The 55,563-nt window shown below is 68.5% G+C and carries 59 protein-coding genes (1 of these 59 only partly in view); 19 read left to right on the top strand and 40 right to left on the bottom strand.

The window, feature by feature from the left end; all coding sequences use genetic code 11:
• Positions 1-10: 10 nt before the first annotated feature.
• Together OG406_RS04215 and OG406_RS04220 are read right to left on the bottom strand one after the other, a co-directional pair.
• Positions 11-415 (bottom strand): lamin tail domain-containing protein, encoded by a 405-nt coding sequence (locus tag OG406_RS04215; protein ID WP_329184039.1) that lies wholly within the window; start codon positions 413-415, stop codon positions 11-13.
• 299 nt (positions 416-714) lie between these two features.
• Entirely contained in the window at positions 715-1,368 is a 654-nt protein-coding gene (locus OG406_RS04220) for a TetR/AcrR family transcriptional regulator (protein ID WP_329184041.1), read from the bottom strand.
• Positions 1,369-1,469: 101 nt separating this feature from the next.
• Here OG406_RS04220 and OG406_RS04225 point away from each other — a divergent pair, with 101 nt between their 5' ends.
• Positions 1,470-2,312 carry an NmrA family NAD(P)-binding protein gene (locus tag OG406_RS04225; protein WP_329184043.1) on the top strand — a complete coding sequence of 281 codons (843 nt, stop codon included), beginning with the start codon at positions 1,470-1,472 and terminating at the stop codon, positions 2,310-2,312.
• 180 nt (positions 2,313-2,492) lie between these two features.
• Here the strand turns inward: OG406_RS04225 and OG406_RS39380 are convergent, their stop codons facing one another.
• The 5 genes from OG406_RS39380 to OG406_RS04255 all read right to left on the bottom strand — a co-directional run bounded on the left by OG406_RS39380 (position 2,493) and on the right by OG406_RS04255 (position 5,409).
• Positions 2,493-2,753, bottom strand: a complete 261-nt coding sequence (locus OG406_RS39380) for a zinc-binding dehydrogenase (protein WP_443067048.1) — start codon at positions 2,751-2,753, stop codon at positions 2,493-2,495.
• A 432-nt stretch (positions 2,754-3,185) separates the two neighbouring features.
• Positions 3,186-3,542, bottom strand: a complete 357-nt coding sequence (locus OG406_RS04240; RefSeq protein ID WP_329184045.1) for an STAS domain-containing protein — start codon at positions 3,540-3,542, stop codon at positions 3,186-3,188.
• Between the two features lie 278 nt (positions 3,543-3,820).
• A complete protein-coding gene (locus OG406_RS04245; protein WP_329184048.1) occupies positions 3,821-4,261 on the bottom strand; it encodes an ATP-binding protein in 441 nt (146 codons plus the stop codon).
• 354 nt (positions 4,262-4,615) lie between these two features.
• The gene (locus OG406_RS04250; RefSeq protein WP_329184050.1) at positions 4,616-4,951 is read right to left on the bottom strand and encodes an ArsR family transcriptional regulator; all 336 of its coding nucleotides are present in this window, start codon (positions 4,949-4,951) and stop codon (positions 4,616-4,618) included.
• Positions 4,952-5,019: 68 nt separating this feature from the next.
• A complete protein-coding gene (locus OG406_RS04255; protein ID WP_329184051.1) occupies positions 5,020-5,409 on the bottom strand; it encodes a MarR family winged helix-turn-helix transcriptional regulator in 390 nt (129 codons plus the stop codon).
• A 343-nt stretch (positions 5,410-5,752) separates the two neighbouring features.
• Here OG406_RS04255 and OG406_RS04260 point away from each other — a divergent pair, with 343 nt between their 5' ends.
• The gene (locus OG406_RS04260; protein ID WP_329184053.1) at positions 5,753-7,471 is read left to right on the top strand and encodes a dolichyl-phosphate-mannose--protein mannosyltransferase; all 1,719 of its coding nucleotides are present in this window, start codon (positions 5,753-5,755) and stop codon (positions 7,469-7,471) included.
• A 503-nt stretch (positions 7,472-7,974) separates the two neighbouring features.
• Positions 7,975-8,286: a hypothetical protein gene (locus OG406_RS04265; protein WP_329184055.1), complete on the top strand. Its 312-nt coding sequence runs from the start codon at positions 7,975-7,977 to the stop codon at positions 8,284-8,286.
• 535 nt (positions 8,287-8,821) lie between these two features.
• Here OG406_RS04265 and OG406_RS04270 read toward each other — a convergent pair.
• The 6 genes from OG406_RS04270 to OG406_RS04295 all read right to left on the bottom strand — a co-directional run bounded on the left by OG406_RS04270 (position 8,822) and on the right by OG406_RS04295 (position 15,099).
• Complete coding sequence (locus OG406_RS04270) at positions 8,822-9,304, bottom strand: hypothetical protein (protein WP_443067049.1); 483 nt, start codon at positions 9,302-9,304, stop codon at positions 8,822-8,824.
• 212 nt (positions 9,305-9,516) lie between these two features.
• Positions 9,517-9,906 (bottom strand): hypothetical protein, encoded by a 390-nt coding sequence (locus OG406_RS04275; RefSeq protein WP_267049495.1) that lies wholly within the window; start codon positions 9,904-9,906, stop codon positions 9,517-9,519.
• A gap of 144 nt (positions 9,907-10,050) precedes the next feature.
• Positions 10,051-11,520: an oxygenase MpaB family protein gene (locus OG406_RS04280; RefSeq protein ID WP_329184056.1), complete on the bottom strand. Its 1,470-nt coding sequence runs from the start codon at positions 11,518-11,520 to the stop codon at positions 10,051-10,053.
• Entirely contained in the window at positions 11,517-12,236 is a 720-nt protein-coding gene (gene uppS / locus OG406_RS04285; protein WP_164369267.1) for a polyprenyl diphosphate synthase, read from the bottom strand. Before uppS ends, OG406_RS04280 begins: the two co-directional genes overlap by 4 nt.
• A 583-nt stretch (positions 12,237-12,819) precedes the next feature.
• Positions 12,820-13,905, bottom strand: a complete 1,086-nt coding sequence (locus OG406_RS04290; protein WP_329190642.1) for a DNA polymerase III subunit beta family protein — start codon at positions 13,903-13,905, stop codon at positions 12,820-12,822.
• 837 nt (positions 13,906-14,742) lie between these two features.
• Positions 14,743-15,099: a hypothetical protein gene (locus tag OG406_RS04295; protein WP_329184058.1), complete on the bottom strand. Its 357-nt coding sequence runs from the start codon at positions 15,097-15,099 to the stop codon at positions 14,743-14,745.
• A gap of 834 nt (positions 15,100-15,933) precedes the next feature.
• Here OG406_RS04295 and OG406_RS04300 point away from each other — a divergent pair.
• Entirely contained in the window at positions 15,934-16,239 is a 306-nt protein-coding gene (locus OG406_RS04300) for a putative quinol monooxygenase (RefSeq protein WP_329184059.1), read from the top strand.
• Between the two features lie 370 nt (positions 16,240-16,609).
• On the opposite strand, the gene OG406_RS04305 is transcribed toward OG406_RS04300, so the two are convergent.
• From OG406_RS04305 to trhA, 3 genes are all read right to left on the bottom strand, one after another.
• Positions 16,610-16,936, bottom strand: coding sequence for a VOC family protein (locus tag OG406_RS04305; protein WP_329184061.1), 327 nt, complete (start codon positions 16,934-16,936; stop codon positions 16,610-16,612).
• 146 nt (positions 16,937-17,082) lie between these two features.
• Entirely contained in the window at positions 17,083-17,292 is a 210-nt protein-coding gene (locus OG406_RS04310) for a hypothetical protein (protein WP_329184063.1), read from the bottom strand.
• A gap of 312 nt (positions 17,293-17,604) precedes the next feature.
• Positions 17,605-18,270: a PAQR family membrane homeostasis protein TrhA gene (trhA, locus tag OG406_RS04315; RefSeq protein WP_329184064.1), complete on the bottom strand. Its 666-nt coding sequence runs from the start codon at positions 18,268-18,270 to the stop codon at positions 17,605-17,607.
• Between the two features lie 384 nt (positions 18,271-18,654).
• Between trhA and OG406_RS04320 the strand changes: the two genes are divergently transcribed.
• Together OG406_RS04320 and OG406_RS04325 are read left to right on the top strand one after the other, a co-directional pair.
• Complete coding sequence (locus OG406_RS04320; RefSeq protein WP_267052265.1) at positions 18,655-19,215, top strand: hypothetical protein; 561 nt, start codon at positions 18,655-18,657, stop codon at positions 19,213-19,215.
• A gap of 316 nt (positions 19,216-19,531) precedes the next feature.
• On the top strand, positions 19,532-19,891 hold the full coding sequence (locus OG406_RS04325; protein ID WP_164374563.1) for a hypothetical protein: 360 nt from the start codon (positions 19,532-19,534) through the stop codon (positions 19,889-19,891).
• An 86-nt stretch (positions 19,892-19,977) separates the two neighbouring features.
• Here OG406_RS04325 and OG406_RS04330 read toward each other — a convergent pair whose 3' ends face one another.
• The 9 genes from OG406_RS04330 to OG406_RS04370 all read right to left on the bottom strand — a co-directional run bounded on the left by OG406_RS04330 (position 19,978) and on the right by OG406_RS04370 (position 25,937).
• Positions 19,978-20,289: an SCO5918 family protein gene (locus OG406_RS04330; protein WP_164374564.1), complete on the bottom strand. Its 312-nt coding sequence runs from the start codon at positions 20,287-20,289 to the stop codon at positions 19,978-19,980.
• A 52-nt stretch (positions 20,290-20,341) separates the two neighbouring features.
• The gene (locus OG406_RS04335) at positions 20,342-20,752 is read right to left on the bottom strand and encodes a CBS domain-containing protein (RefSeq protein WP_329184069.1); all 411 of its coding nucleotides are present in this window, start codon (positions 20,750-20,752) and stop codon (positions 20,342-20,344) included.
• Positions 20,753-20,797: 45 nt separating this feature from the next.
• Complete coding sequence (locus tag OG406_RS04340) at positions 20,798-22,291, bottom strand: DEAD/DEAH box helicase (protein ID WP_329184072.1); 1,494 nt, start codon at positions 22,289-22,291, stop codon at positions 20,798-20,800.
• 328 nt (positions 22,292-22,619) lie between these two features.
• Complete coding sequence (locus OG406_RS04345) at positions 22,620-22,823, bottom strand: cold-shock protein (protein WP_164374567.1); 204 nt, start codon at positions 22,821-22,823, stop codon at positions 22,620-22,622.
• 382 nt (positions 22,824-23,205) lie between these two features.
• Positions 23,206-23,439 (bottom strand): ANTAR domain-containing protein, encoded by a 234-nt coding sequence (locus OG406_RS04350; protein WP_329184078.1) that lies wholly within the window; start codon positions 23,437-23,439, stop codon positions 23,206-23,208.
• A gap of 158 nt (positions 23,440-23,597) precedes the next feature.
• Positions 23,598-23,906: a hypothetical protein gene (locus tag OG406_RS04355; protein ID WP_329184079.1), complete on the bottom strand. Its 309-nt coding sequence runs from the start codon at positions 23,904-23,906 to the stop codon at positions 23,598-23,600.
• Between the two features lie 4 nt (positions 23,907-23,910).
• Complete coding sequence (locus OG406_RS04360; protein WP_329184081.1) at positions 23,911-24,315, bottom strand: DUF5133 domain-containing protein; 405 nt, start codon at positions 24,313-24,315, stop codon at positions 23,911-23,913.
• A 104-nt stretch (positions 24,316-24,419) separates the two neighbouring features.
• A complete protein-coding gene (locus OG406_RS04365; RefSeq protein WP_329190644.1) occupies positions 24,420-25,262 on the bottom strand; it encodes a SigB/SigF/SigG family RNA polymerase sigma factor in 843 nt (280 codons plus the stop codon).
• A 498-nt stretch (positions 25,263-25,760) separates the two neighbouring features.
• On the bottom strand, positions 25,761-25,937 hold the full coding sequence (locus tag OG406_RS04370) for a CsbD family protein (protein ID WP_164374570.1): 177 nt from the start codon (positions 25,935-25,937) through the stop codon (positions 25,761-25,763).
• Between the two features lie 179 nt (positions 25,938-26,116).
• On the opposite strand from OG406_RS04370, the gene OG406_RS04375 reads away from it, so the two are divergent.
• Positions 26,117-26,287 carry a hydrophobic protein gene (locus tag OG406_RS04375; protein ID WP_164369086.1) on the top strand — a complete coding sequence of 57 codons (171 nt, stop codon included), beginning with the start codon at positions 26,117-26,119 and terminating at the stop codon, positions 26,285-26,287.
• A 345-nt stretch (positions 26,288-26,632) separates the two neighbouring features.
• Positions 26,633-26,986: a PRC-barrel domain-containing protein gene (locus tag OG406_RS04380; RefSeq protein WP_329184083.1), complete on the top strand. Its 354-nt coding sequence runs from the start codon at positions 26,633-26,635 to the stop codon at positions 26,984-26,986.
• 128 nt (positions 26,987-27,114) lie between these two features.
• Here OG406_RS04380 and OG406_RS04385 read toward each other — a convergent pair whose 3' ends face one another.
• Positions 27,115-27,762 carry a type III effector protein gene (locus OG406_RS04385; protein ID WP_329184085.1) on the bottom strand — a complete coding sequence of 216 codons (648 nt, stop codon included), beginning with the start codon at positions 27,760-27,762 and terminating at the stop codon, positions 27,115-27,117.
• Between the two features lie 125 nt (positions 27,763-27,887).
• Between OG406_RS04385 and OG406_RS04390 the strand changes: the two genes are divergently transcribed.
• From OG406_RS04390 to OG406_RS04400, 3 genes are all read left to right on the top strand, one after another.
• Positions 27,888-28,319, top strand: coding sequence for an Hsp20/alpha crystallin family protein (locus tag OG406_RS04390; protein WP_266853768.1), 432 nt, complete (start codon positions 27,888-27,890; stop codon positions 28,317-28,319).
• A 165-nt stretch (positions 28,320-28,484) separates the two neighbouring features.
• Entirely contained in the window at positions 28,485-28,925 is a 441-nt protein-coding gene (locus OG406_RS04395) for a DUF2267 domain-containing protein (RefSeq protein ID WP_329184090.1), read from the top strand.
• Between the two features lie 224 nt (positions 28,926-29,149).
• Positions 29,150-29,989, top strand: coding sequence for an RNA polymerase sigma factor SigF (locus tag OG406_RS04400; RefSeq protein WP_329184092.1), 840 nt, complete (start codon positions 29,150-29,152; stop codon positions 29,987-29,989).
• A gap of 170 nt (positions 29,990-30,159) precedes the next feature.
• Here the strand turns inward: OG406_RS04400 and OG406_RS04405 are convergent, their stop codons facing one another.
• Positions 30,160-30,666: a MarR family winged helix-turn-helix transcriptional regulator gene (locus tag OG406_RS04405; RefSeq protein WP_329184094.1), complete on the bottom strand. Its 507-nt coding sequence runs from the start codon at positions 30,664-30,666 to the stop codon at positions 30,160-30,162.
• Positions 30,667-30,890: 224 nt separating this feature from the next.
• Positions 30,891-31,229, bottom strand: coding sequence for a MerR family transcriptional regulator (locus OG406_RS04410; RefSeq protein WP_164374577.1), 339 nt, complete (start codon positions 31,227-31,229; stop codon positions 30,891-30,893).
• Between the two features lie 879 nt (positions 31,230-32,108).
• Here OG406_RS04410 and OG406_RS04415 point away from each other — a divergent pair.
• Positions 32,109-32,498, top strand: a complete 390-nt coding sequence (locus tag OG406_RS04415; protein WP_329184096.1) for an ATP-binding protein — start codon at positions 32,109-32,111, stop codon at positions 32,496-32,498.
• Between the two features lie 925 nt (positions 32,499-33,423).
• Here OG406_RS04415 and OG406_RS04420 read toward each other — a convergent pair.
• Positions 33,424-34,206 carry a VOC family protein gene (locus OG406_RS04420; RefSeq protein ID WP_329184097.1) on the bottom strand — a complete coding sequence of 261 codons (783 nt, stop codon included), beginning with the start codon at positions 34,204-34,206 and terminating at the stop codon, positions 33,424-33,426.
• A gap of 733 nt (positions 34,207-34,939) precedes the next feature.
• Here OG406_RS04420 and OG406_RS04425 point away from each other — a divergent pair.
• From OG406_RS04425 to OG406_RS04440, 4 genes are all read left to right on the top strand, one after another.
• Complete coding sequence (locus tag OG406_RS04425) at positions 34,940-35,413, top strand: RICIN domain-containing protein (RefSeq protein ID WP_329184099.1); 474 nt, start codon at positions 34,940-34,942, stop codon at positions 35,411-35,413.
• Positions 35,414-35,668: 255 nt separating this feature from the next.
• The gene (locus OG406_RS04430; RefSeq protein ID WP_329184101.1) at positions 35,669-36,331 is read left to right on the top strand and encodes a DUF7019 family protein; all 663 of its coding nucleotides are present in this window, start codon (positions 35,669-35,671) and stop codon (positions 36,329-36,331) included.
• Positions 36,332-36,336: 5 nt separating this feature from the next.
• On the top strand, positions 36,337-40,656 hold the full coding sequence (locus tag OG406_RS04435) for a protein kinase domain-containing protein (protein ID WP_329184104.1): 4,320 nt from the start codon (positions 36,337-36,339) through the stop codon (positions 40,654-40,656).
• Positions 40,653-41,369: a hypothetical protein gene (locus tag OG406_RS04440; RefSeq protein ID WP_329184105.1), complete on the top strand. Its 717-nt coding sequence runs from the start codon at positions 40,653-40,655 to the stop codon at positions 41,367-41,369. Before OG406_RS04435 ends, OG406_RS04440 begins: the two co-directional genes overlap by 4 nt.
• A gap of 189 nt (positions 41,370-41,558) precedes the next feature.
• Here the strand turns inward: OG406_RS04440 and OG406_RS04445 are convergent, their stop codons facing one another.
• The 3 genes from OG406_RS04445 to OG406_RS04455 are packed head-to-tail and all read right to left on the bottom strand — an operon-like array spanning position 41,559 to position 43,901.
• Positions 41,559-41,954, bottom strand: coding sequence for a RidA family protein (locus tag OG406_RS04445; RefSeq protein ID WP_267049463.1), 396 nt, complete (start codon positions 41,952-41,954; stop codon positions 41,559-41,561).
• The gene (locus OG406_RS04450; protein ID WP_329184108.1) at positions 41,951-43,078 is read right to left on the bottom strand and encodes a mandelate racemase/muconate lactonizing enzyme family protein; all 1,128 of its coding nucleotides are present in this window, start codon (positions 43,076-43,078) and stop codon (positions 41,951-41,953) included. Before OG406_RS04450 ends, OG406_RS04445 begins: the two co-directional genes overlap by 4 nt.
• 58 nt (positions 43,079-43,136) lie before the next feature.
• Entirely contained in the window at positions 43,137-43,901 is a 765-nt protein-coding gene (locus tag OG406_RS04455; protein WP_329184109.1) for a creatininase family protein, read from the bottom strand.
• Between the two features lie 41 nt (positions 43,902-43,942).
• On the opposite strand from OG406_RS04455, the gene OG406_RS04460 reads away from it, so the two are divergent.
• Positions 43,943-44,902 (top strand): ROK family protein, encoded by a 960-nt coding sequence (locus OG406_RS04460; RefSeq protein ID WP_404129773.1) that lies wholly within the window; start codon positions 43,943-43,945, stop codon positions 44,900-44,902.
• 11 nt (positions 44,903-44,913) lie between these two features.
• Here the strand turns inward: OG406_RS04460 and OG406_RS04465 are convergent, their stop codons facing one another.
• Genes OG406_RS04465 through OG406_RS04485 form a run of 5 tightly spaced genes read right to left on the bottom strand, consistent with a single transcriptional unit; the run spans position 44,914 to position 50,105 of the window.
• Positions 44,914-45,786 carry an ATP-binding cassette domain-containing protein gene (locus OG406_RS04465; protein WP_329184111.1) on the bottom strand — a complete coding sequence of 291 codons (873 nt, stop codon included), beginning with the start codon at positions 45,784-45,786 and terminating at the stop codon, positions 44,914-44,916.
• Complete coding sequence (locus tag OG406_RS04470; RefSeq protein WP_329184113.1) at positions 45,783-46,631, bottom strand: ABC transporter ATP-binding protein; 849 nt, start codon at positions 46,629-46,631, stop codon at positions 45,783-45,785. Before OG406_RS04470 ends, OG406_RS04465 begins: the two co-directional genes overlap by 4 nt.
• The gene (locus OG406_RS04475; RefSeq protein WP_329184115.1) at positions 46,628-47,542 is read right to left on the bottom strand and encodes an ABC transporter permease; all 915 of its coding nucleotides are present in this window, start codon (positions 47,540-47,542) and stop codon (positions 46,628-46,630) included. Before OG406_RS04475 ends, OG406_RS04470 begins: the two co-directional genes overlap by 4 nt.
• Positions 47,539-48,531, bottom strand: a complete 993-nt coding sequence (locus OG406_RS04480; RefSeq protein ID WP_329184117.1) for an ABC transporter permease — start codon at positions 48,529-48,531, stop codon at positions 47,539-47,541. The genes OG406_RS04475 and OG406_RS04480 overlap by 4 nt, the downstream gene beginning before the upstream one ends.
• Complete coding sequence (locus OG406_RS04485) at positions 48,528-50,105, bottom strand: ABC transporter substrate-binding protein (RefSeq protein ID WP_329184119.1); 1,578 nt, start codon at positions 50,103-50,105, stop codon at positions 48,528-48,530. The genes OG406_RS04480 and OG406_RS04485 overlap by 4 nt, the downstream gene beginning before the upstream one ends.
• Before the next feature lie 53 nt (positions 50,106-50,158).
• Between OG406_RS04485 and OG406_RS04490 the strand changes: the two genes are divergently transcribed.
• Both OG406_RS04490 and OG406_RS04495 read left to right on the top strand, forming a co-directional pair.
• Positions 50,159-50,995, top strand: a complete 837-nt coding sequence (locus tag OG406_RS04490; protein WP_329184120.1) for an IclR family transcriptional regulator — start codon at positions 50,159-50,161, stop codon at positions 50,993-50,995.
• A complete protein-coding gene (locus tag OG406_RS04495) occupies positions 50,992-52,026 on the top strand; it encodes a serine hydrolase domain-containing protein (RefSeq protein WP_329184121.1) in 1,035 nt (344 codons plus the stop codon). The genes OG406_RS04490 and OG406_RS04495 overlap by 4 nt, the downstream gene beginning before the upstream one ends.
• Before the next feature lie 60 nt (positions 52,027-52,086).
• Here OG406_RS04495 and murQ read toward each other — a convergent pair whose 3' ends face one another.
• The 3 genes from murQ to OG406_RS04510 all read right to left on the bottom strand — a co-directional run.
• Complete coding sequence (gene murQ / locus OG406_RS04500) at positions 52,087-53,049, bottom strand: N-acetylmuramic acid 6-phosphate etherase (RefSeq protein ID WP_329184123.1); 963 nt, start codon at positions 53,047-53,049, stop codon at positions 52,087-52,089.
• A 19-nt stretch (positions 53,050-53,068) separates the two neighbouring features.
• Positions 53,069-54,001, bottom strand: coding sequence for a MurR/RpiR family transcriptional regulator (locus OG406_RS04505; RefSeq protein WP_326841612.1), 933 nt, complete (start codon positions 53,999-54,001; stop codon positions 53,069-53,071).
• Positions 54,002-54,078: 77 nt separating this feature from the next.
• Positions 54,079-55,563, bottom strand: the 3' portion of a protein-coding gene (locus OG406_RS04510) for an FAD-binding and (Fe-S)-binding domain-containing protein (protein ID WP_329184126.1). The gene runs 1,395 nt beyond the window's last position; 1,485 of the gene's 2,880 nt are visible here — the last part of the coding sequence; the start codon falls outside the window, past its right edge; it ends in the stop codon at positions 54,079-54,081.

Below are 55,563 nucleotides of genomic sequence, written 5' to 3' on the forward strand. Positions count from 1 at the left end.
TCAGATGTGGTCAGCGCTGGTGGTGACCGTGGTGTCCGTGGTGGCCCCAGGAGGCTTCGTCGACGAAGCGGCCGTGATTGTTGCGCAGGATCACGGTGTCGGAGCGGTGGTCCCACACGTAGGTGCGGCGGCCCTGGTAGACGTCACGGCGCGAGTCGAGGCCGATGCCGGTGTGGACGCGGACGGTGGCGCGGCCGGCGAGGAGGTACTGGTCGAAAGTGTAGGTGCGGTCGTCCTCATCCGCCCGGGTCCAGCCGTCCAGGTTTACGCCGTGACGCGAGTAGTTGGTGATCTCCACCCACTCGCCGTTCAGCAAGCGATTGGAGCGGTTGCCCCAGCCCGGAGAGTCGTACTGAACGCTGCTGATCTCCACCGTCTGACGGTGCGGACGGTGATCGGCAGCGGAGGCGGGCACGGCTTCGCGCCTGGACCACGCCCGTTTGTGAGGCCCGGTACCACTAGGCGCCTGTGCATGCAGTTCCCGCCAGGTCTCCGCACGGGCCTCTCGTCCGGACACCGCCCGCTGACCGGACCCCCTGTCCGGAGCTCTCAGCCCTCGCCCCACGACCACGCTCGACGGGACCGGTTCCGGCGGCGCTTCGGACGGCCGGTCCGCATTCGTCGGCCCGCGCGATGGGCGAGGGCCGCGACCAGGCCCCGGCCGCGGGCCCGTCGAAACGGCCGCCCGGACGGGAAGCGGACGCACACCCGGGATCAGGCGCCCCCGGCGGGCGGTGCGCCCTTGTCCGGCGGGGCGGTCTGGTTGCCGGACGCGAGGGTGATGAACGTGTCGAGGACGGTTTCGAGGACGCGGGGATCGCGGTGGACCTGTGCGAGGAGCAGGCCGCCCTGGAGCGCGGCGAGCAGCGTGAGGGCGAGGTCGTCCGGGCTGGTTCCGTCCGCACGGTGCCCGGCGGCGGGCAGGTTGCGCAGACTGTCTCCCATGGCTGCGGACCAGCGGTCGAACCCGGCGGCGATCAAGGCGCGGGCCTCGGGATCCGCCTCGGAGAGCTGGCCACCGAGTGAACCGAGAGGGCAGCCGCCCCTGGCCCCGGTGTTCGTCGCGTGGGCCATCACCATCTCCCGCCAGGCCCGCAGGCCTTCGGCGCTGCCGAGGTCGGCCTGACGCTGGTTGGCCGCGAGGGTGTCGGCCTGGTGGTCGATGACCGCCTGGACGAGGTCGTCCTTGTCGGCGAAGTAGTGGTAAAGCTGCGAGCCGCTCACCTCCGCCGCGGCCCTCACCTCGTCGAGTGTCGTGTCCGCGACGCCGCGCTCGTGGATCAGCCTGGCGGCGCACTCCACGATCCGCGCCCTGGTGCGCGCCCCCTTGGCGGTCAGCTTCGGCCGTTCCCGCGTCTCCCTGCCCATGAGCGCCACCCTAACCCTTCTGGGTTTGACAACCCACTTCCACACCAGAAGACTGGGTTACAGAACCCATTTTCACGATCCGGAAGACCGAAGGACTCCTCATGATCCTCGTCACCACAGCGGGAAAGGTCGGCTCCGAAGCCGTGCGCCTGCTTGCCGAACGCGGCCTGCCGGTACGGGTACTGGTCCGGAACCCCGCGAAGGCGAAGCCGTTGGCCGAGGCGGGCGTCCAGGTCGTCGTCGGCGACCTGGACGCGTCGGCAAGCATCGACACGGCGATGACGGGCGTAACGGCGGTGGTGCTGGTCAGCCCGGCCGTGCCCGCGCAGGAACTGAATGTCGTCGCCAGTGCCGCGCGGGCCGGAGTCGGACACATCGTCAAGGCCACCAGCAAGGCCTCCCTCGATTCCCCGATCGCCCGGCGTCGCGGGCAGAGCGAGATCGAGGCAGGCCTCGCCGCCAGCGGGGTGCCCCACAGCCTGCTGCGGTCGAACGCCTACATGCAGAACGTCCTGGCCTCGGCACCCGAGATCGCCCGCACCGACGGCTTCGGCTCCCCTGCCGGCAAGGGCCGTACCGGGATGGTCGACGCCCGGGACGTCGCGGCGGTGGCCGCCGAGATCGCCGCCGCACCGGACGCGCACGCCGGCAAGACCTACTGGCTCACCGGCCCGCAGCTGGTCTCCAACTATGACGTGGCCACCGTGCTCTCCAGGCTGCTGAACCGCACCATCACCTACCGCGAACTCACCTTCGAGCAGGCCAAGGACGCGATGATCCGTGCCGGGCTCCCCGAACAGATCGCGCACATGAACGCACAGGCACTCAGCCTGACCGCCGACGGCGACGCCGAATGGGTCACCGAAGACGTACCGAACCTGCTCGGCCGCCCGGCACGCTCCTTCGAACAGTTCGCCGCCGACCACACGGCCACGTTCACCTGAGCAGCACTCGCACAGGGTGTGCTGCTCATCGTCGAGGGTCCTACTGTTCCGGCGACCGGGCCGAGCACTCTCCGGCCGGGCATCGTGAAGGTCCAGGTGGTGTCGTCGGTCAGGACCGCTTCCGGCCCGAACTCGTCCAGGGCGTGGGCGTACTTCGCCACCGAGGCTGAAGTTCGGCGATCACGGGACCACCGTCAGCTTGCTCTTGCCTTGGATGTGACCCTGCGCGGCTCGTGCGTGTGCGCCGGTCGCCTCGGACAGCGGGTAGGTGCTGTCCACTCCGACCTGGAGCGTGCCCTCGGCGAACAGGCGCCCGGCATGTGCCGTCCTACCGGCGCCGATGACGCTTGTAGACCGTCTCCCACGGCCCGAACCGCTCCGGCAGATCCCGCCCCTGCACTCCCCCGCACGGACCCGATGCAGCACCCCGTTGATCACCATGTGGGGATCACTCCACCGACCCCCACGCACGCCGTCGCGAGGCAAGAACGACTCCAGACGATCCCACTCCGCGTTCGGTACATCTCCGCGTCCCGTGCAAGCAGCCTGCCCCCACAGTCTCCCCGTGCTGGTCGGGCGCGGTGTTGTGGACTGATTTCCGTAGTAGAGCGAGCCTGCGGCCTATGAGACGCCGGGCCCGCCTTGACTCCCGCTGAGGCCGTTGGCCCGGTGCGTCCCCGAAAGGCAGGTCCGAAGCCCGGATTTTCACGCTTCCGGGTTCTGCCGTGGGGTGCTCGGCCGTGACGGAATGGGGGGTCACGTCACGCAGGGCATGCGGCCGGCGGCCGCCGCCATGTGCAGGCTCAACTGGCGCGCAGGCGGCTCCCCCGGCACTTTCCGAACCAAGAATGGACTTAACCGGTTCATGCTCTGTCAGACGTTCAGCGCCTGAGCGAGGGTGGGGTAGCACGGGATGACCGTGGGCAGATCGACGATCTGGACGACCTCCTGAATCGTCGGGTTCATCGCGGCGATGCGCAGCCAGCCGCCCGCCGCCATGGTGTCTCGATGAGCAGCGAACAGGACGTGGATGCCGCTGGAGTCCAGGAACGTAACGGCGCCCAGATCCAGAATGAAGCGGGATCCGCCGTCATCGACTCGCAGGGCCTCGCGCAGTAGGGCCGCCGTGTCGTCGTCGATCTCGCCCCTGCAGGCCACAACCCGGACGCCCGCTTGCGGCATGGTCCGGTTGATCGACAAGAGCGCGCGTTGCGTGATGTCGTCCTTCACAAATTTTCAGCGATCCTCTCCGGGTGAGAGCTGGGCGTGCATCGTGGCGTCGCGCGCCGATCAGAGGGTCTGTCCGCTGTTCTGGGGCGCCGGTTCTCGTTGCGGCGGGGACGGCGGAGCACGGATGAAGGACCACAGCGTTGCGCAGCCGGACGGTCCCGATCGCGGCATGGAGACAACAGATTCGAAAATATTGTCTTTCGGCAACTATCCTCTACGGAGGCTTTCCATGGCAACCCGCCTCTCCGCAGGGCTCACCGTCCGTGTGCCGAGGTGGCTTACAAGGCCTGATGGCCTGCCGCGCCCCCGTCCGGGTCGTCGGCAAGGACGACCGTGGCGGAGACCCTCTTGCCTGCGGGTTCGCGCTGAACGCAGAAGGCCTGACTCACCGCCATCACCAGCTCAAGTCCGTGCTGACCGATCCGCTCCGGATCCGCCGCCGGCACCCACGGCAGCACACTGCTACCGTCCGACACGCTGATCTCCACGGCTCCGCCCGCGACTTGAAGCGTCAGTTCGCAGGGACCGGGGGCGTATTTGCGGGCATTGGTCACCAGCTCGCTGACCACCAGCTGGACCATGCCCATCGCACGCCCCGACACCGGCAGACCGTGTACCGCCTGAAGCGACTCAAGGAAGACCCGGGCCATCTGGCGGGCTTCAGCTATCCCGGAACCACCCTCGAAGGTGGCCGATACCGCTACCGGAACATCCCGCATGGGCTTACGGCCCTCCGCTTGGGCAGCCTGATCCACAACTTGGCCTCACTTCCGAAGCGCAGGACCGTACCCGCTCCGGGTTCCCCAAGGGTCTCAGGTCAAGCCAGCCAAGGCCTGCACACATCGAACAACCAGTACGTATCGACGCCTAAGCGGCGGGTATGGGTTTGCACGCTGCGCTTCGCCCACGGCACGGTACGAGCGTGAGGGAGCCATGTTCCACCGGACGGCGTTCCCCTCCCCACGCCCGAAGACACCTCGCCTGTCACCGTGATCGAACCCAGGAAGGGACTTGGTGTGGAGATCTTCCGGGGCGCCAGCAAGTAGGCCCGGCAAGCAGCCCTGCCTCCGCGTTCAGACACTGGCTCCTGGATCGTGTCCCGGTGCGGGCAACTCTGCTGCGCGGTGGACGGGGCTGTCTGAGATGCGGAGCGCGCGTGTCTGGGTGCAGATGTCCAGCAGTTGCCGGACAGAGACGAGCGCGTCTACCGGATGACGGAGGCTGCCGTCCAGACAGAGGGTGTAGGGGGTGCGCCGCCCGGCGCGCTCGCGGCGGAGGTAGCCGGCCTGTTCGAGGTCGTTGACGGTCTTCTGAGCGGTCCGCTCGGTGATGTCACAAGTCGCGGCGATGTCCCGAAGGCGGCTGCCAGGATCGCTGGCGAAGGCTGTGCCCAGCCTGAGGATTCTCATTTTCGGGGCGCATCGGATGCGTGTGGACAGAGGAACTGGTGGACCGGGTACGGGGTGCCCGCTGCAGCTCACACCCTCGGCGTAGGCGGGAGGTCGAGGACCTCGTGGCGGAGCATGGGGTGTTCGGTCACGGCTTGCTGCAGGCCGGCCAGTCCGTCGGTCAGCACGGCGCGCTGGGGGCCGGGCATGCCGGCGAGCGCCCGGAGGAGAAGCTGATCGCGCCTCTGGCGAACCCGGGTCAGATGTTGGCGACCGCTGGAGGTCACGCAGAGCATGACCTCGCGGCGGCTGTCGGGGCTGGGCCGGCGTTGGACAAAGCCGAGCGCCACATGACGGTCGACGAGGCGGGAAACCGAAGGCGGCGATGCACCGAGCAGGTGGGTGAGCGTCCGCATCCGCATCCCGTCCTGGCAATCAAGGCGACCTCCAGAAGCGCGCCGTTGATCGCAACAAAGCAACGTCTTCGAACGCCGCTACAACCGCCTCAAGGGCTTCCACGTCATCGCCACCAGATACGACAAGGCCGCCACCTCCTACCAAGCAACGGGCAGCCGCGCGACGTTCAAGATCTGGGCAGGATCCGTTAGAAGAAGGGCCCCCAGTTCCGGGTTCCATGTGTTCGAATCTACCTGGGACGGCCGCTGCTCACTGAGCGCGCCGTGCTTTTTCACCGCGCTGAGTGCCGCATCGGGGTATCGCAGACAACAGCCTGGCCGAGGCCACCCTCCAGAACAACCTGTGAGCCCAAGTGATGGTTCAGCACCGTCGAGCTGTGTGTAGAACTTCTTCGAAGGATCATGAGTGACAGCCAGTGACGCGACTCGAGCCCAGGTCCTCGATGACGCTCCACCAACCGCAGAATCGGAACCCTGGCAAGAACGTCTTCGCCGATTTGGGTACGAGGCGTGCTCCGGGGCTGACGTCCGGGAGCGTTTGGTGCCGTCATTCCCCAAGTCCTCCGTGCTGCTGGCAAAGTTCACACACTCAGGAACATCGCGGGAGTGGATCGTCGCGTGGGGCTGGCTGGGGCCCGTTCTCGTCGCCGCCTTGGCCGGGGCCATCCGCTTCTGGCATCTCGGCCAGCCGCAGGCAGTCATCTTCGACGAGACCTACTACGCCAAGGACGCGTGGTCTCTACTGCACCTTGGATACGAAGGTTCGTGGCCGGAGCGAAAAGTTGCCGACCTGCACATACTTGCTCATCCTCAGGTGATCTCACTGTCCGACACCGGTTCCTTCGTTGCGCACCCGCCGACGGGTAAGTGGGTCATCGCCCTCGGGGAGTGGATGTTTGGCCTCAATCCTTTTGGATGGCGCTTCATGACGGCGACCGTGGGAACCCTGTCGGTGCTCATGCTGAGCCGAATAGGACGTCGCATGTTCCGCTCGACGCTGCTCGGCTGCCTCGCCGGCGTTCTGATGGCAGTGGACGGTCTGCACGTCGTCATGAGCCGCTCGGCACTCCTAGACCTTCTCCTCATGTTCTTTGTCCTCGCCGCGTTCGGCTGCTTGTTGATCGACCGGGATCAGGCGCGAGCCCGGCTTGGCGCGGCTCTACCAGAAGACGCGGACGGACACGCCCGGCCTGATGCCTCCGTCGGCGACAACGCCAGCACAGGGCTGCGCCCTTGGCGGATTGCGGCGGGACTCTGTCTTGGACTTGCAGCGTCCACGAAGTGGAACGGCCTCTACGTTCTACTCTTCTTTGTCATCTTGGCCTTCTTTTGGGACGTCGCCGCCCGCCGCGTCGCAGGAGCGAGCCATCCCTACAGAGCAGGGCTACGCAAAGACTTCAGCTGGTCCGCTCTCTCACTCATTCCAGTTGCCGGCATGACCTATCTGGCGACATGGACAGGGTGGTTCCTGTCCGACAACGGCTACGGACGCCACTGGGCCGACAGCCGTGGCGGCACCTGGTCCTGGATTCCAGCTCCACTGCGCAGTCTGTGGCACTACGAATACGGGGTCTACCAGTTCAACGTGGGACTACACACGCCCCACCGGTACCAGTCCAACCCCTGGAGCTGGCTGGTCCTGGGCCGACCCGTTCTGTTCCACTACGAGTCGCCCAAGCTCGGCAACGAAGGCTGCACCGTCACGGCGCGCTGCGTAGAGACAGTCCTGGCACTCGGGACGCCGATGCTGTGGTGGTCGGCTTGCTGCGCTCTGGTCTACCTTCTCTTCCGGTGGGCTCTGCGACGCGACTGGCGGGCGGGTGCCATCCTCGCTGCCGTCGCTGCTGGCTATCTGCCGTGGTTCCTGTACCAGGACCGCACGATCTTCCAGTTCTATGCGGTCGTCTTCGTGCCCTATCTCTGCTTGGCCGTCACAATGATGCTCGGAGCGGTAATGGGGCCGCCAAATGCATCGAAAAGACGCCGCGTTGTGGGTGCCGTGGTGGCGGGAGTGCTAGTTCTCCTCATCGCCTGGAACTTCATTTACTTCTTCCCGATATATACGGCCCAAGTGATTCCGTACAGCAGCTGGCAGTCCAGAATGTGGCTCACCACTTGGATTTAGAAGCCGTTGCTCTATCGATCTTGGTGAGCGTGAGTTCGAGGTCGTCGACTCGGTCGGGTGATCTCGTGGCAGGCTGTGCTGAAGTCGATGTCTCCGCTCTCCGCGGCACTTGGGCTGCGCAGCCGGGTCAGGAACTGGGCGTATGAGGCATTCCCGGCCGGGCTGCCGAGCAGGGTCCGCAGACGTACGGCGAACATCCCCCGATCGTATGCCCGAAGGGGTCGGCCCTGCAGATCGGCTGTCGTCCCGACCGTTTCCATCGCACTCTTCGGGCTCGGCTGGGAAGGGCACTGAAGCGGACAGCCTCCTCTGGCCGCCGCTCTCGTTGTTCATAGCGTGCATCCTTCCCGTCGACCAGCAGGAAGAGGACTGACCATGATTCCGGCACTGCACCGGACGAGAGGTGGCGCAGCGCTGCCCGGCCGCCGTGGCATCTGGCCCATTGACGGCCAGGAACCGCCGTGTTCGGGCATCGCGGACGCCGAGCGTGGGACTGAGTCGCGGTGACCGGAGCCCGGCCCAGCCCCGCCTTCGGCCCGGCCTACGAACTGCTACTGGAGCTGGAGGAACAGCTCGGCACCCTGCGCCACGGCGCCGAAGGAGTCGACCCACACGCGACCGCGGCCCTGCACGCCGTCCGCTTCGCCGCCGCCATCCTCCAGCCAGCCATCCCCGCCACCGAACCGCCTCCCTTCCCCCATAGCACCGAACGGCTGCTCCAGCTCATGGCCAACTGGCGGGAAGCCGCCCTGGAACTGGGCGAGTTCGCCCCCGCCCCCACCCTGCAGCTCCTGCCCGGCGGGAAGGACACCTGAGACACCGCGAGGATGACGGAAGCGAACCCCGGGAGCAAGCCGTCGAGGGGACGGGGTGATCCTGGGTGGTCTCCGGCGTTGGAGCTCGGATGGCTGCGCAGCTCCCGCCTCGCTCTGGTTCACGTACGGGCCGGAGGCAACTGCCGGCCGTGGGCGGGGAGCTGGTCGTGCAGGGCGAGGACCTCGGAGCGTGGGTCGCCGGGCAGCGGGTGGGGTGGGAGCGGCTGATGCCGGCGCAGCGGAGCTCGGCCGTTGGCAACTCGAATGGATGATGTCGAAAACGGAGAGAGTGGTGGTTACCCGAGCCGCTCCGCCTGTGGCTGGCTCGGCAAGATGAGCGCATGGAACGGAGGAAGCTCCACCGTGTGAACAACCCTGCGGGTCAATACACCTAGCGCGCATGAGCCCAACAGGCAGCTGCGGCCAGGACTTCAAATCGCTCCGCAACCGCATCGGCACCCACTTCACACAGCTCCGACAGGACCGGCTACTGGACGAAGCGCAGGAGACCGCTGCCCCTGCCAGGCTGATGGGCCTATTCGGGATCACCTCCTACACCGCGATCCACTACGTCCGCACCGCTCACCCCGAACGCTTCACGATCGACCCCACCCAGGCATAGGCGCCGTTGCATCCGGTGCTGGTGGCGAACCGACCGAGGTCGTTGAGGCCTGAGCTTGTTCAGCTGAGGATCGAAGCAGACCAGGCCCATGGACCGCGCAAGGCCAGCCGCGAAGCCGGAGGCCTCCTCAGCCATGCTCCAGCGCATCGGGAAATAGATCAGTGAGCCACGGGCCTCGCCGATCAACGGACCGGTGGACCACGGCGAGGTGTCGTCGTCTTCGGTGAGGTCGCACCAGCGCTCAAGGAGTCCGGCGACGTAGTCCCGGATGCGTTCGGTCGGAGGTTCGTCAGTCTCCGTCTCCATGAGGCGGTCGTAAAGGTCGTCAAAGACCCGACCAGCAGTCTTATCGTCCGCTGGTCTTTCGCCCTCCCATACAGCCAAGTCGTAACTCATGCCCGCGAGGCTTTCACAGCCCACTGACACCAGCAGAGCCGGGCGAACCAACGTGCCTCCCCGGGTGTTGCCCACCCACCGCCAGCGCTGACCGACCACCACGCCCAGCTGCTCACCTGCTCACCGCCGTCGTCGAGCTCGGCGGTGAGCCGGAGCTCCCAGCTACCCGTAACGGGCGCTTCAGGGCGCGGTCATCCCAAGAGGCTGCGCGGTCAGCGCCGGCCGCCGCCGATGCGGCGGTCGTCGGCCAGTGCGGTCAGCGGGCCGAACTCGCGGGCAAGCTGGTTCCACGTCAGAACCTCGCCACAGCGGGCCGGGAACTCCTTCGGGTCGAACTCGGGCATGGTCCAGGAGCCGGTGCCCCGGTCCCGCAGCCACAGGTCCCCGTCACCGTCGACCACACTCGGCGGGACCGGTACGGGCTCGGCCTGATCGGTGGGCTCCCAGGTGACCCGGCCCGGGTGGGAAACGCGGCGCAGCTCGGTGGTGGCCAGCCGCGCGGCCAAGTCACGGGTGGACTCTTCGGCGTCCTTGACCGACGCGAGTCGGAATGCGTCGTCAAGTACGGGCAGGGCTGGATTCTTGCTGCGCTTTGAACTCATACGCTGACTACCTCCGGTGGGGGGCGTCACCTCCGTTATGGCGCCCCGTAGAGGAACACGATATCCGAGGCGGGAGCCGGACCGGCTACGACCGCTGTCCAGGTGGAGGCGCTGGCACACCGGGCGGTGGGGCCCGCGGGTTCGTCAGGCGTCCGCGAGCAGAGGGTCATATGGGGTGTTCGTGCGGCGGCCTGACATGAAGGCGAGAAAGTCGCCCACGAAGGCGCTGCGACCGTATGTGGCGTTGGTGGTGGTGAGGTCGCGGTGGAAGGCGGTGCGGAAGAGCGTCCTGTGCTCGTCTGCGTCGATGGTGCCGCTGCCGTCTCTGTCGGTGGCGTCGAAGAGCACCTCGGCCACGCGGATGAGGGCGGGCCCGGCAAGTGAGGGGATGGCGGCAGCGTACTCGTCGGCGCTGACACGGCCGTCGCCGTCCGTGTCGAGGGTGGCCTGCAGTTCGCGCCACCAGGCGGCGAAGGCGTCGTAGAGGCGGGTCTCCTCTGGTTCGTCCAGGTCGAGGCGGGTGGCGAGTTCGCGGGCCATGGCCGCGAGGTCGGGCCAGTCGAGATGGCCGTCGCCGGTCTGGTCCAGCACCTGACGAAAGAACTCCTCTGCCGAGCGTTGGCCTTCTCGCGTAGCCCGCGTGGCGGCCGGGGCCGGGTCGCGGCTGGCCTCATCGCTCAGTGGTGTGAGGAGGCGGAGCAATGCCGAGGCCCTCTTCATGCTGGTGTGCAGCGCGGTGACGGTCCGGACGCGGGGGTCGTCGCTGTCGGGCGAGAGGGAGAGGGCTTCGATGATGGTTTCGGCGTCGACCCAGCCTTTGGGAAGGAATCGGGCGAGTCCGGTGGCGAGGTAGGCGCCCTGCATGAGTGCCGGGGCGCCGGGCGTCTCGGGCAGGCCGGCCTTGCGCCGGTAGGACTCGGGGAGCGAGGCGACGGTGATCGCGCCGAGGAGCGGGCCGATGACTGCCCGGCCCGCCGCCCACAGGGTCGGTGCGCCGGCGAAAAGTGCGGGGGCGGGGAGATGGTCGAAGAGCCGGTAGAGGATGATGCGGGCTGCCTCGGTGTTCTCCAGTTCGTCCTCGACGACTTTGTCGAAGTACCGCCAAAAGTCGTGCAGTTGTTCAGGGAGTTCTCCTGCGTCGCCCTCGAGTGCGGCGAGGAAATGGCGGTACTCGGCGTACATGCGCTCCATGGTGTCCTGGTCGAGGGGCTGGCCGCTCAGTCGACACATGGTGACGGCGCTTTCGAAGAGGGCGGCGACCACCCAGGCGCGGGACGCGCGGTCCATGGCGTCATAGGCGCGGCCGCGGGAGTCGGAGCCGCTCATGCGGGCGTGCAGCCTGTTGAGGCGGGCGGCCTCCCGTTCGCGTACTGCAGGATCGGCGTCGAACATCCGCCGTGTACTGAGGAAGGTGTTGCGCAGTCGGCGCCAGGGGTGGGCGACGAAGGTGGAGTTGTCGGCGAGGGCCGCCGCGATCTGTGGGTGGGCGGCTTCCAGTACCGTGGCGCGGATCATGGCCAGCGCCCAGCGTGGGTCGTCGAAGAAGGCGCGGAATTCCGACTCCGGGCCGAACAGGGGTGTTTCGCCGGCCGTTGTGGTGGTTCCAGTCGTCATGACGTGTCTCCGTTCGTCTGGGGCGGCACGCCGCCGAAGCGGCGGTCACGGCTCCGGTAGGTGTGCAGGCAGGCGAGGAAGTCGGGCGCCCGGAAGTCCGGCCAGAGCGCCTCGGGGAAGATCCACTCGGCGTAGGCGACCTGCCAGAGCATGAAATTGGAGATGCGCTGCTCGCCGGAGGTGCGGATGACCAGATCCACATCAGGGGTGTCGGAAAACGGCAGGTGGCGGGCGAATAGCTGCTCGGTCACTTCCTCGGCGGACGTCTCGCTGCGGATCAGTGACCTGGCGGCCTCGACGATGTCCCGGCGTCCACCGTGGTCGAAGGCGACGGTCAGCGTCATCCCCCGGTTGTCGGCGGTCAGTGTCGCCAGATCCTCGAAATCCTGGGCCAGTTCACGCGGGATGCGCGGGTCCGCGGCTCCAAGGAAACGGCAGCGGATCCCGCGGGCGAGCAGCAGCGTCGCGTGCTTGCGCACAACCCGGCGGACCAGGCGCATCAGGTAGTCGATCTCGGAACCAGGACGGTTCCAGTTCTCGGTGGAGAAGGCGTACAGGCTGAGCCACTCGACACCGACCGCCCTGGCTGCCTCGATGATGTCGATGACAGTGGTCTCCGCAGCCTGATGACCCGCCGTCCGGGGAAGCGAGCGCCGCTGCGCCCAACGGCCGTTGCCGTCCATCACGCAAGCAACGTGCCGCGGCACCGCACGCACCGGAACGTCTACCCCCCGCTGTCCGTCGCTGTGTTGTCGCCCACCCGGCCACTCGCCCGTCGCCGCGCGTGCGCGCTGGACACCGTGGTCCTTCACGCCCCACCCCTCACGCCGCCCCCGCATCGCCCATACGCGCCCCCACCGGGTGATCCTTTCCTGGAGTCTTGCGGAACCAATGGGCCCTGACAGGCGAAACGGAGGCTTCGTCACCCCTGGCTCACCTGCTCGATTCCCGTCGGCACCGACGGTCTTCTCCAGAAACCAGCGCGACCTGATCTCCCGCCTCGTCGCACCGTGACCTGGCCGTTGGTGCGGCGTCCCGCGGACACCCGCCGCGGTCGCGCGCTGCGTCTGCCGCTTTGCCTCCAGCACCGGAAAGAGCCGGAACGGAACCGAGAAGATCGCAGGCCCCGCGCTCCTGCGCCACGACGTGTTGCGCAACACCCCGGACGCTGCCCAGCTCGCGATACGCACCAGCCGCGCACATCCCACCGACTGCCCGTTGCGTAGTCGACAATGAGCTCCCTGGCGGCCGGCGACTGCGCAACCTGCCGTCGCCTGACCATCGACCAGCCGGTCGGTCTCAGTCCGCCAAGCGGACCGGCATCAGGAGGGAGAAGGTGTCCGCGTCGTCGGGGCGGCGGATCGCGAGCGGTGCCGTAGGAGCCCCGAACTCCAGGACGACTTCGTCTCTGGCCGCTGCGGTCAGCGCGTCCAGCAGAAAGGCGCGGTTGACGGCGACGTCGTGCGGGTCGTCGTCACCGTCGTCGCACACCATCACCTTCCCGTTCTCCGTCACCCTGAGCACACTGAGGTCGAAGGCTTCGCCATCGTGCTTACGCGTCTCGCTCGCGCGGACCGGACCGGTCTGCAGCGCCTCTCGGAAGGTCGCCGTGCCGACGTGGGCCCGGCGGCCGGTCGGGAGCTGGACGAGGCGACGGTAGTCGGGGAATTCGTGATCGAGGCTCTGCCCGGCCGCCTGCCGGTCGCCCGTCTCCAGTGTCACGCGGCCACCATCCACCGTCAGCCGGACGGACTCCCCGTCGTTCAGCAAGACCCGCATCGCGTCGGCAAGTGGAAGCGGCACGACGGCTTGTACGCGAATGCTGCCGTACCCCGCGGTGCGGGCCTGCGTGACGGCCAAGCGGTAGCGGTCGGTGGCCACGAGGTGGAGATCGTCGTCCTCGACGTCGAACAGGATCCCGCCGAGCACCGGCAGCCCTGGGTCGATGCCGGCCGCGAAGCGGACCGCGTCGAGCGCGGCGGCCAGCTCTGGAGCGGGGACGGAAAGCCGGACGGTGTTAGTGCTGAGTGACGTCACGAGGCTGTTCTCCCTGTGATCGAGTAGGGCTCGGAGGGCGGAGAACTCGCTGCGGGCATCGGACAGCCCCAGCTCGAGACGACGCAGGTGAGCCTGGAGGAGGCCGCGCACCAGGTCCGTATCCGTACCGGACCAGGCGGCCAGGACGAGCCGGATGTCCGCCACGGGCATGCCCGCCCGCCGCAGCCGGGCCAGCAGCCGGGACTCCTCCAACTGCTCGGGCGCGTACCAGCGGTAGCCGCTGACCGGATCCACCCAGGCCGGGACAAGGACGCCGGCCCGGTCGTAGAACCGGAGCGCACTCACGCTCAGGCCGCCGTCCCGAGCCATCTCTCCGATGCTGCGCATCTCGTTCTCCACACCGGTAACCCTGAGCCCTCGACCTTGTCGAGGGTCAACCAGTGCGTGGGCGTGGACGCTCTCGGGCATTACGCGCAGAGGATTGCAGGATGAACACACGCGGAGCCCTCATCATGTGCCGTGTCCAGCTCACCCAGGTTGACGAAGCCAGCCTCTCGACCAGGGGTGTCGCCTCACTCATCACCGGGCACTGAGGCCGCAGGCTTCTGCATGGCCGGCATCACCCGCTGAAGTTCCCTTCGTATGCGCTCTGCTTCACCACGCACATCCGCGGGAATGTCGCCACGCTCCGTGATGAGCTGTCGGTAGATCGGGGCTTCCTGAAACACGAACGGTGCGACCTTCCTCTTATCTGCGCCCACGCCGGGTGGGGAGGGCAGCAGAATGCACGGTCCGCTGTCGGCACCGTTGTCGTCGGTGTGTGTTCCCCCCGGCGCCGCGTTCAGTCCTCGGTGATACCTACCGCGCGGTCGCTTCGGCTCCTTGGTATGGCGGCCGCCTGATCTTCGACCGGATGGCCACCCACCATCCCCAGCCCGAACCGTACGCGGGCACGCAGCCGTCGGGGCGTAGGCCGCGGCGTACTCACCTTCCGACACGTCAATCGCCTCGCGGTAGTTGGCGGCGTGAGGGAGGGACGCACGCGAAGACGCTCAGGTCTTCCTCCTGGTCGAAGACGAGAACGGTGTCGGGAGGAAGATCCATACCAGTCACGGTGACAGCCACTCACTCCCTGCCGCTCCCGAATACACAACCTCGTCGGCTCTGGGGTGAGCTGGTCAGGGGGCTGTCGCCTCGAAGGGCCACCAGGGCCACGTCTGCGGATCACAGCGAAGCATGGCTCGCCGTGTCCGGAACGTCATCGTCATGGGTGTCGGCTATGAGTTCGGCGAGGGTGAATTGGGCTTCCGCGTTGCTGAACCGGTTGTGGACGCGCACGAAATACCGACGCTCGGAGACCCGGAAGACCTGCCTTCGCTGACGTAGCCGCTTCTTTTCGGAGGAGGCCTGCTCGAAGGTATCGATCATACGGAGCATCGCGGCCAGCGCTTCAGCCTCGGAACCCTCGAGCTCACGGTGGACGGTATCGCGGAAAGCTTCTGCTTCCCCCGTAACTCGCAGGACGACCCAACGGGGCACGCCATTCTCCACTTCACTGAGACGCGCGAGCCGGGCTGCCACACGCCGCCCTGTCCCACGTCGGCCGACCATGACGCCGAGCCCGATGACCTCGGCACAGGGAGGGTATAAGACATGCGTCCCATCCAGACCAGGGCCTGATGTTGGATCGTGCCCGACAACAGCCAGGAGCCCTGCAAGCCAGGACGACCCGCTGTGCTCTGCGCCTGGTCAGACATCCCAGGCGCGAGGGCGGTCCAGCTCATCCCCTTCGGGGCGGAGCAGTGCGTGCACGGCGAGGTCGTGGCGGCGGCCGCGGTGGAGACAGGCGGAGGGCTGGTGCCTTCGTGTGTGAAGCCCGCCTTGGTGAGGACTGGCGTTGTCGGTGTGAGTCTCTGGCGTGAGGCCGTACAGCGAGAGTTCGCCGAACGCCAGGTCCACCAGGGCGCCGAGAGCGTCGGCACGCGGTGCGCGGCGGGGCGAGATCGAGTCGCCTGCAATGTGGGACGCCGGCATGTTCGAGATCGTGTGCGATCAGATGGTCGGCTGTTGAGTCACCGGACCGAAGGATGACCGGCTGACCCTGGCGCCCCAGGAATGGCGGACTGATGTGAGCCCTGCACCCTCCTGGACCTCTTCGACGACATCCTGGCCGCCGCCCGAGCGCACGGCCGGCTGCTCGCCGCCAGGCGCCATCGGCATCGGCATCGGCATCGGCAAATCCCGGCCCTGTCTGCGGGGGCTGAGGTGCGGGTGAGGCTCATTCGACCAGCCAGCGCGAGGAGAATGTACGGAAAAGGCGCATTGGTCCAGCCATACTGAGGTCGTTCGATGCCAACTGATCACGGCACTGCCCGAGTGCTCGCGGGCGGCCGAGCACCGAAAAGGAGTCCCCACATGGCAGACGTCAACGTCGGGCTGTACGTACGCATGGAGGCCAAGCCCGGCAAGGAGGAAGAAGTCGCCGAGTTTCTCCGCAAGGGCCTTGGCGTCGTGCAGGAGGAGCCCGGCACTATCGCATGGTTCGCCGTGCGCCTGAGCCCGACCGCCTTCGCGATCTTCGACGCCTTCCCCGACGGCTCCGCACGCCAGGCCCACCTCGGAGGACAGCTGGCCGCGGCCCTGATGGAACGAGCCCCCGAGCTCCTCTCCGAACCGCCTTCCATCGAGCAACTCGACGTTCTCGCCCACAAACTGCCCTGAAGACCAGAGGCGGCCGGGCAACCCCCGTGTCCGCCTCCGCCCCCGTTGCTCGCCTTCTCCGACCACGCTCGGCACCTCCCGCGAGACGTTGATGGGCAGAGTGGTTCTGGTACTTCGCTCGGGCGGATCGGCAGTGGATGCCGACCGGACGCCTGAACCGGTCCTTGCCGTCCCCTGGACGACCCGACAAGGACCGGAAGGGACCCGTCGGGGCAGTCCCCCGGCAGGGAGGAGTCGGCGACCAGTCCTCGCGGGAGGTAGGACGGTTTCCTCCGCGCATCGCTCCCAGGCTCTTCGGGCCAAACAGCCCGCAGCAGAGGCCGTTTGGCCCCACACCGGGGCCAGTTGGCCCCGGTGTCAGGTAATGCAGTCACTGCGGCTGTGGGGTAATCATCGCGAACCGGGCGCCCTGCGGGTCGGCAACCACGGCCATGCGGCCGCCCTTCACGTCGGACGGCGGAGCGAGGACGGTGCCGCCGCTCCTGACCAGGGTGTCCAGGGCGGAGTCGACGTCGTCGACCGCGAAGGACGTCTGCCAGTGGGCCGGGGTGTCCGGCGAGTCGTCGGCCAGTGCCTGGTGCAGGAGCTGGTCGCGCAGTTCGCGGATCCGGGCCAGCCGGTTGTGGCCGCCGGGGTGATGGAGAGCGGCACTTCGCGGCGGCTGCCGGGACAGGCGCCCGCGCTCGACGAACCCCATGGCCTGCAGGCGGTCGATCAGGCGGCTGACCGAGGGGGGCGCTGCGCCCGGAGCTGGGTGAGGTCGCGCATGCGGATGCCGTCCTCGGATCTTCATCGTGAGCGCCATGACCGCATTCCCGCTACCAGGTCCGAGAGTGACGTCTGTCAGGGACTGCGTCGTCGCCGGCTGGTGGCGAAAAGGATCAGCGCGGTGAGAGCAGCGAGCACGGCCACAATGATGGCGGCTTCCAGATCGATGACGGCCAGGACGATCAACAGGGCGACGGCCAGAATGCACCCCACGACGATGCGGCTGCTGTCGGTTCGACGCGCGCGCTTCGGGTCCTTCCATGGGTCGCCTTCATGAAACGCCATCGGCGCCTCCCTGGATGGTTCTCTGTTTCCAGGGTGCGCCTGATGGGCGGGCCGCGCACGGCAGGAACACAGTCGTGCGGTCAGCGGACACGGGCGAGGGTGACCCCCGCGTGGTGTCGGTGACTGTGCCGATCAGGGTCCGAGTCCGGGTCAGATGAGGATCATGGTGCAAGTTGCGTGAGGGCCCGAAGCCGCCCGGGTCCGGGCCCTCACCCCAAGGTGTTAAGAGCGTTTGAAGCGCAGACGTGCCCGCCCGCTGGTCACAGAGGACGAGGTTGCCGGAACACTCTTGCGTACGTGGAGCCTGAGCGCTTAGTAGACGGCCAGGGAGATGGCGATGTAGTGCGCGGTGAAGGCTGCCACGGTCAGGGCGTGGAACACCTCGTGGAAGCCGAACCACCGCGGTGAGGGGTCGGGGCGTTTGAGGGCGTAGACGACCGCGCCCGCACTGTAGAGGAGCCCGCCGGCCACCACCAGGATGAGTACGGCCGCTCCGCCGTTGTGCAGGAAGTCTGGCAGGTAGCGCACCGGCGCCCACCCCAAGGCCAGGTAGCACGGGGTGTACAGCCAGCGCGGGGCCCCGACCCACAGGACCCGGAACGCGATGCCGACCAGTGCCCCGGTCCACACGATCCACAGCAGCAGGGACCGCTGGCCCGGCGGGAGAAGGACCACGGCCAGAGGGGTGCAGGTACCGGCGATGATGAGGAAGATGTTGGCGTGGTCGAGGCGCCGCAGGATCGCCTCGCCACGTGGCCCCCAGGTGCCGCGGTGATAGACGGCACTCGTCGCGAACAGCATCCACGCCGTGACGGAGTACACCGCGCAAGCCACGGCTGCCCGTGAGGTGGGGGCCAGGCAGATGAGCACGATGCCGGCGGTCAGTGAGGCGGGGACCATGCCCGCGTGGAGCCAGCCGCGCAGCTTCGGCTTGATCGGTTCGACCAGGTCGGACGCCCGCTCCACCAGAGCCGCCATCGGGCCAGCGTGCTCTTCTGCTTCGCGGTCCTGTGATCCGACGGGCGGTCCGTCGTCACGGCCGTCTCCCCGCCCCGGGGCGGGGTGGATGTTTTGGGCTTCAGCGGCGTCGCGGGACACGGCTTCACTTCCTCCTTCGGGCTCTTGGGCATCACCGGTGATCATGGAGGGATGCTAGAGGGCGGTACTCGGACGACGCTCCGCAAGGTCGGTCGCGAACGCACTGCCCCCCAACCCGTGCCCAGAGCGGTTCGCAACCGTTGCCGCTCCGGTCTCGTTGATCGGACAGCAAATCGGGTCCGTCGAGGCCGAGTAGACCGGTCCCTGGTGGGAACGATCAGGGCTTCCGAACGGGCATCGCCCGCCAACGCGCAAGGATCATCGATGCTTCCTGAGGTCCGTCCCCACGTATCCACCCCTCTCACGATTCAGCTCGAACACCAACTGGGTCTGGCACCGCAGCATGAGGCGGGCCGTCTCGATGTGGAGGGCGTCGCCGGCATCGCCGTCGTGGCCGCAGCTCATTCCGACGGCTATGCCGCCACCGGCCATCTCCTCGGGCTGCTGGCTGCACTGCCCGCCCCCACCAAGGCGGGAGAACACTTCTGGTCGGAACTGTGGCGGTCGTCGGGGACCGCGTATCTGCTGCCCGCGAACATCAAAACTCTGGTGTTGCGTTCGCTGACCGGAGACGGAACTGCCCTGGCCCGCCAGATCCTCTCCGCCGTCGACCAGATGACCCCGCCCCAGCGCCTCGCAGCGAGCGAGGTGGTCGGTCAGGCCCTCGTCGAGTCCGACGATTTCCCCGACCTCAAGACCGAGGTCATCGGCGAGCTCTGGCTCCGTGATCTCGAGCTCACCGCCTGGCGCGTCCTCCACGCAGACCGCAGGTCCGATGATCCCGCCGGCCGCAAGGCCTTCCTCGACGCCTGGACAAGCGTCTGAATTTGGGTTCCCTGGAATGCGTTCGGCACATGACGGGACGCTCCATGGCCGTGGGCCGTGCTGACAGAGCGAGCTGTCCCGCAGCACCGTCATCCGGGCCGACCGGGACGAGCATCGGGGAGGCCGGTGCAGACGACGGGCTGGCGCTCACGGTTGACCTCTTGCGGACCCGCGGGAGCACCGCTTCTCTTGACCATCACCGATCGCCGCACACGGGCCACCCCCTCCGGGGCTTCCTCGGCAGACAGCCGGCGCCGCTTCGTGTCTGCTGTCACCAGGTTCAGGGGCCGGGTTGCCAGTCCATATAATCGGCCCCATGTCCAAGCCTGACGAGCTGCTCGTTTCCGTCGCCGCCCTGGTGGAATCCGGGCAGAGCAACCAGATGTCCCTGACCGTAGTCACCGGTGGTGCGGTCGTCACCGGCCGGCTGGCTCCCGAGGCAGTGTGGAGGCAGAGGGTGTCGGACGTGCTGACAGACTCTGCCCGCCTGGGCGAGTTCTCGGCCGTCTTCGCCGCCCCCGCGAAGACGGAGGAACCGCCCACGCATCTCCACTTCCACGTCGCCCGGATCCTGCAGGGCACCGTCGGGATCCCCGAGACGGGCGGCATGTACCGCGTGGCGATCGCCGACGTCAGCGCCTGGACCATGGGCGACTTCAGCTACTCCGACCACTGAGCATCCACCACGGCGAAGACCCTTTGGGTGGCAGTGTGGACCGGCCCGCGCACGGGCCGGTCCACACTGCTACCGCGTCCCCCCGGTCAGACGGAGACCGGGGTACCCAGCATCGCGGACGCGTGCTGAAACGAGCTGAGGATGCCTACGGGCGCGGCCTTGGGAAGGGCGGCGCGGCAGGTGAAGCCGAGCTGCGTCATCGCGCGCAGGACTTCGGCGGCGCTGAAATCACGGCGGTCCTGGCGGGTGATGACCTGGCCGACCTGCTTGACGGGGTAGTGGCGGCGGCCGATGATCACGGATTCACCGGAGCCCGGCTCGGGCTTGATGCCCTTCATCGACTCCAGCACGCCGGCCTTGGTGAGCTCGAAGGGGAAGCGGGCGATGACGCAGCGCATGTGACCTCACAGGGAGAAGAAGGGAAGAACAGGCGGGCCGGGGTGAGGCCGTTCAGCAGGAGAGGGCGAGGACGCCCAGAGCGCTGCCCTGCTCGTCGACCACCGGCAGGACACCCAGCCGGCGGGTACGCATCGCGTACTCGGCGTCGGCCATCGTGGTCACGGCTGAGGTGAACGACCCGTGGTCGCCCAGGAGGTCGCGCAGGCGGACGCGGTCCGTGTACGCGGAGCCGCCACGGATCCCGGTGAGTTCGGCGTGGGTCACCAGACCGGTGCACTGGCCGTCCTGGTCACAGACGACGAGGCGGGCCGTGCGGGCTGCGGCCATGACCGACAGCGCCACCTCTACGCTCATGTCGTCACAGACCTGCGGTCCGGCCGCGTCCATGACATCGGCTACCACCAGCGTGGGGTGCACGGGGCCGGCACTCGCCGGGCGGGGCTGCATCTGAACCAGCGTCACAAGGTGCCTCCTGCAGAGATAGGTCAGCTTCCTGATCACGAAGGTTCAGGCCGCCGCATCCACGACGGTCCGGCGTGCGGGCGAGCGCCGCGGCGTCGAGGAGGGGCGGCGCCGGCCTCGTGAGGTGGCGCCACGCTTGGGTCGTTCGGCCACCGGTGCGGTGATGACGACCGGGATGCCGGACGGGGTCTGGGCGCCGGTGATCCGGTGGAGGGCCTCGTCGCCGGAGCGGATCTGGGTGGTCTGCGGGCGGATCCCGGCATCCGACATGAGGCGGACCATGCCGCGGCGCTGGCCCGGGGTGACCAGGGTGACAACGCTGCCGGACTCGCCGGCCCGGGCGGTGCGGCCGCCGCGGTGGAGGTAGTCCTTGTGGTCGGTGGGCGGATCGACGTTCACGACCAGGTCGAGGTTGTCGACGTGGATGCCGCGCGCCGCGACGTTGGTCGCCACCAGCACACTGACGTGCCCCGTCTTGAACTGCGCCAGCGTGCGAGTGCGCTGCGGCTGCGACTTGCCACCGTGCAGGGCAGCCGCCCGTACACCGCTGTTGAGGAGGTCCTGGGTCAGCCTGTCGACGGCGTGCTTGGTGTCCAGGAACATGATCACACGACCGTCGCGGGCGGCGATCTCCGTCGTGGCAGCCTGCTTGTCGGCGCCGTGGACGTGCAGGACGTGGTGCTCCATCGTCGTGACCGCACCGGCCGAGGGGTCGATCGAATGCACGACCGGGTCGGTGAGGTAGCGGCGCACCAGCAGGTCGACGTTGCGGTCCAGGGTGGCCGAGAACAGCATCCGCTGCCCGTCCGGACGTACCTGGTCGAGGAGCGCAGTGACCTGCGGCATGAACCCCATGTCGGCCATCTGGTCGGCCTCGTCCAGCACCGTGATGCCCACCTGGTCCAGCCCGCAGTCGCCGCGGTCGATGAGGTCCTTGAGCCGGCCCGGAGTCGCGACGACGATCTCGGCCCCGCCGCGCAGCACGCTCACCTGCCTGCCGATCGACATCCCGCCCACCACCGTGGCCAGCCGCAGCCTGACGGACCGGGCATACGGAGTGAGCGCGTCGGTCACCTGCTGCGCCAGCTCACGCGTCGGGACCAGGATCAGCCCCAGCGGCCGGCGGGGCTCAGCACGCTGTCCCGCGGTGCGGGCGAGCAGGGCCAGGCCGAAGGCGAGGGTCTTGCCGGAACCGGTACGCCCGCGGCCCAGGACGTCACGGCCCGCCAGGGAGTTCGGCAGCGTCGCGCCCTGGATCGGGAACGGCACGCTCACACCCTGCCTGCCGAGTTCGGCCAGCAGCTGCGCGGGCATGGAGAGATCAGCGAAGTTTTCCACGGCAGGCAGCGCGGGGGTGATCGTCTGAGGGAGTGCGAACTCACCCTGCACCGCGGCGGGCCGTCGGCCGTAACCGCCGGAACGGGCCGGTCGGCTCGAACGGCGAGGTGCCGACGAGCCGAAGCGTCCTGCATCCCTTCCCAGGGCTGCACCGCCATTACGGGTGCGGGGCGAGCGGTCATTCGTACGTGTGCGGTTCATGCGAAACCTTCCTCAATGCGGCGCATATCAAGGAATTCCCGCAAGAAGTAAGCAGCACGGAATTTCAGGTATGAACCGACGTCAAAGCAATCCGGCCGACGGAATTCGCGTCGGGCGTGAATGCTGAAATAGGCGGCACGGCGGGGATCTAAAATCCCGGGTGCCGGCGTGCGATGCAGCTAGCAGGACGTATCGCGTCCTGAAGGGAGAGCCGCGTGAAACACGCGGATCCTTTCGAGCCGCCCCCGCAGGTGAAATCACTGCGGGAAACGACGAGCAGCTGGGGCCCGCACCCCGAGGGATGCGGGCCCCAGCTACACGGTGTGCGTCAGGCCGGAACGATGTTCTCGGCCGTCGGGCCCTTCTGGCCCTGCGCGATGTCGAAGGTCACCTTCTGTCCTTCGAGCAGTTCACGGAAGCCCTGCGCGGCGATGTTCGAGAAATGGGCGAACACGTCAGCGCCGCCACCGTCCTGCTCGATGAAGCCGAAACCCTTGTCAGCGTTGAACCACTTCACGGTACCTGAAGCCATGTCATATCTCCTTTGGGGCAGTACAACAGTGTTCGCACTGTGCGGACACCGTGTCGCCGCGATGATTACCCCGACCGGAAATGACCGGAAACACAAAAGCACTCTCCCCGACAGAGCCAGGTGGGAGCACTTGAAGATTTGGGAACCACAACTGCAACTGAGATGGACAGTAGCACGCCGCAGCGGCCTCCACCGGTTAAGAAATTCCACCCCGCCCATTGAGGCAAAAACTCTCACCACACGGTCCGGCAAACTCTCAGTTGACGAGCACAGGTATTGGCGTACTTCGAGCGCAGCGTTCTGAAGAATTCATCACCATCCTGCCGCTTCCCCACCCTGTCGGCGACGGGCCAGGGGTGCCGACACCGCCTGACCCGAGTGCCTATTCAGCTGGTGAGGCCGGCCGACCCGGACGGCGCCGTTCGCGGATCGCTTCCTCCAGCGCGATACGGATACCCAGGTTGAGTTCGCCGCTGAACGCCCAGGCGGTGAGGAGGCCGGCGGCACGGCCCGGCGTGATGTTGGCGCGCTGGGAGACTCTGGTCAGGACATTGCGGGCCTGGTCGGCGGGCAGACGCCCGAGAGCCATGACCATGCCCACTGCCTGCTCCGTCACGGCTGGAGCACCCAGATCATCCGGCGGCGGCCCGTCCGCCCGGGCCTGCACTCCTGCGGCCCCGTCTGCCGCGGCAGCGGCGCACCCACCTGCCGGCAACGTCATGGAAGGCTGTTCGACTCGGTCCTGACCGGACGTCAACACCTGCTCCATCAGACTCATTTCCTCTCGGTCAGGTCCGGCCCCTGTGGTTCCGAGCCCCTTATGCTGTGCGGCACTACTGGACGCTGCGCGGGCCACGGCCTGGAACCCGGGGTCCAGACTTCCGGTCCTCCGCCGTACCACTCGATGAGCGGCAGGTCGGCGACGTCGACCTCGTCCAGCCCTTCCCAGCCCGCGCGGCGCAACAGCTCCGTCAGGGCACGCAGGCTCTGCGGGGTTCCCGCAGGCTCGCCATCGACCCACACCTGGCGGCCTTCCAGCTTCGTGGGCGGATAGACGATCACGGAACGCTCGTTCACAGCCATCACCTCACCTTCCGCTGCCCGTTCCCGCGCTCGCACCGGACGGCACGGCGGGTCGGTGTCCTGGACGCGGAGTGAGATCGCGTCGCGTGGGTGACGGGGCGCCGGCGGCCCGCCGGGAGCGGGCCGCTTCCCACGAGGGCTTGGCGGCCGCGACGGCCGCGAGGGATTCGTCGCGGGCCGTCATGGCCGCGGCGGTGCCATGAGTGGACGCAGGAACGTTCGCCAGGAAGGAACGGGCGGCATCGAGGGCAGCGGTGATCTCGCGGGTGCCGGTGGACACGCACAAGGTGTAGGCGAGGTCCCGCAGACGCCGGCTGGGGTCTGCGACGCCGGCGAGTGTCTCCTCGGCGAGGAGCGTCTCGTATTCCTTGACGAGTCGGCGCAACGTCGCGGGCAGAGGCATCAGCATGGGGTGTCTCCTGGGGTGCGAGGTGGTCGGCGGACGATGTGCCGCTTCTTCCGCGTGGGTGAGTCGGCCGGCACGACGGGCCGGACTCCTGGCCGCAGCGCGGGTCACGCCGCGGTGACCTCGTCGGCGTGCTGCTGCAGGGCCTCCTTGCGCACCCGCTCGCAGCTGCGGGTGATGAGCCGGGAGACGTGCATCTGCGAGATGCCGAGCTTTTCGGCTATCCGGCTCTGCGTCATGTCCTCGAAGAAGCGCAGGTAGAGGACGGTCCGTTCTCGTTCGGGCAGTCGCCGCAGAGCCTTCTTGGCTGCCTCGCGGTCGATGACGAGGTCGAAGGAGGTGTCGGTGGGGCTCAGGGTGTCGCGGAGGCTGAGACCGTCGTCGCCGGCGGTCAGTTCGGCGTCCAGGGAGAGGGTGCTGAAACTCTCCAGCGCCTCGACGCCGGCCGCCACCTCCTCCTCGGTGAGGCCGGTGTGCGCGGCGATCTCTGCGGTGCTCGGTTCGGGGCTGCCGGGGCGTTCGGTGAGTTCGCGGCGGGCGATCCGTACCTTGTTACGCAGGTCCTGCACCCGGCGCGGCACGCGCACGGCCCACATGCGGTCCCGGAAGTGCCGCTTGATCTCCCCGGTGATCGTGGGGATGGCGTAGCTCTCGAACGCGCCCCGGCTGGGGTCGAACCGGTCGATGGCCTTGACGAGGCCGAGCGCTGCCACCTGGCGCAGGTCATCCAGTGCCTCGCCGCGGTCGCGGAAACGGCCGGCGAGGCGGTGCGCCATGGGTAGCCACAGAGCCACCAGCTCATCGCGGACGCCGTCGCGTTCAGAACCGGCGTCGAGGTCGACCAGGCGCTGGAAGAGCGCGGTGGACTCGGGGCATTCCTCGTGAGGACTCCACTCGCCGGCGGGCTTGGATACGCCGTCGACGTCGCCGGGCTGAGGGCATGCGGTCATCTGAGTAGGCACAGGAACACTCCTGAACGCTCTTACCGGCCGTGCACGGAACAAGATTCCGGCCACCGGCCAAACGGTCTGTCAGGGTTCGCCGTGCGGAGATCTGCCTGGCCACCGGAGGAAAGCCGAGGCGAGCGGGCGAATCCCCGCTCGGCGTGCGCCTCCGGTCCGAAGCACGAAACCCGCGTGCCCCCGCCGTCACGACCGTAAACGCCGCTCCTTTGTCACCGCGTGCGCCCCGTGCGGTGGCCCGTCCTGCGGGGTGCGACGGACGGGCCGCCGATCAGTGACTATCGGGGGCGCCGGTGTGCCGTACCCGGCTGCGGGCAGCCGCGACCGCGGCGACCCCCTGAGCGGCATCCGCAGCGCATGCGGCTCGGCTCAGCCCGCCGTCGGATCTGCGGGCCCTTCCCGGCGGCGAGCGGCATCAACACACAACCAGGTACAACAGCGAAGATCCCGGCAGCCCATGGGCTGCCGGGATCCGGGGTGCCGTGCCTACTTGGGCTTGACGGCGTCCTTGGCCTTCTCCTTGGCCGCGCGCAGGTCCCCCTGGGACTCCTTGGCCTGACCCTCGGCCTTCAGGGACTCATTGCCGACCGCGCCCCCGGCGACCTTCTTGACCTTGCCCTCGACCTGCTCGCCCTTGGCCTGAGCCTTCTCGTCCGCAGCCACAACCACTCACACCCTGTCTCAATCGAAAGAGGTTCCTCCATCGGGTCACCACGGATTCACCGTGTAAACCCTCGGATCACACAGTCGACGCCCCGGGCAGTGGTCTGCCGTGAAAGCGATCGATCTGGAGGAGTGGAGATCGCCGCGCCGGGCACATGAGGGGGCGGAGGTTGATCATCATGGTTCCTGTTCTTCTTGTTCTTCTGCTCGCCCTGATCCTCTTCGGTGCCGGATTCGCGCTGAAAGCACTGTGGTGGATCGCCGTCATCGTTCTGATCGTGTGGGTCCTCGGCTTCGTGATCCGCCCGACAGCAAGCGGCGGCAAGCGCGGCCGCTGGTACCGCTGGTAGACAGCTCTGAGCAGCAGTTTCACGCGGGTGGGGCCCGACGCTACGGCGTCGGGCCCCACCCGTTTCCCGTCCTCGAAAACCGCCCGCCTTGCCGCATACGGGATGAAAAGGGTGCTTCCATCGATACGGGGTATGCGAGATGTGGTGGCCGGAGGCGGCCGTGACGCCAGGAACCATGGCCCTCCAGCACGCCGCCTTCGGTCAGCACGCTTCCGATTTTCCACGTTTGAAATCAAGGCACCCGGACACTCGGCCTTTTGAAGAAGCGTCAGGGAATTTGACGCGCTTTTCATGTCACAGTTCGCCTGTGGCGCCCAATGCATTGTGATGAGGGAGCCGTACTTTATGAGTGACAACATCTGGGGCTACCAGCCGACCACCGGTCACACCGCGGGTACCGACCTGACCGGATTCAAGGTCGAGGCCACCGACGGCAGCATCGGGAAGGTCGACAAGCACTCGGACGAGGTCGACTCCTCCTACCTCGTCGTCGACACCGGCGTATGGATCTTCGGCAAGCACGTCCTGCTGCCGGCCGGCACCGTCCAGTCGGTCGACCTCGAGGCGCAGAGGGTCCACGTGGCCCTCACCAAGGACCAGATCAAGAACTCCCCCGAGTTCGACAAGGACAAGCACATCGGCGACACCGGCTACCACGAGCAGGTCGGGACCTACTACCAGTCCCGCCGACAGATCTGACGCCACGGCAACGACACGCGAAGGGCCGGACAGAGACGCTCTGTCCGGCCCTTCGGCATGTCACGGGCGCTGCGCTCCGCCGCCGGCCGGCCCTGTTCACAAGGACCGTTCTCGTGACCGAACGGCGATCATGACCCGTTGGAGGAGCGGTGACGGTGTTCGCTCTCGCGCATCTCGTCGGTGTGGCGGCCGATGTCGGTGACGCGATCCGCGAGATCCGCGTGAGCGGGTCGCAGATGGGGTCCCGTCTCGGAGAGCGGGCCGAGGAGTTGGGCCGGATCACTGTCCCCGAGTGCGTCGCGCAAGGCCGTGAGCGCGTCCGCCGCGGTGGCGGGAAGATCCGGCAGATCTGTGATGGTTCCGGCGAGCTGGCGCAGTGAGGCGGCGTGGTCGTTCGCCCACGAGGTGACGGAGCGGTCCGCGGCGCGCCGGCCTCGGGTGGCCTGCACGCGTTGCTCCTTGGTGGTGCCGGCTTCGCCGGGCCGGACGCGCAGGTAGCGGCGTTCGGCGGCCTGGCGGCTGGAGACGCCGAGGGGGTGGGCCAGATCGGCCCAGCTGGCGCCTGCCTCCCGGGCCGTCTCGATCAGCGCCGGCTCCCAGTGGGCGAGTTGTTCGCGTACTTCACGGAGCAGCAGGAGGGCGGCTGCGGCCCGCTCGGGATCGGCAGTGGATTCAGCGTCGGCGGTCCGCGCCGTCCGCATGACCTGGGCGATGGCCTCGAGCGCGGTGGCCGTGGCCGCGAAGGAGACCGGTGCCGGAGTTGCGTCGTCGCTCATCCCCACCCCTTCTCTCCAGGTCATCCATGGGATGACGCAGCAACTTGTCGTCGTTCGGATGACATGCTACAACGGTGTCAGGTGAAGCGCACAGCAACTGCTGAACTCATCTGGAGGTGTATCCCGTGTTGATGCGCACCGACCCGTTCCGTGAACTCGACCGCCTCGCCCAGCAGCTGATGGGCCCGGGAACGTGGTCCCGCCCCTCCGCGATGCCGATGGACGCCTACCGAGACGGCGACCAGTACGTCATCGCCTTCGACCTGCCGGGCATCGACCCCGACGCGCTCGACATCGACGTCGAACGGAACATGCTCACCGTAAAGGCAGAGCGCCGCCCCCTCCCGCGGTCCGAGGGCGCCCAGACGGAACTGTCCGAACGACCGCTCGGCGTCTTCTCCCGCCAGATCGTCCTGGCCGACACCCTCGACACCGAGCGCATCTCCGCCGACTACGAGGCCGGCGTCCTGACGCTGCGTATCCCGATCGCCGAGCGGGCCAAGCCACGCAAGATCAGCGTCAACAGCGCCGGCGGCCGCAAGGAGATCGACAGCTGATCCGCCGGCTCCACGTTCACCTGCCGCGGGCCCATCCCTCCGTAGTGGGCCCGCGGCATCGGCACCGCTCCCGTCCCGCTGCGCGCGACGCAGTTCGCGCCGTCCACGTGGGGCCGCCGGAAGGCCCGTAGAAGTAATCGGTTCGCGCAAGGAAGATCGTCAGCCATGGCTCTCCTCTCTCCCTCCACTCCCGCCGCCCCGAGGGCAGTTGCCTCCTTCGAGCAGATGCTGGAGAAGGTGCGCTACGAAGGCGCCTACTCCACCCGCCGACAGGCACAGGACGCCGTACGACGCGTCCTTGAGGCCTTCGGCCGTCAGCTGACAGGCGACGAGCGCGGGGAACTGGCTGCCCGCCTCCCTCAGGAAGCGGCCGGCTATCTGGCGTCGCAGATCCCCACAGGCCGGCCGCTCACCGGATGGGGATTCGTGAAGGACCTCGCAGAAGGCACGGGCAGCAGCCCAGCGACCACCCGATGGGACACGGGATCCGTCTTCGGCGTCGTCGCCCGCCTCGCCGGAGACGACCTCATCGCAAGGATCATCGGGCAACTCCCCGACGGCTACGCCCTGCTGTTCGGACGACCCCAGCTCGTCCGGGCTGCCTGACAACGCAACCTCGACAACACCGCCGGCGCAGAGGAGCGGCAGGCCCCAAGCAATCCGGCGACCCGCATCCCGTGGCCCTCAGCAGCGCGCGAGACGGTCACCCGGGCGCACCGGACTATCCGAAAATCCGCTGACATGCATGGTCCGGTTCCGGGTACACCGTCTGTCGCCGACGTGCATGGGGGCCGACGGCTGAAAGCTTGATTACACAGGAGGGGACCAGAATGACAGTGACAAGGACGGCAGACGCGCAGTCCGGTGTACTGCCCGAGATCGCGGACCCGTCGCAGATCGCACCGAAGGACGCCCGCGAGCTGTCGCGGCTGTTCTTCGACCGGCTCGCCGTCCTCGAAGAGGGCACGCCCGAGTACCAGTACGCACGCAACACCCTCATCGAAATGAACATCACCCTCGTCCAGTACGCGGCCTCACGATTCCGCAGCCGCAGCAGCGACGAGATGGAGGACATCGTCCAGGTCGGCACGATCGGCCTCATCAAGGCCATCGACCGCTTCGAGCTCACCCGCGAAGTCGAGTTCACCTCCTTCGCGGTCCCCTACATCGTCGGTGAGATCAAGCGCTTCTTCCGCGACACGAGCTGGGCCGTCCACGTCCCGCGGCGCCTGCAGGAAGCTCGCGTCCAGCTGGCCAAGGCCACCGAGGAGCTGCGCAGCCGGCTCGGCCGCACCCCCACGGTCAAGGAACTCTCGCAGCTGATGTCGCTGAGCGAGGAGGAGGTCATCGAGGCACGTCTTGCCTCCAACGGCTACAACTCCTCGTCCCTGGACGCGACGATCAACTCCACCAGCGACGGGGAGTCCGCGCTCGCCAACTTCATCGGCGCGGACGACCACGCCCTCGAACTGGTCGAGGACTTCAACGCGCTCGCCCCCATGATCGCCCAGCTTGACGACCGTGAGCGGCGCATCATCCACATGCGGTTCGTCGACGAGCTCACCCAGGCCCAGATCGGCGAACACCTCGGCGTCTCCCAGATGCACGTCTCCCGCCTCCTCAACCGCACCCTCGCCAAGCTCCGCGACGGCATGCTGGCCACCAACTGATCCCACCCGCGGCGTCGCATCGGCGGTGCTTTCCGCTTCTCCACCAGGAGGGGGAAAGCGCCGCCGGTTCATGTCACGGCACAGGTGAGCCCTCTGTGTCCGTCCGGGGGAGTCAACTCGGTTGCCGCCGGCGCTCGCTCAAAGCCCGAGGTGGGCCGGGCTGAGTCCCCTCACAGCGTCGGCGCAGGCGGGACATCCTCGGCCACGGCGCGGAGCGTGGACTGATCCATGAGCGCTCGGTGCAGTCCGGCAAGTCCTTCGGCCAGTGCGGCGCGCTGGTGGCCGGGCATACTGCCGAGGGCCCGGAGGAGCAGGCGGTCGCGCCGTTCCCGGACCCGGGCCATGTGTTCACGGCCTGCACGGGTCACACACAGCATGACTTCGCGGCGACTGTCGCGACAGGGCCGGCGTTCGACGAAGCCGAGGGCCTGGAGGCGGTCGACCAAGCGGGAGACCGAGGGCGCGGATGCGCCGAGGATCCGAGTGAGCACCCGCATGCGGATCCCGTTGTCGCGGTCGACCAGGTACATGACGCGCAGCTGAGAGACCGACATATACGGAGGCGGGCCGACGTTGCGGTCCTGTTCCCACAAGACGTCGAGGAGCTCGCCCATGTCACCGGCCTGACGGGCCGCCTCGCGGCATGCGTCGGAGCCGGGGCCGGTGCGCTCGGTCATGCCTGGTCCACCCGCGGGGTCAGGTTCCTGCGCACGTGTTCGGGCTGCCGCGACGTCCTATCCGACCGGACGAGGTTCTTGGCCCTCGGCGTGATCAACGAGTATCCCGTTCTCTGACGTAGGACGATGGCAGTTCGTGGAGTTCGGACTGAGCGACGGCTCCTGATGCGTGCGCCTGTCCTGCGCGCATCACAGGCAGCCAGCGTGACCGGTCCAAAGACCTCTCAGGCCGCGGCTGTCGGGTCCGGTGATCCAGTGGCGCGGCGGTATTCGGCGTTGATGCGCTGCGCTTCTTCGAGTTGGTCCTCGAGGATGACGATGCGGCAGGCGGCGTCGATGGGTGTGCCCTGGTCGACGAGTTCGCGGGCGCGCGCCGCGATGCGCAGCTGGTAGCGGGAGTAGCGGCGGTGCCCGCCCGCGGAGCGCAGCGGAGTGATCAGACGGGCTTCGCCGATCGCACGGAGGAACCCCTGGGTGGCGCCGAGTACCTCGGCGGCCCGGCCCATCGTGTACGCGGGATAGTCGTCGTCATCGAGCCGACCGAACGAGTCGTCTGCTGTCATTGCACCTCTCTCACCGAGCGCGTTGAGGGGCCCTGGCACAGTGTGTGCCAGGGCCCCGAAGGAACTGCTACACCATCTGCCGGCCTTGCTTCTGCGCCGGCCTTCTGTATCCGCACGAACTCACGAAGGATGTGAGCGGATGCGGGGATCGCGGTTGCTCGACCGGAGACCACCTCACTATCGATGTCCTGCGGTACCCGGGCTCGTCACTCCACCCGGGCGATCCTGATGGCGCCTGGCTCCTCCGTCCTTTCCCTCTTGTCATCACTTACCGAACGGCACTGTCTACCGCTGGTGCCGCGTACTGCTGAGTGCCGGTCAGGGCGACACTCTCCGGCAGCCAGCCCCGTCGCCCATCGTGCGTCTGCTCTGGCTTGGAACCCCGCTGCCGAACCTCCCTGTGCGCGCGCCCGCAGCCGACGCCTTCACCGAGGTACTGCTCACTGCTTCCACTTGCTGCGTACTGCCCTTACCGGTACTGCCACCGCGAACCTCTGCGGTCCTGCTCGTGGTGGCCCCTGATCACTGCGGGCCGCCCGGTCCGGTCGTCAGTCCCGTCGCCGTCCTGCAACCAGCCTGGCTTCGAAACTCCACCACCGCACCGTCCTGCGTACTGCAACTGCGAACTACTGCCCGACAGTTCGTGCCTGCCGGGCCCTGCCGACTTCCTGGCTACGAGAGAAACCATAACCAGCGGATCAAGCAATGTCTACTCCAGCCACCATAGATTTTCGCTCGCTCGTCGGCGAGTTAATCGGTGGCTCGAACAGTGGTGGAGCGAGCAGGCAAGGCCTTCGCCTCCGGGTTGACGGTCCCCAGCCGGGGCACCCGACGTTGCACGCAGGAACGGGCAGGACGATCCACAGAGGGTGAACCCCGATGGACACGATGAGCAGCAACGCCACATCCCACCGCTTCACGCCGTCCATCGCCGGCGCACGCCGCACCACCCGCGAATTCCTCCACGGCCTGCCTCAACCCGTCGATGCCATGGCCGCCGACAGCGTGGTCCTGGTCGTCTCGGAACTCGTCACCAACGCCCTGCGGCACGGCGGAGGCACCTGCACCCTCGACCTGAACGCCCACCCGGACAGCATCGAGATCGCCGTGCACGATCACAGCCCCGAAGCGCCCCACACACGCACCCCCGACCTGACCGGCGCCACCGGCGGCTTCGGCTGGCCCATGGTCAACCGCCTCGCCCGCGCCACCGCCGTGACACATCCGGCAAAAGGCGGCAAAACCGTCAGCGCGCTCCTCTCCCGGTAACAAGGGAGTGCCGGCGCATCGCACCGGTCGCCGCACACTGAGGCCGGACATGGCATACGGCCGCCGGTCGGCCGGCGGCCGTATGCCTGGCGTGACGTCGCCCCCGCACCGTCCACGGCGCGAGCACTCCCCGCGGACAGAACCCGAAGGCGTAGAGAATCCGGGCCCGAAACCGCCCCAGGGGACGCACCGGGCTGCCGACCTCATGCGGGAGTCGAGGCGAGCCCGGCGATCAAGGACACCGCAGGCTCCCTCTGCCGCGGTGGATCAGCCTCAAGCACCACACCCGAACAGCATGGGGAGACTGCACCCCTCGACTACCCCTCATCCAGCCGCCGCCCCGCGATCAGCCGAACCAGCTAAGGCATCGACCCCGTACACCGCGGGCGGAGCACAGAAACGTCACAGGCCGCCAAGGACGCGGATACCACCATGCTCTCGCCCCTCAGGCCGCCCAGCACTACGCCTGACCCGCACCGAGCAACCGGACCGGCGGCACAGCAGCTCGGCGCGCCCACGGGCACGCTCAGCACTCTTGGCTCTGAGAATCCGATCAGCAGCAGCCCAGGAGCACGCCGGGCCCTTACGGCACCTGCCTGCGATTCCCGTCAGTCGGGGTCCTTTGCTGGGGCCTCAGCCTCTGGCAGCGCCGGATAGTCGGTCGGGTAGAGCCCGGCAGCGAAGCCGTACACCACATCGCCTCCGCGGGGCAGTTGCGCATAATCATTGGCGAGTTCCAGGACAGGTCGAGCTTGTAGGGCACGTCGTCGGAGCCCGTGGAGCCGGTGGACGGGGTCTTGCCCGAGGCGGCGTGGGCGGCCTCGCGCACCTTCGCGACGTCCGCGCGGTGGTCGGCAGGACCGTCGGCCTGCGCGGCCGGCACGGCGAGGGCGGAGAGGGGTGGCTCCGGTGTCAGGTAATGCAGTTACTGCGGACGTGGCGTAATCATCGCGAACCGGGCGCCCTGCGGGTCGGCAACCACGGCCATGCGGCCGCCCTTCACGACGGACGGCGGGACGAGGACGGTACCGCCGCTCCTGACCAGGGTGTCCAGGGCGGAGTCGACGTCGTCGACCGCGAAGGACGTCTGCCAGTGGGCCGGGGTGCCCGGCGGGTCGTTGGCAAGGAGGGTGACGCCGCCGACGATCCGGTCGCCGACCCGCAGCGCCCAGTGGGACTCCGACCCGTCCCGCGGCTTGATGTCGATGCCGAACACCTTGCCGTAGAAGGCGGTCGCGGCGGGCACGTCACTGGTGCGCAGCTCGTTCCAGGTCATCGCGCCGGCCTCGTTGACCACCTGTGCACCGGAGAACTTGCCCGGCTCCCAGACGCCGAACGTCGCGCCTTGCGGGTCGGTGGCGATGAGCATCCGGCCGCGGTCACCGGCGTTGTCCATCACCGGGGCGAGAACGGTACCGCCGGCCGCGATGATCGCGTCCTGGGTGGCCTGGGCATCGGTGCTGGCCAGGTAGCCGGTCCACCCGGTCGCCAGCTCCGGGCTCCCTCCGGGGGCCGTCGCCTGGCTGATGCCGGCCACGGCCTTCCCGTTCAGCTCGCAGACCGCGTACCCGCCGAGGTCAGCCGGGTCCGGCTTGCCGTGCCAGTCGAAGAGGTCGCGGTAGAAGTCCAGCATGGCCTGCTGGTCCTTCGCCATCAGGTCGACCCAGCAGGGCGTACCGGTCGCATACGGGGCGGTGACTTCAGGCATCTCTCGCTCGCTCTCCATGAGGTCCGACAGCCACCGCACGGCACGACCTGCGCTCCCGCCGCCTTCCCGGCGGTCAGGACGGCAGCAACCGGCCGCACGCAGGCATCGGCGGTGATCACTCCGGAACAACGAACCACCCCGCTGACGGACACCCCTGACCCCTGATCACCTCAGGCCGGGCGCGCTTGATCTCGTCGATCGCGAAGGGCGTTCCCCGGGCCCAGACTTTGCGGGCGGCCGTGTTCATCCGCCGTCTGACGACACCCAGAGCTGTGGGAGCCGGCTTGCCGGTCAGCTCCGGGGAGATGTACTCAGCGATGACCCGACCCCCGGACACCGGGCGGACCCGGCTCCGAGTGCACCCGCCACACCACGCACCGTTCCTCCACTGTGTGCGGCGACTTCATCCAGGACCGCAGGATCTCCTCCGTCCAGGCCGGGTGGTCGTACCGGCTGGGCGGCTTCCGCACCACGTCCTCCGGAGGCCTCCTCGCGTACGTACGCGCACCCCTTCACCGCCGGGAGCCCCCCGACCGGCCGGGTGACGGGGTCGTCGTTCTCCCGCAGGGCCAAGGACTTGTCGGTGGTCGGATGCATCCGCCGCGGCGTCCCCGGGCCGGATCGGTCGACATGAACGGCCCGATCCGGTGGTTTTCCCCATTTTTCAGGCGTAGGCGGTGGTGTTCAGGGATCCTGTCGAGGTATCTCGCAAAACCACGGTAGGGAGATCCCAATGCGCCACCCCACCCGGAAAGCCTTCGCCGCTCTCATCGCCGCGGCCAGCCTCGCCCTCCCCCTCCTCACCCCCACACCCGCCTCGGCTGCCACCGCCACCAGCCGCTTCGCGAACTACCGCTACGGTGACTGCCTGCGCGAGACCTCCGAAACCGGCCTCAAAGGCGACCGCTGCACCACCGGACGCGGCAGCCTCCTGTGGCAGTGGAACGGCCGCCTCAACACCAGCACCACTCTTAAGAACAACTTCTGGGGCCGCTGCCTCGACAGCAATGACCGGGGCGACGTCTACCCCCTGCGCTGCAACGGCGGCTCCTACCAGAAGTGGCGCACGGTCCAACCCGCCCCCCGCAGCGCCATCATGCTCCAAAGCGTCGGCACGGGCCGCTGCCTCTACCAGCAGGACAACGGCTCCTACCGCACTGCCCGCTGCGACCGAGGCGTCCAGAACCAGCGCTTCACCGTCGGCTGAACGGATCTCTCGACCGCTTCAGGATGCCGCCGAGCGAGCAGCTCCCCTTGTGCCGTCGTGGCGCGTCTGGAGCTTGGTCCTATCGAGCGGTAGTGATGGCACTTGTCGACGAGTTCGGGAGGCGCTCCGAACCGCGGTCGGGTGATGTGGATCGCCGCCGCCGTTTCGCTCAACTCCGTTCGACCGCACATCCCATGGCTCACAACGGGCCGTGATCGATAGGCTGGGAAGGTCGAAACTGGGGAGGATCCGGCAGTGTCGTTGAGCTACTACGTGTACATCTCCGACAGCAAGGTCGACATGCTGTTGCCGCAGATCAACCCCGGGTTCGGGGCCAAGCGTCAGACGGAGGTGGGCGTGAACCTCTCCGTGCTGTCGGCGAAGCGCACCACCGAGGGCCGGCCGAACGACCGGATCACTCGTCTCGAGGCGGTCGTGCGGTACCTCCGCGACCACGGTGACCTCGGCACAGTGGACGCACCGGGCCAGTACTTCTGGGGCTCGCTGCGGATGCGCTGGGGCTCGTTCCGCGACGACCCCGCGTCCTCCCTGGTGTTCTTCGGCGGGCGCAGCGAGGACACCGTCGTCGCCCTGGGCGGCTCGTACCGGCACGTGTACGACTACGTGCCGGACGCGGAGGCCCACGGTGTGGGGCGCTCGATGATGTCCTCCATGCTCGACGGCCTCGGGATCACCTCCGACCTGGAGGACGAGTACGTCGCCGACGCGGTGGACGGTGACCTCGACCGCGTCGATCGCGCGGCACTGGGCCGCGTTGAACGGGCCGTTGCGCGACTGCGCTGGCCGGCGCAGAACGTCGAGTTCGTGGCGAAGCGGCTGCTGCACGGCGAAAGCCCGGACGGCAGCGGCACGTCGGTGCTGCTCGGAACACCCCTGTACGCCGCCGTGGTGGACTGACGCCGATGGCCACCTGGCGCCGCGGCGACGTCATCCTGGACCTGTACGAGGTCCTGGGTGTGGTGCGCACCGGCGGCCTCGGACTGGTGCACCGGGTCCACCACCGCGGCTGGGACATCGACCTCGCGGTGAAGACCCCGCGCCCGGCCGTCGTCCGCTCGCCCGACGGAATAGGGGATTTCGAGCGGGAGGCGGAGGTGTGGGTGGGGCTGGGCCTGCACCCGCACATCGCCAACTGCGCCTACGTGCGCACCCTGGAGGGCGTGCCCAGGGTCTTCGCCGAGTGGGCCGACGGCGGCAGCCTCGCGGAAGCCGTCCGTGACCGGACCCTGTACGGCGACAATCCGCTCGCGACGCTGCTGGACGTTGCGATCCAGTCCGCCTGGGGCCTGGACCACGCGCACGAGAACGACGTCGTGCACCAGGACGTCAAGCCCGCCAACGTGATGCTGACCCGGGACGGCACGGTCAAGGTCACCGACTTCGGTCTGGCCCGGGCCCGCGCGGCCGGGGACGCGGAGCCGTTCGTCAACCGGGGCGGCCTGGACCCCGCCTACTGCTCGCCCGAGCAGGCACGGTCACCGTCCGGGCTCACCCCGGCCACGGACGTCTGGTCCTGGGCGGTCACCGTGTTCGAAATGCTCCTGGGCAGGCCGCCGGTGCGGGACGGGACCACTGCGGGCGACGCCTTCGAGGACTACACCCGGTCCCGGACGCCGGGCGCGATCCGGCGGGTGCCGGTCGAGATGCTGGACGTACTGCGCGAGTGCTTCGCGAAGGACCCCGCCGCACGCCCGTCCCGGCTCGGCCCGCTCGCCGAGCGGCTGGTCGAGGTGCACCGGCGCGAGGTCGGCCCCTATCCCCGCCGTGCCCCGTCCGCGGCCACCCTGCTCGCCGACAGCCTCTCCAACCACGCGCTGTCCATGCTGGACCTCGGCCGCCGCGACAACGCCGAGGAGCTGTGGACCCGCGCCCTGCGGGCGGATCCCCACCACCCGCACGCCCGCTACAACCGCGGACTGCACCGCTGGCGGACGGGTGTGATCACCGACGCGGAACTGGTGGACGAGCTGGAATCCGTGCGGTTCGGCGACCCCGACGACGGCACGTACCTGCTCGCGCTGGTGCACCGTGAGCGGGGCGACGCGCCTGCCGCGGCCGAACTGCTGCGGGACGCGTCCGCACGGATGCCCCACGACCAGCAGATCGGCGCCGCCCTCGCCTCGGTGCGGGACGCGCCCGCCCCGGCCCAGTCCGTGCTGCCCGGGGAACACGACGACTGGATCACCGCCCTCGCCCTGACCCCGGACGGCACGACCGGAATCTCGGCGGACGGTTCTGGCGGGCTGCGGATCTGGGACCTGGCCACAGAGGAGTGCCGCCAGGAACTGCGGCTGGAGAACTACCGCGCCTCGACACTCGCCGTCCGCGACGACGGACGTGTCCTGGTCGTCGGCGGGGGCACCGGGCGCGCGCTGGTGCTCGACCTCGAGGCCGCCACCGGGTTCGAGCTCCCCGGCCACCCCAGCTGGGTACTCGCGGTCGCGCTGACGCAGGATCAGCGGCACGCGGTCACCAGCGGGTACGAGGGAGAGGTCGTCACCTGGGACCTGGAGACCGGCGAACCCGTGGAGGTCCGGCAGTTCGAGAGCAAGGCCGACTTCCTGGGCGCCCGGGGCACCCTGTGCTGCACCGTCGACCACACACGCCGGACGAGCTCAGTGCACGACGTCCGCACGGGCGCACTGGTCCACCGGATCGACCACGCCTGCCTGAGCGTGCGGTTCACCGACGACGGCCGACTCGTCGCGGTCACCGGCGGAAGCATCCACACACGACTGGTCGACCTCGGCTCCGGTGATGCCCCACGGGTACTCAAGACCGGATACGGCCCGACAGCCCTGAACAGGGACGGCACGGTCGCCTTCTCCAGCGGCGGACGCACCGAGCCCTCACGGGTGTGGGAGCTCACCACGGGCCGCTGCCGCCTCTCCCTGGAGGCCACACCCGACACCAAGGAGGTCGCGCTGAGCGCGACCGGGCACCGCGCGCTCACCGCCGAAGGCAAGACCGTGCGCGCATGGCACCTGCCGCCCGCCGGACCATCGGCCCCCTGGAGCTACGTCCGCCCCCACCAGGCCGGGGACGTCACCGCCGCGGCCACCCGAGCAGCCGAACTGCTGGACCACGCGGCCACGCACGGCGCAGCCGGACGGCTGGAGGAAGCGGCCGAACTGATCCGCACCGCCCGCGCACTGCCCGGCCACCGGCGCCACACCGAGCCCGTCCGCCTGTGGCGCCGACTCGGTGCCCTCGGCCGCCGTACCGCACTCGTCGACGCCTGGTCCGCGGGCCGGATCGCCCCCGACGCCGACCGGTCCTGGGCCCTGGAACTCAGCGGGCGCAGCCCCACCGCGCTCGCCCGCGCAGGGAACTCCGAAGCCTGGGTCTTCGACGTGGAGACCGGGCAACTGCTGCACACGCTCAGCCTGCACACCGGCCACCTCAGTGCCCTGGCGATGACCGCCGACGGCCGGCTCGCGGTGTCCGGGGGCGAGGACGGCCGGGTCATCGCCTGGCAGCCCCGCGACAGGCGCATCGTCCAGCTGTTCACCAGCCCCCGCGACCACGTCTACTACGTCGCGGTCAGCGAGGACGGCCACGTGGCCCTCTCCGGGACCGCCGACGGCGTCGTCGCCGCCTGGGACATCCCCAGCGGCCGGTCCCTCGGACGCTGGGAGGCCCACCCCGGAGCCGTGCTGGACGTGGCCGTCAGCGACGACCACCGTTACGGGCTCTCCCGCGGCCAGGACGCCACCGTGAAGATCTGGGACCTGCGCACAGGCGAACTGCGCTGGGTGCTGGGCGGGCACGAGGAGTGGATCGGCGCCGCACGGCTGAGTCAGGACGGCCGCTACGTCGTCACCGGCGGCTCCGACGCGACCGTACGCGTCTGGCGGACCGCCGACGGACAGTGCGAGGCGGTGCTCACCGGACACACCGATGCCGTGGTCGACGTTCTGGTCGGCGCCGACGGCCGGCACCTGCTGTCCTGTTCCACCGACGGCACCGTCCGGCGGTGGGACGTCGCCGCCGCCCGCTGCGTCCATGTGCTCACCGGACACACCGCCGCCGTGCGCAGCCTCGCCGTCACGCCGGACTTCCGGCTCGCGGCGTCAGGCGGCGAGGACCGCCAAGCACGGCTGTGGGACCTGACGACCGGCCGGGAACTGCGGGCCTTCACCGGATTCTCCGACGCCGTCACTGATGTCGCGCTGGCCCCCGACGGCGCCCTGCTCCTGGCCGGCGACGAAGGCGGCCGCCTGCTGACCTGGGCCCTGGACTGGGAGTACGACTTCGGCTCGGCGACCGGCGCCCTATGCGCGGAGTCCGAGCCCGTGATCGAGGAGCTGCGGGCCGAGGTCGCGGTCGAGCTGCCGTCCCGTGACGACAGCCGCCCGGCACTCATCGAGGCGATGGCACGCATCGGCGAGCGGCAGCGGCGCGCTGTCACCCGCACCCTGGAACTCGCCGCCGAACTGGACAAGGTTCCCTCCCGCAACGACACGGGCTACCGCCTCTACATGCACTCCGTGGCCAAGGACCTGGCGAGCCGGGAGCCCGACGACACCCCGGGCACGGCCGAGGCGCTCACGCTGCTGCTGAGACCGGAGGGCGAACTCAACCGGTCCGAGTCCTTCTGGGCCAACCACTTCGCCCACCAACTCCAGGACGACCTCGTCACGCTTGCCGAGGCAGCCCCCCTCCTGCACAGCGAGGGCGATCCGGTCGCGGCCGAGCGGACCTGGCAGCTCGTCGTCGACGTGCGCTCCCACCTGTGGGACGCCGGGCACGTCGAGACCCAGCGCGCGATGCTCGGCTGGGCCTCGGTCCTGATCGATCTGCGCCGCCAGACGGAGGCCCTGGCCCTGATCCGGGCGGTGACCGCGGAACGCGAACGGGACCTGGGACCGGACCATCCGGCCACCCTGGAGGCGATCGCGGCACTCGCGCCCCTGCTCACCGACAAGGGCGAACTGGACGAGGCCGAGCGGATGTACGACATGCTGGTGCCCCAGCTCGTGAGGCGCCTCGGCCCGGACGCCCTCCAGACCCTGGAGGCCCGGGTGGGACTGGCCCGTGTGCACCGTCGGCTCGGACGGCACCGTGACGCGGCGCAGGCCCTGCGCGAAGTGCTGGCGAAACGGCGGCTGCGTCTGGGCGAGCACCACAGGGACACCCTCGCCGTCCAGGCCGAACTGGACAGTCTGCCCGGGCCGGTAACGCCCGGGCCGACACGGAGGGGATGGAGGAGACGGCGATGATTCCGGACCGGTCCAGCATCGGCGCCCTGATCACCGGCAAGGCGTTCATGGCGGAGGTCGGGGCGTACTTTCCCGTGAGCATGGCCTTGCGCGGTGATGCGTTCGAGGCCGTGTTCATGATGCGGGAGGGCGACCTCGGGCACCGCACCAGCGGGCCCTACTCGCCGGAGCGGCTCCCGTCCGACGCGATGGGCTGGGCCCAACTGCGGACGGGGATGGGCATGGCGGGCTACTTCCCCTCCTTCCGGATCGAGGCCGGCGGGCACTGGCCGCGTATCCACATCGCGTTGTCGGGCACCTCCGTCCGCGGCCTGATCGTGATGCCGGAAGAGGTGACCGCGGAGGCCGTGAACGCGCCCTACCTCGGCAAGTGGCAGGACCAGATCTCCTCCGACGTGCGGATCGGGCTGGACTACCTCGCCAATTGGCTGGGTTCCTGTCACCACGAGGCGGGCAGCACGGCACCGTCGATCGACCTCGATCTGGTCTACCGGCCGTTCGACTACGAGGCGAGTCTCGCCAGATACGACCAGCGGATGCGCGAACTCATCCCCCCGGTGCGCCCGGTCCTCGAACTGCGTTGGCGCTCGGCGACCCCGGCCCAGCGCAGGGCCTTCGTGAAGAACCTGAAGGGGGCCCGGAAGAGCGGCTCCCGGTTCGACCCGCGCTGGAACTACCGTCTCGGCGGCATCGAGGTGGAAGTACCGCGCTGACACGGCGCTACACACTCCCGGCCTTCGGCACCGGCACCCGCACCACCGCCCTGTGCCCGGGCGAGGTCCAGCGGTGGCGGCTGGTGGCCGCGACTGCTTTCACCGCGCTGCGGCTCACGGTTGTCGAACACAGGTCGTGCAGGCAGCCGGGCAGGTCCCGGTAGCCGCTAGAGCACCGACCGCCGCCCTTCATCTGGGCTGACCCAGGGCGGGCAGGGCCGCCACCACATCGATCTCCACGAGTATGTCCATCAGGTCCGACCCCACCGTGGTGCGTACCGGGCGGGCCTCGCCGAAGAACTCACGGTAGGCAGCGTCATAGGCGTGGAAGTCGCGCTTCAGATGCTGAAGGTGTGTCGTCACCTTCACCACGTCACGCATGGTCAGTCCCTCCTCGGCGAGCACGGCGCCGATGTTGCGCAGCACCTGTGTGGTCTGAGCGGCTACGCCGTGCGCCACCTCGCCTGTTGCCGGGTTCTGTGGACCGAAGCCGGAGGTGAACAGGAACCCGCCGGCGATCACGCCCTGGGAGTAGGCACCTGCGGGGGCGGGGGCGTCGAGGGTGTGTACGGTGCGCTCGTTCATCCCGTCAGGTCTCCGTCGCGCTCGTTCACCGCGGCGTAGTGCCGGAGTTTGTCCTCATCCACGCTCACACCCAGACCGGGTCCCGTCGGCACCCGCAGTCGGCCGTTCTGCAGGTGCAACGGATCGATGATGTCGTCCGCGTGGAGGTAGTACATGCTGTCGATGGCGCGTGACAGGACAGGCGTGCTGGCCACGACGGCGAGGTGAGCTGCTGTGGCGATCCCGAGCTCGCCCCCGCTGTGCAGGTTCATACCCAGGCCGAAGGTCTCGCAGTGCGCGGCGAGCGCCTTGGTCGCCGCGATGCCGCCCCACTTGTAGACGTCTCCGTGGATGACGTCGACCGCGTTCAGGCGCATGGCGGGAGCGAACTCCTCAAAGCGGACCACGCACATGTTGGTGCACAAGGGGATGCGGATCTTCGCCTTGACCTGGCTCATGCCTTCGATGCCGACGCAGGGATCCTCCAGGTACTCCAGGTCGATTTCCTCCAGGGCTATGCCGGCGCGGATGGAGTCGGGCACGGACCATGCCGCGTTCGGATCGACGCGCAGATTCACGTCGGGCAGCGCGTCACGCACCGCGCGGAGGATGGCCACATCTCCCGTTGAATCCCTCGTGCCCTTGAGTTTCACGGCCTCGAAGCCGCCCTCGCCCACAACGCGTACGGCGTGCTCCGCCATCGCCCTGGGCAGTTGTGATCCCTGTGCCCCCGGGGCATCAGCCCGGGTGATGAGCGCGGTGATGGGAACCTCGTCGCGTACGGCGCCGCCCAGCAGATCGGTGATCGACTGGCCGGTGATCTTCCCCATCGCGTCCCAGCAGGCGACGTCGATCGCGGCGATGGCCGCATAGCCGAGGTATCCGTAGAAGAACGGCACCATGTGCTGCTTGCGGTGGAAACTCTCCAAGGCGAAGGGACTGGTGCCTATCAGGTCCGAGGCGATCGACTCGACGATCGCAGCGACCGGGCGGCCCCACATCGATTCGCCCCAGCCTTCGACACCGTCGTCGGTGCGAATGCGCACCACCGTGCGCGTTTCGCCCGTTTTTGTTTCGAATGAACTGGTGAAGGGGTTGACGAGGGGAAGGTTGACAACCCACACGTCGACGTCAGTGATCTTCATTTCTCTCTCCTTGCAACAGCGGGAAGACCGGCTTGCGGGACGGACCGTGCCTGGTCGCTCAGCGCGTCGCCTTGTCGAAGGCCTGGATCGCACGTGCCAGTCCGCGCGCCCGATCGTCAAGCAGCAGGTCACCCTGGGTGGCATCGGCGCCCGACGGATCGTCCGTGGACCCGCCGACGCGCTCCCATTCGCCGTGTCGTTCCACGGTCAGGCCGGGGTAGGGCGGGTTGTCGAACAGCGGCGGCGGCTCAATGTCGCCCCGCGCGGGCACAGGCGTCCGCACCAGATCAGGGCAGGCCGCCAGCATCAGTGAGGTCTCGAACCAGCCGGCATGTCCCGGAGTGACGTCCGGCCGCCCCGCCGCCTCCGCACCGGAGGTGAGGGTCCAGTACGAGCATGCGGCAACCGTGACCTGCGAACGCAGGGCGAACCGCTTCACGGCGAGCCGCATGATCTCGTCGTTGCCGCCGTGCCCGTTCACCACCATGATGCGGCGATATCCGCTGGTCACGAGCGAGTCCAGGACGTCGTCCAGCACCGCGCCCAGCGTCGCTGCGGACAGCGATACCGCGGCGGCGAACAGGTGGTGCGGACTGTGCCCGAAGGGCAGCACCGGCAACCGAACCACCTCGGCCGGAGAGGTGTCCTTGGCGAGCAGGTCCAGCGCGCGGTCCACAGCCGCCTCGACAAGGTGCGTGTCCGTCCCCATCGGCAGATGAGAGGCGTGCTGCTCCTGCGAGCCGATGGGCAGCAGAGCGATGCCCTCCTCGCCGGCCTGACGCACCTCTCGCCAGGTCAGTTCACTCAGTCTCGATTGGCTCACGGTGCTTCCTCTCCGAAACGCGGGCATGCCAGAGTCGGCGTATGGTCCTCAAACGTTCTCCGCTGCGCCTGGTCCCCGAACCCGTGTCGGAGGCGACCGTTCCCCGCGCACCGCAGCGGCTGGGCGCTGTCGAGCTGTTGCCCGGTCGGGTGAGGGCGGCCGTACTGTCCACGGCGGGCGGCATCCTGGGGCGCGCCCAGGTCTCGTACGACGCGGGCACCGCGACCCCTGACGACATCGACGCTGCGCTCGCCGGGGCGGCCGAGATCTTCGGAGATCATGAACTGCGTGGCGTCGGGGTTGCGGCGGCCGGGCTCGTCGATCCCCTGACCGGTCTGATACTGGAAGTGAACGACGTGCCAGGGTTGCACGGGTATCCGGTGACCGAGCGGCTCGGCGCGCTCACGGGCGCACGTGTGCGGGTGGAGCACCGCGCACGCCTCCAGGTGCTCGGCGACCGATGGTTCGGTGCCGGGCGTGGGCGGCGCACCTTCGCCTCGGTCTCGACGGGTGCGGTCCTTGGGGTAGGAGTGCTGTACGAAGGCGAGGTCATGGCCCCGCCCGGTGGCCGCAGCGGTGCGCACATGACGGTGTCGGCGAGCGGCGAACGGTGCACGTGCGGGAACCTCGGCTGCTGGAAGACCTTGGCCACCACAGGCTGGCTGCTTGCCCGGGCTCGCGCCGCCGGGCTGGGCACGGCCGCGTCCCTGGAGGAGCTGGTGGGCCACAGCGACGGGCTCGCCCGCGAGATCGTCGACGAGTACGCGCACAACCTCGCTCTGGGTCTGCTGAACGTGCAGCAGCTTTTCGCTCCTGGCCTGTTCATCCTGCATGGCGAGGCGCGCCAGGGTGGTGAGCGTTTCCGCAGCGTCGTCGAGCAACGCCTGCGCGACGGTGCGGCTTTCACCGGTGGCGAGCAGCCGCGGGTGCTGGTGAGTACGGCTGCCGTGGATGACATTGCCCTGCTGGGCGCAGCGGGTCTCGTGCTGTCGCACGCGTAGGGCTTGGGCGGTCATCGGCTCGTCTCCTTGAGCAAGGCGGCAGCCCCGGCAGTGCGCCGGCCCCGGCGTGGGTCGAGCACCGGCACCGCGTCGAGCAGTTGGCGCGTGTAGGGGTGCTGTGGTGTGCGCAGCACGGCCGCCGTGCTGCCGACTTCGACCAGACGCCCACGTCGCATCACCGCGACACGGTCGGCGACCTGGGCCACCACGGCAAGGTTGTGGGAGACGAAGACATAGGTGAGGCCGAGTCGTCGCTGGAGCTCGGCCAGGAGGTCCAGGACGGTCGCCTGCACGGAGACGTCCAGAGCACTGGTGGGTTCGTCGAGCACCAGCAGACGAGGGTCGAGCGCGATTGCCCGGGCGATGGAGATGCGCTGGCGCTGGCCTCCGGAGAATTCGTGCGGGTAGCGGTCCTGGACGCCGGCACTCAGGCCGACGGATTCCAGGAGTTCCCCGACGCGCTCTCTGACCTGGGCCCGGGCGCGCCGACCGCGCAGTGCGGGGTCATGGGTGACCAGGGGTTCGGCAACGATGTCGGACACGCGCATGCGGGGGTTCATGCTGGAGTAGGGGTCCTGGAGAACGACCTGCATCTGTCGGCGTACGGAACGCATTTCGGCTGCGGACAGGGCGGCGAGGTCCTGTCCGTCGAAGTGCACGCTGCCGGCGGTGGGTTCGAGGAGTTTCAGCAGCAGGCGGGTGAGGGTGGTCTTGCCGCAGCCGGACTCACCGACCAGGGCGAGCGTCTCGCCTTCGTGGACGCGGAGCGACACGTTGTCGACGGCCACGTTCACGGTCCTGGCGCCGAACTCCTTGCGCAGGTCGACGAGTTCGAGCAGGACGTTCCCGGCGGGGTCGATCGGCGCAGCGGTTTGGTGGGTCATGCCGCCTCCAGTCGTGGGGTGGCGGCGAGCAGCGTGCGGGTGTACTCGTCAGCCGGGTGGTCGAAGACATCGAGGACGGTGCCGGTTTCGACGACTCTGCCCTTGTTCATGACGGCGACGCGGTCAGCCGTCTCCGCCACGACGGCCAGGTCGTGGGTGATGAGCACAATCCCCATGTCGTGTTTGTGTTGAAGGGTGACGAGGAGGTCCAGGATCTGGCGCTGCACGGTGACGTCCAGCGCTGTCGTGGGCTCGTCGGCGATGAGGACTCGGGGGCGTGCCACCAGCGCCGTCGCGATCATCACGCGCTGGCGCAGGCCTCCGGAGAGTTCGTGCGGGTACTGGCGGTAGCGGAGGTCGGGGTCGGGGATGCCGACTTCGTCCAGCGCGGCCAGTGCGGCCTGCTTGACTTCGGCACGCGACATGTCGGTGTGGTGCCTGAGCACTTCGGCGACTTGTGCGCCGACGCGCTGGAGTGGGTCCAGGCATGTCATGGGGTCTTGGAAGACCATGGCAATGTCGCGGCCCCGGATCCGGCCGAGTTCCTTCTCCGGAAGCTTGAGCAGGTCACGTCCGTCGAGGAGGATCTCGCCACGGATGTATCGGCACGGTGGGCTCGGGTTGAGGCGCAGCACCGAGAGTGCCGTGGCCGACTTTCCGCTCCCCGACTCCCCCACCACGGCGAGGGTCTCGCCGGCGCTCACGTGAAGAGAGACGTCCTGTACGGCGTGCACGGTGGAGGTCTGCAGCTGGAAGTCGACGCTCAGGCCCTTGATCTCCAGGAGTGGTTGCCTTCCCGTCGGTGGGCGCTGGGTGGAGTTGGTGGTCGCTCGGTCCATGGTCATCGGCGGTAGGCCTTCGGGTCCGCGACGTCACGCAGTGCGTCGCCGGTGATGTTGATGGCGAGAGAGGTCAGCATCAGGGCGATGCCGGGGAAGACCGCGACCCACCAGGAGGTACCCAGGTAGAGCTGTCCGTCGGCCAGCATGGAGCCCCAGGTGACGGTCTCCTTGGGCACGCCCAGGCCGAGATAGCTCAAGGAGGCCTCGGCGACGATGGCGGCGGCGACGTGAAGGGTCCCGATGGTGAGCAGGGGCGCGACCACGTTGGGCAGGAGGTGGCGGCGCATGATGGTGGCGTCGGTGGCTCCGATCGCCCGGGCCTCGGTGATGAAGTCGCGTGTGCGCAGGGACATCACCTCGGACCGTACGACCCGAGCGTAGGAGACCCAGCCGGTGAACCCGAGCACCAGGATGACGGGCCACAGGCCCGAGCCGACGAAACCGACGATGGACAGGGCCAGGAGCAGCGAGGGAAAGGCGAGTTGCACGTCGGCGAGGCGCATGAGTGCCCGGTCGGCCCAGCCGCCGAAGTAGCCGGAGGCCAGCCCCACGAGCGTGCCGATGACGCCTGCGAGCAGGGCGGCGCCCGCGCCGACGAGCAGCGAGACACGAGTTCCGTAGATGACGCGGGAGAGCATGTCGCGGCCGAGCTGGTCGGTGCCCAGGAGATGGGCGGCGTGGCCTTCCCCGCTCCAGGCGGGGGGCTGCAGGCGCTGGAGGAGGTCCTGTGCGTTGGGGTCGTAGGGGGCGATGAGCGGTGCGAACAGCGCGGCGACGAGCAGGAGGGTGAGGACGCTCAGCGCGAGGACTGCGGACCTGTTGCGTCGTAGCGCTGTGAGGGCGAGGGACCCGGATCCGCCGGCCTGCACGGCGTCGCGGGTCTCGGTGCCGGCGGGAGCTGAGGTAGTGGTCATCGTGACGTCCTCACCCTCGGGTCGAGGAAGCTGTAGGAGATGTCGACCAGCAGGTTGACCACGACGAAGGTGGTGGCGAAGAAGAGGACCGTGGCCTGGACCAGTGGGAAGTCGCGGTTGGATATCGCTTCGATGGTCAGCTGTCCGACTCCGGGCCAGGAGAAGACTCGTTCGGTGAGGATCGCTCCGCCGAGCAGGCTTCCCACCTCCAGACCGACCACGGTCACCACGGGCAGTGAGGCGTTGCGCAGTCCGTGGGTGAGGACCACCTTGAGCGGTCCGAATCCCTTGGCCCGGGCACTGCGGATGTGGTCCGAGGTCAGGACGTCGATGAGCGAGGAACGCAGCAGACGCGCGACGACGGCGACGGAGTAGACGGCGAGTGTGACGGCGGGCAGGACCAGATTGGCGAGGTGGCCGTATCCGGAGGCGGGAAGGGCGTGAAGCCAGACCGCGAAGACCAGGATGAGGAGGATGCCGACCCAGAACGGCGGGGTCGACTGGCCCAGCAGGACGCCCGTCATCACGGTTTTGTCGGAGCCGCGGCCGCGCCTCATCGCGGCGAACACTCCCGCCGGGATGGCGATGACGAGGGTGACGGCCAGGGCCGCGCCGGCCAGTTCGAGGGTGGCGGGCAGCCGGTCGGCGAGGATCTCCCGGACGGGCTGCCCGTAGACGAGGGAGTCGCCGAAGTCGAAGCGGGGCAGCCCCCAGAGGTAGTCGGCGTATTGCGTCAGCAACGGCCGGTCGAGTCCGAGGGAGGCGCGCAGCGCGCTCTCCTGTTGGGCTGTGGCGTCCGGCGGAAGAAGTATCTTCACGGGGTCGCCGGAGAGCCTGACGAGGAAGAAGGCCACGGTCGCCGTGCACAGCAGGACGAACAGAGCCGTCAGGAGCCGTTTGAGAATCGTGCGCAGGAGGCGTGCCCGGTGACCGCCGCGCGGTGGAGTCTGTGTGCGGGTCGGCGGTTCGTCGAGGGTGACTTCGCTCATTGCGAGACCTCCGCGCTCTGCATCGCGAGAACGCCTGCGGATCCGGGCTTCCAGTGAGGCCGGTCGTTGCGGGCGAAGATGTTGTCGAGCTGGTAGAGGAAGACGAAAGGGGCTTCCTCGCGCATCAGCCGCTGCAGATCGGAGAAGGCCTGCTCGCGCCGTGCGGGATCCTCGGAGAGCTCTTCGACGTCGATGAGGCGGTCGGCTTCCTTGGAATGCCAGCGGCTCTGGCGTCGGTCGCTGCGCACGTTGGACTGGACGATGCTCTGTCCGTCCATCGTCCAGACGGTGCTGGCCGCGAGATACAGGGGACCGAGTGCTCCCCGGTTGTCCGACGTCAGCCGAGCCGCGTACGTGCCGGGGTCGAGGAGGTTGACGGGCGCGTGGACTCCCGCCTTGGCCAGGAGCCCCGAGAGCGCTTCGGCGACGTTGGAGTCGACGTTGGACGCGGTGAGTGTGGTGGTGAAGCCGTGCGGGTAGCCGGCCTCGGCCATCAGGGCGCGGGCCCTGTCCACCGAGCGAGTGAACGGTCTGACCGTCGGGTCGAAGCCGAACGCACCTCGCGGCACGAGCGCAGGAGTCTCCGTGGCTTTACCCCCGAGGACGGCCTTGATCAGCAGGGGTACGTCGATCGCGTGGTTGAGTGCCTGACGGACGCGGCGATCCTGAAGCGGTCCCTTTTCCAGCGTGTTCAGGGACAGATACGACGTGCGGATGCCTGTGTGGCCGTCCAGCCGAACGCCGGAATAGCCCTGAAGCTGCTGCGCGGCGTCCGGCGTGAGGCCGGCGACGAGGTCGACGCCTCCGCTCTGGAGGGAGGCCAGAGAGGACGAGGCGTTGGGAGCGGGGCTGAAGACGAGGCCGTCGAGGCTCGGCGGACCCTGCCAGTGGTCGCGGTAGGCACGCATGCGCAGTTCGTGGTCCCGCTGCCAGCTGACGAAGGTGAAGGGACCCGTGCCGACGGGGCGCCGGGCGAAGCCGTCGTCGCCCACCTCCGACAGATAGCGCGGCGGGACGACCACCCCGCCGAACAGGGAGAGTTTGGCGGGCAGGATCGGGTCGTGCAGCGTGGTGTGGACGTCGAGCGTGAGCGGGTCGATCACGGTCACGTCTTCGACGTAGCGCAGTTCGACGATCGGTGACTTGGTGGCGGGCGCCAGCAGCCGTTTGATGCTGAAGGCGACAGCGTGCGCGTCGCACGGCTCGCCGTTGTGAAACCTCACGTCGGGGCGGAGCGTGAAGCGCCAGGTCCGCTTGCTGGTGGCCTTCCAGGAGACGGCGAGTCTGGGATGCAGCTGGTTGTCCCTGCCCCGCGTGGTGAGGGTGTCGAACATGTTGATCAGGACGTTCATCGAGACCATGTCGCCCTGCTTCTGCGGATCCAGCGTCTTGGGGTCTCCGGGCTGAGAGACGCGCAGGACGTTGCCGGCTCCGTTCGCGGACGCCGTGGTGCCGCACGCGCTGAGCAGCGCCGGGGCGCCGAGGGCCCCAAGCATCAGGCCGCCGGCCCGCAGGACATCGCGTCGCGCGGGACGGCTGCCGTCCCTGGTGCGCCCTCGAGGACTGCGTTCCATCGAGCAGCACCTCCGTTCCGTTAAATGGAATGAGGTGCGCTAAGCTAGGCGTCATGGCGAAAGAGGTCAACACCCGGTTGGTCCATCAGGAACTCGTGAAGGGGCCCGTCGACAAGGCGATGGACGTGCTCGAAGCACTCGTCCAGCCCGGCGGACCCCACCGGCTCGGCGACATCGCACGCCGCACGGGCCTGACAAAACCCACCGTCCACCGGCATCTGCGCACCATGGCCGAACACGGCTTCGCCGAGCCCTCCGAAGGCGGCAGCTATCGCGCCGGCCCGCGCCTCCTCGGCCTGGCCGCCGCGGCCCTGAACGACGGCGGTGTCCTCCAGCTCATCCGCCCCGCACTCGCCGACCTTCGACAGCGCACCGGCCACCTCGCGTTCTACGCGGTCCGGCACGCCGGTGACGCCGTCTACCTCGAACAGTCCGAGCCCGCCCGCGAGTACCGCATGGGTACACAGCCCGGCCACGCCTCGCCCCTGCACGCCTGCGGCGTGGGACTCGCCATGCTCTCGGCACTACCGCCCGAAGAGAGCGCCGCCATCATCCAGGCACCGCACCTCCAAGCCCTCACGTCGCAGACCCTCACCGAACCCGCCGCCCTCAAGACACTCCTGGCCGCAAGTGCACTCCGCGGCTACGCACTCGACGACGAGTACGACGAGTTGGACGTCAGGTCAGTGGCAGCTCCCGTCCTGGACGCAGAGGGCCACGTCCTCGGAGCGCTCGGCATCTCCGGCCCGACCTTCACCCTGGACGACGACAACGTCGAGGCGTTCGGGCCCATGGTGCGCGCCGCCGCCCGCACCGTCTCCGCGGGCCTCGGCAGACGCACACCCCGTCTGGGCACGGCGAGCAGCCCGTTCCAAGGTGAGCGCCCATGAGCACCTTCGACGAACTGCTCGCCGAAGGCCGGGAACAACACATCTACTCGGGCGCCGCCTGGTCCGTCGGAGGCCCGCAGGGACCCACGGACCGCGGATGGACCGGCACCCGAAGCTGGGACGGCCAACCACTGGACGGCAACGACCTCTGGGACCTCGCCTCCCTGACCAAACCCGTCGTCGGCATCGCGGTCATGGCACTCGTCGAACGCGGCGCACTGGGACTCGACGACACCATCGGAACGCACCTTCAGGAATACCGCCCCAGCGACAAGGCGGACCTGACGGTGCGACAACTCCTGACCCACACCTCCGGAATCCCAGGCCAGGTACCGCTCTACCGCGACCACCCCACGCGCGCCCAACTCCTGGAAGCCGTACGCCACCTGCCCCTCACCGCGAAACCGGACACACGGGTCCAGTACAGCTCCCAAGGCTTCATCATCCTCGGTCTCATCGCAGAGGCAGCCACTGGGCAGCCTCTGCGAGATCTGGTGACCCAGCTGGTGTGCACACCGCTGGGCATGCGGCGCACGCTCTTCGATCCGGCACCCGAGCATCGCGAACAGGCGGTCGCGACGGAGAACTGCAGCTGGCGCCGCAGCATGATCGTCGGCCGGGTCCACGACGAGAACGCGGCCGTGCTCCGGGAGCCCAGCGGTCATGCGGGCCTCTTCTCCACCCTCGGCGACATGGAACTCCTCGCCACCGCACTTGCCGACGAAGGCCGCGGGCTGCTGACACCGGCCACCGCCGCCCTCATGACGGCCCCCCACACCGACGCCTTGAACCTGCGTCGCGCACTCGCCTGGCAGGGACAGGACGAGATCGGCTCACCCGTCGGAACGGCGTTCGGCCACCGCTCCTACGGGCACACCGGCTTCACCGGAACGAGCCTGTGGATCGACCCCGCCACCCAGCGCTACGCGGTGCTGCTGACCAACCGGGTACATCCGACGCGGGACAGCGACAAGATCACCGGCCTCCGCCGCGCGTTTCACGACGCCGCCGCGAGAACGGCGGCCCACTAGCCGGGGCCCCGGGTCCCGACCTGGGCACCAAGATGATCGCGGCCGGCAGGAACGTACTGATCAGCGGGTCGCCCGTGCCTTCGCGAGCGCGGGCCGGAGGTGGCCGTCGGACTCTTCGAGGAGTGCGGCAGCGGTGGGGCCGTCGACCTCACCCAGAAGCGTGAGGATCGCGTTCTTCACCTCGTCACCCGTGGCCGTGAGCGCTGCTTCGATTTCATCGTCCGGCGCCCCCGTGGCCAGGGCGACGATCCGACGGGATCGGGCACGGAGCTTCTCGTTCGAGGCACGCACGTCGACCATGAGGTTTCCGTACGTCTTGCCGAGCCGGATCATGACGATCGTCGAGATCATGTTGAGGACGAGCTTTTGGGCTGTTCCGGCCTTCAGCCGGGTGGAGCCGGTGAGCAGTTCGGGTCCGGTGACGACCTCCAGGCCGTGCTCGGCGGCGGCTGCGAGCGCCGATCCCGCGTTGCAGGACAGCCCTACGGTCAGGGCGCCCAGTGCTCTGGCATGTTCCACGGCTCCGATGGCGTAGGGCGTCCGGCCAGAAGCCGAGATGCCCACCACCGTGTCGTTGTCGGACAGACGCAGTTCATCAAGGTCGGCAGCCGCGAACTCCTTGCTGTCCTCGGCGCCTTCGACCGCTGTGACCATCGCGGAGGCACCGCCCGCGATCAGGCCGACCACCTCTGCCGGATCGGTGTTGAAGGTGGGCGGGCACTCACTGGCGTCGAGGACTCCGAGCCGTCCCGCGGTGCCGGCTCCTGCGTAGATGAGCCTCCCACCACGGGCCATGCGCAGGGAGATGGCGTCAATGACGGCGGCGATCTGCGGAAGCATCTCGGCGACGGCGACAGGGACGCTGCTGTCCTCGCCGTTCATGAGCTTCACGATCTCCTGCGTGGGGAGCGCGTCGATCTCGGCGAGCTCGGGCCTGAAGACTTCCGTGGTCAGGGTGTCGAGCTGGGCGCGCAGCCGGCTGTAGCCATCGGGAGAGGCGGCGGAGTTCTTGGTGGCAGTCATGGGAGGGGGTTCTGCTTTCTCAATCGTGCGGCGGTTGGCGGGGGTTCGGGACGTGGCGGTGTGCGAGCGCTTCGTAGGAGGCGGCGAGTGCTGGAGCCGCCGTCGTGTAGGTGCGCTGGGCGATGCCTACGAAAAGGCAGTCGATGAGCAGGAGTTGGCCTGTCCGGCTCGACATGGCGGCCGGTCGCAGTTCGCTTTCCCGGGTCGTGGTGGTGGTGAGGAGGTGGTCGGCGTACCGCGCGACGGGTCCGACCGGGTTTCCGGTGATCGCGATGGTCGTGGCCCCGCGTTCGAAGGCAGCCCGAAGCGGCTCGATGACGTCTTCCGTGGAGCCGGAGTCGGTTATGGCGATGGCCACATCCCCGTGGCGGAGCAACACGGCGTTGGTCACGGCGAGGTGAGGGTCGGTATGCGCGTGGGCGACGAGACCGATGCGAAGGAGTTTTTGCGCCAGGTCCTGGCCGACGAGGCACGAGGCGCCGATGCCATAGACGGCGATACGTCGGGCGGTCGCCGCTGCGGCGACCGCTGCGGCGAGCTGACGGGTGTCCACGCACGCAGCGGTTTCAGCGAGCGTCTGCTGTTCGTCCCGGGCGAGTTTGGCGACCACGTCGGCGATCGGGTCGTCCACTCCTATGTCACTCGTGACGGCCGGGGCTTGGCCGGACTCCTGCTGGGCGGCCAGCACGCTCAGCGCGACACGGAGGTCCCGGTAGCCGCTGTAGCCAAGGATGCGGGCGGTGCGGACCACGGTGGCTTCGCTGGTCCCGGCGAGCCGCGCGAGTGCAGTGACGGTAAGAACGGCACATCCCCCCGGATCCCCGACCAGCACTTGGGCGACTTGCCCCACGGAACGGCTCATCGACGGTGCGAGGGTCCGGACCTTGATCGCGAGAGCGGCGGGAGCGGGCGACGCCGGGCTCCTGAAAGTTTTCTTCACTTCTCGGATCATTCTTGAAATCTATTTTCATACAAGGATCTCGTCAACCTTCGAACCCCGTTGCCCTATATGAGCTCCCGTGCTTGCGGTCATCGGGTGGCATCGTCAAGCACTTCCAGAACATGGCGGTAGGTTCGGCCGGTGGCTCGGGTCATGCCCATCTCACAGGTGCGGTTGCACGAGGCGTACGCGTCGTGCTCCCGCTGCTTCACCTCGGCGGCCTGAGCTGCCGTGGCACCCGCCGTGACCTCGGGATGGAGCAGTCCCCTGTCTCCGGCGAAGGCACAGCAGCTCCAGCTGTCGGGAACGGACACCTCGTGGGAGACGGTCTCCGCGAGCGTACGCAATGCGTCGTCGATGCCCAGGTGCACCGTCGAGCAGGTGGGATGCAGGGCCAGGGAGTTCACCTGTCGAGGCTTCGGCAAGGCGGGAAGGATGCGTTCGACGGCGAACTCGACGCTGTCGACGAAGCGCAGCCCCTCATAGCGAGTGCGTTCTTCCGGTGGCAGAGCATCCGCCAGCTGGAGCAGTCCGTGGGTGCAGGAGGAGGCATCGCAGACGACGGGCAGCGTGCCCTGGTCGGATGCCTTCCACAGGGCGCGCAAGGTGCGTTCCGCCATGGCCCGGTGACCTCGGGTGAAGCCCTTCGACTGCCATGGCGTGCCACAGCACAGGCCGTCCAGTCCGTCGGGGACCCGCACCGCGATGCCGGCCCGATCGCACAGTGCCAAGAACGCCCCGGCCGCTCCCTGCGGGGCTGCGCCGGTCGCACCGTCCGTTCCCGAGGCGAACAGCGTGCCGATGCACGCGGCGAAGAACACGGCTTGAGCCTGCTCGGGTCGACGGGCGGCCGGACGTGGGGGGCCGCTCAGCGGGATGTCTTCCTGCCAGTCCGGAATCAGCTCGGTGGCGCCCAGCCCCCTCATGGTCCGCGTCAGGGCACGGGTGACGGGGGTGGGCACCTTGTGGGCAACCGTGAGAGCGGTGCGTACACCTGCGACCGCACCACTCCAGTGACGGGCGGTGAACGTGCCGACCGACTGGGACAAGGTGCTGTGCCGTTCGCTGCGCAGCCGCTTCATCACCGCACCCGTGTCGATGGCCACGGGGCACGCCGTCACGCACAGGGAGTCGGCAGCACAACTGTCCACGGCGGCGTAGGCGTAGTCGGCTTCCAGCGCCTTGCGCCGATCGTCGTCGCCCTGTGCCGTCGCCAGGGCGATCTCACGTTGGAGGACGATGCGCTGGCGCGGCGTGGTCGTGGTGTCCGCGGTCGGACAGACTGGTTCGCAGTAGCCGCACTCGACACAGCGGTCGAGGTCCTCGTCGACTGCCGGGACGCTCTTGAGATGCCGCAGATGCGCGGTCGGGTCGTCGTCCAGCACGACACCTGGGTTGAGCACACCGGAAGGATCACAGAGCTTCTTGATGTCCCGCATGACCGCGTAGAGCTCATCGCCGTACTGTCGCCGCACGAAGGGGGCCATGACCCGGCCCGTGCCGTGTTCGGCCTTCAACGTACCGCCGGCACCGAGCACGAGATCGACCATGTCGTCGGTGAAACGGGCATAGCG

Origin of the sequence: Streptomyces sp. NBC_01428 (assembly GCF_036231965.1) — a bacterium.
Taxonomy (GTDB): Bacteria; Actinomycetota; Actinomycetes; order Streptomycetales; family Streptomycetaceae; genus Streptomyces.

Coding starts and splice junctions, on each gene's coding strand:
- OG406_RS04220 (WP_329184041.1), bottom strand. CDS start 1,368: ATGGGCAGGGAGACGCGGGAACGGCCGAAGCTGACCGCCAAGGGGGCG.
- OG406_RS04225 (WP_329184043.1), top strand. CDS start 1,470: ATGATCCTCGTCACCACAGCGGGAAAGGTCGGCTCCGAAGCCGTGCGC.
- OG406_RS39380 (WP_443067048.1), bottom strand. CDS start 2,753: ATGGTGATCAACGGGGTGCTGCATCGGGTCCGTGCGGGGGAGTGCAGG.
- OG406_RS04245 (WP_329184048.1), bottom strand. CDS start 4,261: ATGCGGGATGTTCCGGTAGCGGTATCGGCCACCTTCGAGGGTGGTTCC.
- OG406_RS04250 (WP_329184050.1), bottom strand. CDS start 4,951: ATGAGAATCCTCAGGCTGGGCACAGCCTTCGCCAGCGATCCTGGCAGC.
- OG406_RS04270 (WP_443067049.1), bottom strand. CDS start 9,304: ATGAGTTACGACTTGGCTGTATGGGAGGGCGAAAGACCAGCGGACGAT.
- OG406_RS04275 (WP_267049495.1), bottom strand. CDS start 9,906: ATGAGTTCAAAGCGCAGCAAGAATCCAGCCCTGCCCGTACTTGACGAC.
- OG406_RS04280 (WP_329184056.1), bottom strand. CDS start 11,520: ATGACGACTGGAACCACCACAACGGCCGGCGAAACACCCCTGTTCGGC.
- OG406_RS04290 (WP_329190642.1), bottom strand. CDS start 13,905: ATGCGCAGCATCGGAGAGATGGCTCGGGACGGCGGCCTGAGCGTGAGT.
- OG406_RS04300 (WP_329184059.1), top strand. CDS start 15,934: ATGGCAGACGTCAACGTCGGGCTGTACGTACGCATGGAGGCCAAGCCC.
- OG406_RS04305 (WP_329184061.1), bottom strand. CDS start 16,936: ATGGGGTTCGTCGAGCGCGGGCGCCTGTCCCGGCAGCCGCCGCGAAGT.
- OG406_RS04310 (WP_329184063.1), bottom strand. CDS start 17,292: ATGGCGTTTCATGAAGGCGACCCATGGAAGGACCCGAAGCGCGCGCGT.
- trhA (WP_329184064.1), bottom strand. CDS start 18,270: ATGGCGGCTCTGGTGGAGCGGGCGTCCGACCTGGTCGAACCGATCAAG.
- OG406_RS04320 (WP_267052265.1), top strand. CDS start 18,655: ATGCTTCCTGAGGTCCGTCCCCACGTATCCACCCCTCTCACGATTCAG.
- OG406_RS04325 (WP_164374563.1), top strand. CDS start 19,532: ATGTCCAAGCCTGACGAGCTGCTCGTTTCCGTCGCCGCCCTGGTGGAA.
- OG406_RS04330 (WP_164374564.1), bottom strand. CDS start 20,289: ATGCGCTGCGTCATCGCCCGCTTCCCCTTCGAGCTCACCAAGGCCGGC.
- OG406_RS04340 (WP_329184072.1), bottom strand. CDS start 22,291: ATGAACCGCACACGTACGAATGACCGCTCGCCCCGCACCCGTAATGGC.
- OG406_RS04345 (WP_164374567.1), bottom strand. CDS start 22,823: ATGGCTTCAGGTACCGTGAAGTGGTTCAACGCTGACAAGGGTTTCGGC.
- OG406_RS04355 (WP_329184079.1), bottom strand. CDS start 23,906: ATGGCTGTGAACGAGCGTTCCGTGATCGTCTATCCGCCCACGAAGCTG.
- OG406_RS04360 (WP_329184081.1), bottom strand. CDS start 24,315: ATGCTGATGCCTCTGCCCGCGACGTTGCGCCGACTCGTCAAGGAATAC.
- OG406_RS04365 (WP_329190644.1), bottom strand. CDS start 25,262: ATGACCGCATGCCCTCAGCCCGGCGACGTCGACGGCGTATCCAAGCCC.
- OG406_RS04375 (WP_164369086.1), top strand. CDS start 26,117: ATGGTTCCTGTTCTTCTTGTTCTTCTGCTCGCCCTGATCCTCTTCGGT.
- OG406_RS04380 (WP_329184083.1), top strand. CDS start 26,633: ATGAGTGACAACATCTGGGGCTACCAGCCGACCACCGGTCACACCGCG.
- OG406_RS04385 (WP_329184085.1), bottom strand. CDS start 27,762: ATGAGCGACGACGCAACTCCGGCACCGGTCTCCTTCGCGGCCACGGCC.
- OG406_RS04395 (WP_329184090.1), top strand. CDS start 28,485: ATGGCTCTCCTCTCTCCCTCCACTCCCGCCGCCCCGAGGGCAGTTGCC.
- OG406_RS04400 (WP_329184092.1), top strand. CDS start 29,150: ATGACAGTGACAAGGACGGCAGACGCGCAGTCCGGTGTACTGCCCGAG.
- OG406_RS04405 (WP_329184094.1), bottom strand. CDS start 30,666: ATGACCGAGCGCACCGGCCCCGGCTCCGACGCATGCCGCGAGGCGGCC.
- OG406_RS04410 (WP_164374577.1), bottom strand. CDS start 31,229: ATGACAGCAGACGACTCGTTCGGTCGGCTCGATGACGACGACTATCCC.
- OG406_RS04415 (WP_329184096.1), top strand. CDS start 32,109: ATGGACACGATGAGCAGCAACGCCACATCCCACCGCTTCACGCCGTCC.
- OG406_RS04420 (WP_329184097.1), bottom strand. CDS start 34,206: ATGCCTGAAGTCACCGCCCCGTATGCGACCGGTACGCCCTGCTGGGTC.
- OG406_RS04425 (WP_329184099.1), top strand. CDS start 34,940: ATGCGCCACCCCACCCGGAAAGCCTTCGCCGCTCTCATCGCCGCGGCC.
- OG406_RS04435 (WP_329184104.1), top strand. CDS start 36,337: ATGGCCACCTGGCGCCGCGGCGACGTCATCCTGGACCTGTACGAGGTC.
- OG406_RS04440 (WP_329184105.1), top strand. CDS start 40,653: ATGATTCCGGACCGGTCCAGCATCGGCGCCCTGATCACCGGCAAGGCG.
- OG406_RS04445 (WP_267049463.1), bottom strand. CDS start 41,954: ATGAACGAGCGCACCGTACACACCCTCGACGCCCCCGCCCCCGCAGGT.
- OG406_RS04450 (WP_329184108.1), bottom strand. CDS start 43,078: ATGAAGATCACTGACGTCGACGTGTGGGTTGTCAACCTTCCCCTCGTC.
- OG406_RS04460 (WP_404129773.1), top strand. CDS start 43,943: ATGGTCCTCAAACGTTCTCCGCTGCGCCTGGTCCCCGAACCCGTGTCG.
- OG406_RS04465 (WP_329184111.1), bottom strand. CDS start 45,786: ATGACCCACCAAACCGCTGCGCCGATCGACCCCGCCGGGAACGTCCTG.
- OG406_RS04470 (WP_329184113.1), bottom strand. CDS start 46,631: ATGACCATGGACCGAGCGACCACCAACTCCACCCAGCGCCCACCGACG.
- OG406_RS04475 (WP_329184115.1), bottom strand. CDS start 47,542: ATGACCACTACCTCAGCTCCCGCCGGCACCGAGACCCGCGACGCCGTG.
- OG406_RS04480 (WP_329184117.1), bottom strand. CDS start 48,531: ATGAGCGAAGTCACCCTCGACGAACCGCCGACCCGCACACAGACTCCA.
- OG406_RS04485 (WP_329184119.1), bottom strand. CDS start 50,105: ATGGAACGCAGTCCTCGAGGGCGCACCAGGGACGGCAGCCGTCCCGCG.
- OG406_RS04490 (WP_329184120.1), top strand. CDS start 50,159: ATGGCGAAAGAGGTCAACACCCGGTTGGTCCATCAGGAACTCGTGAAG.
- OG406_RS04495 (WP_329184121.1), top strand. CDS start 50,992: ATGAGCACCTTCGACGAACTGCTCGCCGAAGGCCGGGAACAACACATC.
- murQ (WP_329184123.1), bottom strand. CDS start 53,049: ATGACTGCCACCAAGAACTCCGCCGCCTCTCCCGATGGCTACAGCCGG.
- OG406_RS04505 (WP_326841612.1), bottom strand. CDS start 54,001: ATGATCCGAGAAGTGAAGAAAACTTTCAGGAGCCCGGCGTCGCCCGCT.